The organism is Stenotrophomonas africana, assembly GCF_013004645.1.
Lineage (GTDB): Bacteria > Pseudomonadota > Gammaproteobacteria > Xanthomonadales > Xanthomonadaceae > Stenotrophomonas > Stenotrophomonas africana.
The window spans coordinates 401,250-458,556 of the sequence record NZ_JABEME010000002.1 but is presented as its reverse complement, the minus strand read 5'-3'; the positions used below and the strand labels follow the sequence as shown (position 1 = coordinate 458,556).

The window sequence follows — 57,307 nt, the reverse complement described above, 5'->3', positions numbered from 1 at the left end:
CGGCGCGGGGCCGCTGCCGGTGGGCAGCGCGCCGCCTGCACCGAACTGGGCGGCGCGGTCGCGCAGCTCCAGCACCATGCGCTCGGCAGTCTTCTTGCCGATGCCAGGAATGCGGGTCAGCGCGGTGATATCACCGGCCTGGACCATGCGCGCGAACTCCTCGACGGTGACGCCGGACAGCACGGCCAGCGCGATCTTTGCGCCGATGCCACTGACCTTCTGCACATCGCGGAACAGGCGCCGCTCACCTTCGCGCAGGAAGCCGTACAGCGAAACACTGTCTTCCTTCTGCGAGTAATGGGTATACAGGGTGACCTCGCGGCCGAGCTCGGGCAGGTCGTAGAAGGTGCTCATCGGCGCCTCCAGCTCGTAGCCCACTCCGTTCACGTCCACCACCAGCCACGGCGGTGCCTTGTAGGCGACGATGCCGCGCAGTCGACCGATCATTGCGTGCAGCTCCTCATTTGCGACCCCAGGCCTGGCGGGCACTGAGCCCCAGGCGGTTGGCCGTCGCCCTTACGTGGGCATGGGTGATTGCCACGGCCAACGCGTCGGCCGCGTCGGCCTGCAGCTTGGTTTTCAGGTTGAGCATGAGCCCGACCATGTGTTGAACCTGTTGCTTTTCGGCGCCACCGCGCCCGACCACCGCCAGCTTGATCTCGCTGGCGGCATATTCGTGCACCGGCAGGTCGCGCAGGACCACGGCCGAGATCGCCGCGCCACGGGCCTGGCCCAGCTTCAACGCCGAATCGGGGTTGCGGGCCATGAACACCTTTTCGATGGCCACTTCACTGGGCTGGTATTCCCGGCACAGATCGGCCAGGCCGAGCACCAGCAGCTTCATGCGCTGCGGGAAGTCGTCGGCGCCCAGCAGCACCAGCGGCTGGTGATGCACGTGGCTGACCTTGCCAGTGGCATCGACATCAATGATGCCGACCCCGGTCCGCTGCGAACCGGGGTCGATGCCGAGGATGCGGGTCATGCTGCACTCCTGGCGGGGCGGAACGGGAAGCGCTGGCAGGCGTATGGGCTCATGACTGTCCGCGGTGACCGTTCAACGGCCCGCGCCCAGGCCGTCGAGGACGGCTCAGGCGTAGGCGTCGGCGCCGAGTTCGGCGTTGGAATACACGTCCTGCACGTCGTCCAGGTCTTCAAGCATGTCCAGCAGCTTCTTGACCTGCAGGGCAACCTCGCCCTCGACCTTGATGTCGTTGTCCGCGCGGAAGGTGATTTCGGCGTGGTCGGCGACATGGCCGGCGGCGGCCATTGCGTCCTTGACCGCGTTGAACGCGTCAGGGCTGGTGACCACGTCGATCGAGCCGTCATCCGGATAGACCACGATGTCATCGGCGCCGGCCTCGATGGCCGCTTCGGTGATGGCTTCTTCGTCGGCACCCGGTGCGAAGCTGAGCACGCCCAGGCGCTTGAACATGAAGGCCACCGAGCCTTCGGTACCCATGTTGCCGCCGCACTTGCTGAACGCATGGCGGACATCGGCCACGGTGCGCACGCGGTTGTCGGTCAGGCAATCGACGATCACGGCCACGCCACCCGGGGCGTAGCCCTCGTAGCGGATTTCCTCGTAATCGACGCCTTCCAGTTCACCAGTAGCCTTCTTGATGGCGCGCTCGATCACGTCCTTGGACATGTTCACGGCCAGGCCCTTGTCCACGGCCACGCGCAGGCGCGGGTTGTTGTTGGGGTCGCCTCCACCGCCGCGCGCGGCCACACCGATCTCGCGGATGATCTTGGTGAAAATCTTGCCGCGCTTCGCGTCGGACGCGTTCTTGCGGGCTTCGATGGAGGGGCCTCTACCCATGGGTGCTACCGTCTGGCTGCTTCAGGATCAAGGCGCGGATTCTACCTGATCGGGGGCGGCAACCGTGTCTAGGGCCGTATTGTTGTAGAGCCGAGCCAATGCTCGGCTCAATGGGCCCGAGGGAATGCAGCCGAGCATGGGCTCGGCTCTACAGGGCGGCCCCGCCTGCCCCGCCCTTTATGCCGCCGCCGCGTCGCGGCTGTGGTCGAACTGGCCGTGGCGCAGGAAATGCGCGGTCTGCCGCGCGGCATCGGGAGACACCACCAGGCCACTGTGGCTGGTGCGCACCACGCAATGGTCGGCCAGACCCGGCAGGCGGGTCTCGGCCAGTGCCACGGTGCCGTCGGAGGCATCGTCGATGGCCCCCAGCAGGCTGCCCAGCCCATGCGGTACCGAGCCGGCGATCAGTCCGACTTCGGCCTTGCCCTGCCAGTCCGGCAGGCCATCCAGCAGCAACTCGCTGCTGCGCCCCAGCGCCAGCCCCCAGCCGTGCTCGGACAACGAACGCGCAGTACCACTGCCGCGCAGCGGCGAGCCCAGGCAGACCACGCGCTGTACCGGCAGCTGCGGATTGCGGCGCAGCGCTTCCAGCGCCAGCAATCCACCCAGGCTGTGGCCGACCAGCGACAACGGACCGGCATCGGCCAGCCGCTCCAGCAACTGCGGCACGGCTACGTCGGGGCCACCGAACACCGAGGAGTAACCGAACGCGTGCACCTGGAAACCACGCGCGCGCAGGCGCCAGGCCAGCGGCCCGACCCAGGCGCGGGCATTCCAGATGCCATGCAGCAGCAATACGGGGGGAGTCATGCAAACAGCCTGGCGGTCAGCGGGGCAGAAACGTACGGCAATTGAACACGCGCGCGCAGCAAGCGGCGGTGAACGTCAGGCCGCGCGCGGTGCGCGGCGCAGGATGAATTCAAGATCGTGGGTGTCGCCGACCGGGAACAGGTACTCGCCGGCCTTCTCGAAACCATAACGGGCGTAGAAACGCTGCGCGCCGAAGTTTTCCGACCACACGCCCAGCCACAGCGTGCGCGGGCCGTCGCGTTCCAACCAGGCCAGCGCGGTTTCCAGCAGGCGGCTGCCCCAGCCGCAGCTCTGCTGCGTCTTGACCAGGTACAGGCGCTTGAGTTCGCCGTCGCCGGGTTTCACGTCCGGGTGCGGCAGGCCACAGGGGCCGGCGGCGGCATGGCCGACCGCCTCCCCGTCCAGCTCCAGCAGCCACACCGCGTAATCGGGGTGGGCCAGGATCACGCGCTGGCGCTCGACCGTGTAGGCCTCCTCGAGGAAGGCCTGCAGGTCCTGCGGCGGATACAGATGGCCGAAGGTTTCGGTGAACGTGCGGGCAGCCAGCGCCGACAGGGTCGGCGCGTCGTCCACGGTGGCGCGGCGGATCGAATACATGCAGGAAGTTGACGTCAGGGCGAAGCGCGGGTCAAGCCTTTTCAGGCGATTCCGCTTCTTCTTCCTCGTCCTCTTCCTCGTATTCCTCTTCGTCCTCGTCCTCTTCTTCCTCGCCTTCCTCGTCCTCGTCGTACTCTTCCTCTTCGTCGTCCTCGTAATCCTCGACGCCGAAGTCTTCACCGTCCCAGCGACCTTCGCCGTCAGCGACGAAGGTCAGGGCCATGGCCGACGGGTTGGTACCGACGCGGACCAGCCAACCACCGAACACGCGTGCACGCTCGGTGACCAGGTTGGCCTCGGAGCCTTCATTGCCCAGCTTTTCCCACTCCAGCGAAAACGCAAACTCGGTCATTGCCTGGATCTCCTGATCAGTTGGTCTTGGGGCGAACCTGGATGTGCACTTCGGCCAGCTGCGCGTCGACGATCGGCGACGGCGCGTCGGTCATCAGATCCTGTGCACCGGTGGTCTTCGGGAACGGGATGACGTCGCGGATCGACTCGGTGCCGGCCATCAGCGCGGCGATGCGGTCGATGCCGAAGGCGATGCCACCGTGCGGCGGCGCGCCGTAGTTCAGCGCGTCGAGCAGGAAGCCGAACTTGGCGCGGGCTTCTTCGGCACCGATGCCCAGCAGCTCGAACACCGCGCTCTGCATGTCCGGACGGTGGATACGGATCGAACCGCCGCCGATCTCATTGCCGTTGAGCACCATGTCGTAGCCGCGCGAAACGGCGGTACGGGCATTGGCGCGCAGGTCGACGATGTCATCCACGGCCGGTGCGGTGAAGGGGTGATGCAGGGCGACGTAGCGCTGTTCTTCCTCGTCCCACTCGAACATCGGGAAGTCGGTGACCCACAGCGGCGCCCAGCCGTCGGCGACCAGGCCGAAGTCCTTGCCGGCCTTCAGGCGCAGCGCGCCCATGAAGTCGGAAACCTTGTTGTAGCCACCGGCACCGAAGAACACGATGTCGCCGTTGCCGGCGCCGACGTGCGCCACCAGCGCGGCGAAGGATTCCTCGCTGAAGAACTTCTGGATCGGCGAGCTGACTTCACCGTTGTCGGCAATCTTGATGTAGGCCAGGCCCTTGGCGCCGTACTTGGCGGCATGCGCGGCGTATTCGTCGATCTGCTTGCGGCTCAGCGACGCACCGCCCGGGATGCGCAGCGCGGCGACGCGGCCCTCGGCATCATTGGCCGGGCCGGTGAACACCGGGAACTCGCTGTCCTTGACCAGTTCGGCCACGTCCACCAGCTCCAGCGCGATGCGCAGGTCCGGCTTGTCCGAACCGTAGCGACGCATCGCCTCGGCCCAGGTCATGCGCGGGAAGCTGGCATCCAGCTGCACGTCGACCACTTCCTTGAAGATGGCGCGGATCATGTCTTCGACGAAGTCCTGCACGTCACGCTCGCGGACGAAGGCGAACTCCATGTCCAGCTGGGTGAATTCCAGCTGGCGGTCGGCACGCAGGGCCTCGTCGCGGAAGCAGCGCGCAATCTGGTAGTAACGGTCGAAGCCGGCCACCATCAGGATCTGCTTGAACAGCTGCGGGCTCTGCGGCAGGGCGTAGAACTCGCCCGGGTGCATGCGCGCCGGCACCAGGAAGTCGCGCGCGCCTTCTGGAGTGGCCTTGGTCAGGATCGGGGTCTCGATATCCTGGAAGCCCTTCTCATCCAGATGGCGGCGCAGCGCCTGCACCAGCTTGATGCGGGTGCGCTGCATGCGCTGCATTTCCGGGCGGCGCAGGTCCAGGTAGCGGTACTTCAGGCGGGTTTCCTCGCCCGGATTCTCGTGGGCGTGGAACGGCAGCGGCGCGGCCTTGTTCAGCACGGTGATGGCGGTGGCGATCACTTCCACCTTGCCGGTGCGCATCTTGTCGTTCACCGCGTGGCGGGCACGCACGACGCCTTCCACCTGCAGCACGTCCTCGTAGCCCAGCGACGCGGCCACGGCGAACACTTCGGCGTTGTCGACTTCCACGGTCACCTGCACGATGCCTTCATGATCTCGAAGATCGATGAAGCAGACGCCGCCCTGGTTACGGGCCACGTCGGTCCAGCCGGCGAGGGTGACAGTCTGGCCAATCAGGGTCTCATCGACCAGGCCGCAGAAGTGGGTACGCATGGGGGGGAAGCTCCGCTGGAGAACGCCGGCACCGGATGGGGGCCGGAAAGCCTCGTATTCTGCGGCCGAGGCCCCGGCCGGGGCAAATCCGGCCAGTCACACCGGCTTGATCGCCCCCCTCCCTATAGTCGGGCACCTGCCACCGTATGGGATGCCGCCATGAAACCGCTGTCCCTGGCCAGCCTGGCCGTGACCCTCAGTCTGGGTGCCCTGGGCACCCTTACCCTGCCCGCCCCGCCCGCATCTGCGCAGAACGGGGTGATCCGCTGCGAAAGCCAGAGCAACCGCGAACGGGTCTGCAACACCGGCTGGCGCGGTGCACAGCTGGTCCGCCAGTTGTCTGGCAGCCCCTGCGAGGAAGGGCGCTCCTGGGGCAGCCGCAATGGCAGCATCTGGGTCACCAACGGTTGCCGCGCCGAGTTCGTCGAGGCCCGCGGTGGCTGGGGCGGCGGCAACGGCGGTGGTTGGGGTGGCAACAACGGCCGCCCCGGCGAGACCATCCGCTGCGAGAGCCAGAACAACCGTGAGCGCAGCTGCCCGGTGGGTTGGCGCAATGCCCGCCTGGTCCGGCAGCTGTCCGGCAGCCCTTGCGATGAGGGCCGTACCTGGGGCGTGCGCAACGGCGCAGTCTGGGTCAGCAATGGCTGCCGCGCGGAATTCGCCGAAGCCCGCGGCTGGGGCGGTGGCGGCGGTGGCTGGGGCGGCGGCAACAGCAATTACTCCGTTACCTGCAGCAGCAACAACAATCGCTCGCAGACCTGCGACTGGGATGAACGCCAGGGCCGGCCGGTGCTTCAGCAGCAGCTCTCCGGCAGTGCCTGCCAGGAAGGCCGCAGCTGGGGTTACTCGCGTGGCCAGGTATGGGTGAGCAACGGCTGTCGCGCGCGCTTCGGCACGCGGTGAGTGCAGGGTCGGGGTCGGAGCCCCCCGCAGGAGGGATCCGACCCCGGGATCACGGCGCCGGTGGTTTGTCATCGCCCCACGGCGGCGGCGGCAGGGCAACCGGCTTGCTGAGGTCGAACTGCACGCGGAAGCGGCGGCCATCCGGACGTGTCAGCTCGTAGACGAACGTCTGGTCGGGATCGATCTCCATCGCCCACGTGTTGTGGGTCGAGGCCAGCATGTCGGCACGACGGAACATGGCCACCGAATCGCCATCGGCCGGGAACTGCTGGCGCTCGGCGGTGCCCGGTGGCGTGCTGTCGCCGCCGTACAGCGTGATCGCGTCGAGGCTGCCGTCTTCATGCCGATGGTCGTGCTTCAGGCGCAGACCGGTTTCGGTGCGGGTCAGCACCCAGGTCCGCGAGTGGTCATTGCCGACATGGAACGGGATGCGCAGCTCGTGCGCCGGATCGGCACAGCCACGCACGTGCATGACCAGGCGCTGGCCGGCGAACGGATCCTTGCCGGTCGGTGCCGGCGTGTCCTCCACCACCTTGCCGGCATAGGCCTGGCCGCAGTGCGCGGCAATGGCGGCCATGAAGGCATCGGCCGGTGCGGTTGCCAGATCATGGGCAACCGTGTCGGAGCGCTGCGAACAGGCAGCGAGGCTGAGCAGGAGGGCGGAAGCGGTGACCACGGCAGGCAGTTTCATGCCCCAACCCTAACGGCCCTGGCCGACGGGCGCAAACCGCCCGCAGCAACCGATCAGCGTTCGACGGTGTGCGGTTCCGGCAGCGTCTCGGTGGCCGCCACCGGCGCGGCCGCGCCCTCGCCTGCCGGCTCCTGTTCAACAGGATCGACATCAAACGGCGTACGGAACACCAGCGACGGCAGCAGCGTGGTCAATGCGGCATACAGCAGCAGCGCGCCGAACAGCACCGCCGGAATCTGGAAGCGCTCGCGCATGATCGCGGCCAGCACCAGGGTGAAGATCAGCGTCGGTGCCAGCGCCAACGAGACCCGCAGGCTGCTGCGGAAGCTCTCGCCGAACATCACCCGGCGCTGCAGCCAGACCACGCCGATACGCAACGGCAGCACCACCAGGGTGATCACGATGCCCAGCCCCAGCGCCTCGAAGCTGAGTGCTTCGCTGGGCACCTTGGTACCGGCATTGAAGAAATAGAACGGCACGAAGAACGAGGCGAACAGGCGCAGCGCGTGCAGGTTCTCATGCGAGGCCAGCAGCGGCATGCGCTGGTGCAGCAGGCGCGCGACCAGGCCGGCGATGAACGCGCCAACCAGGTAGTACACGCCCAGCAGGTACGTGATGTAGGCCGCGACCATGCCCACCATCACCAGCAACGAGAACTCCGAGCCGGGCGCATGCGGTGCCACCCAGCGACCCAGCGCGATGAACAGCAACGGCAGGCCGACCATCATCGCCAGCAGCGCCAGGCTGGACAGCGCCATATGCCCCGGATCGCCGGCCTGCAGCACGATGAACAACGCCGCCAGCGCCAGCAGTTCGCCGGCGATGGCCTTGCTGGTCACCCAGAACCGCTCGTCCTCGCTCAGGCCCAGCCGCGACAGCGAATCCATGATGAAACCGGTAGACGGTGTCAGCAGCGCCAGTGCAAGCAGGCCGGCGGCCTGCCAGGGCAATCCCGCGTAGCGCCAGGCCAGCCAGCCCACACCGAACAGCGTGCCGGTACGGATCACCAGATGCGCCAGCAGCGGCCACATGCCCCGCCGCAGCGCCTGCAGGTCCACTTCCAGGCCGGCGAACAGGAACAGCGAGGAAATGCCCAGCGTGGCCAGCAGGCCGATCACCGCATCGTGGGCCTGGTCGCCCAGCCAGAGCATGCCGATGATGCCGAACAGCAGGCAGGTCAGCGGCGCGGGCAGGCTGAAACGCTGCAGCGCGCGCGGGATCACCAGCAGCGCGAAGATCAGCAGCAGGTAGATCAGTTCATGGCTCATGGGGGACTTCCGTGTGGTTCGAACGCGCGCAGGATGCGCGCGCCGAACCGATCCGGCAAGCCGTTTACGGATGACCAGCGGTTACCTCATTCGATCAGTCGATCGGCAATGCGCCCGACCTGTGCCAGCACCACGGCTTGTTGTTCGTAGCTGATCGCGCCGGCCTGCAGGTAGGCGGTCAGCACCCACGGCGTGCCGCCGGCCAGCGGCCACAGCACGGCGATGTCGTTGCGCGCGTCCTCACCGTTGCTGCCGGTCTTGTCGCCCACCCGCCAGCGCTTGCCGAGGCCTGCACGCAGGCAGGCATCACCGGTTTCATTGTCGATCAGCCAGTCGGCCAACTGCTGCCGCGAGGCCGGTTGCAGCACCTCGCCCAGCACCACGCGCTGCAGGGTCGCGGCCATCGCCGCCGGCGTGGTGGTATCGCGTGGATCGCCCTCGGCGAAACTGTTCAGTTCCGGCTCTAGGCGGTCACTGCGGCTCACCGCATCACCGCTCGCGCGCAGGAACGCGGTCACTGCGGGCGGGCCACCGACCACGCCGAACAGCAGGTTGGCGGCGGTGTTGTCGCTGGTGATGATCGTGGCACGGCACAGATCGCGCACCGTCATGTTTTTGCCTGCATGGCGGCGGGTGACCGGTGCGTGCGAGAGCAGATCGACGTCGCGCACCGGCACGCGGGTGTCCAGCAATGCCGGTGTGCGCTCGGCCTGGCTGAGCACGGTGGCCGCCAGCATGCTCTTGAAAGTGCTGCACATCGGGAAGCGCTCGTCCTGGCGATGACCGAAACGGCGACCGCTGGCGGTGTCGAGCAGGGTCACGCCGAGGCGTCCGGCGCAGGCCTTTTCCAGCGCGGCAAAGTCAGTGGCGGCGGTGAGGGTGGCATCGGTGGGTGCGTTGGCGGTGGTCTTGCCCGCAGCACGTGCCAGCAGCGGCAGGGCAAGCGAGGAAGCCACGGCAGCACCACTGAACTGCAGGAATCGGCGACGGGCGAGCATACGGGTTCTCCTGGGGACCGCTCGATTATTGAAGCCGCTATCGGGGGCGACCAGCGCAAAAAATCAACAGGAGGCATGAAGTGAATTAATGCCTGACGCATTCAACCCCTTAATTTTCCGAAATCCATCGTTGAAGCGTTAGGATCAGCCATCACTCCAGCTCACGACTGCGCGATGTTGCACCCTACCCTGCCCCTGAACGCGCTGCGCGCCTTCGAGGCCGCCGCCCGCCACCAGAACTTCACCCGTGCCGCGCTGGAGCTGTGTGTCAGCCAGGCCGCGCTGAGCCATCAGATCCGGGGGCTGGAGGACCGGCTTGGCATCCGCCTGTTCCATCGCCTGCCACGCGGCGTGGCGCTCACCGATGAAGGCGCAGCGCTGTACCCGGTGCTCAACGAAGCGTTCGAGCGCATTTCCGCCAGCATCGCGCGCTATACCGGTGGCCCGGCACGCGAGGTGCTGACGCTGGGCGTGGTCGGCACCTTCGCCACTGGCTGGCTGCTGCCACGGTTGGGCGCGTTCGAAGCCGCGCACCCGGACATCGAGCTGCGCCTGCAGACCCACAACAACCGCATCGACCTGGCCGGCGAAGGGCTGGACCTGGCGATCCGGTTTGGTGATGGCGACTGGCAGGGCCAGGCCTGCACCGCGATCCTCGATGCGCCCTTCGCACCGCTGTGCGCACCGGCCTTGGCGCGGCGGCTGAAGCAGCCGCGCGACCTGGGCACGCTGCCGCTGCTGCGCTCCTACCGCAGCGACGAGTGGCCGCGCTGGCTGCAGGCGGCAGGAGTGAGCGGCGTGGAAGCCCGCGGACCGGTGTTTGATTCGTCGTTGACAGTGGCGATGGCCGCGGTCGGCGGCGCCGGCGTGGCGCTGCTGCCGCTGCGCATGTTCGAGCAGGAACTGGCCGAGGGTCGCCTGCTGCAGCCGTTCAGCACCACGCTGGAGCTGGGGCGCTACTGGCTGACGCGGCTGCGATCGCGTGCCGAGCGCGAGCCGGCCAAGCGGTTCCGCGAATGGCTGCAGGCGCAGGGCACGTAACAAAAAAGGGGACGGAGGGGATTAAGTCGTTTGTGGCACAAACGACTTAATCCCCTCCGTCCCCTTTTTTGCGTGATCAGGACTCCAGCAGTTCCATCCACGCTGCCTCGGCTTTTTCCAGCTGGGCGGCGGCGGTTTCGCGGTCACGGCCGATCACGGCCATGCGGGTGGCATCGGCGTAGTTGGCCGGGTCGGCCAGCTGGCGATCCAGTTCGGCCAGTGCGCCTTCCAGCTCGGCCACCTTCGCTTCGGCGGCGGCCAGCTTGTGCGGGTTCACCGGCTTCTTCTGCACCACCTGCGCCACCGGGGCGGTCTTGACCACTACCGGCTCTTCCACCTGCTCCATGCGCGCCTTGGTGCCCTGCGCCTGCGGGCGGGTGCGCAGCCACGCGGCGTAGGCGTCGAGGTCACCATCGAACGGTTCGACCACGCCATCGGCCACGCGCCAGTAGGTGTCGCAGACCAGGCCGATCAGGTGGCGGTCATGCGAGACCATCACGATCGCGCCCTCGAAGGTGGCCAGCGCTTCGGCCAGCGCTTCGCGCATTTCCAGGTCAAGGTGGTTGGTCGGTTCGTCCAGCAGCAGCACGTTCGGCTGCTGCCAGGCGATCAGCGCCAGCGCCAGGCGCGCGCGCTCGCCACCGGAGAAACCATCCACCGGCTCGAATGCACGGTCGCCCGGGAAGTTCCACTTGCCGAGGAAATCGCGGAACGACTGGTTCGGTGCGTCCGGGGCGATCTCGCGGAAGTGCTCCATCGGCGACTGGCCTTCGTGCAGCGACTCCACCGTGTGCTGGGCGAAGTAGCCGATCTTCAGGTCCGGATGCGCCATGCGCTCGCCAACGATCGGCGCCAGCTCGCCCACCAGGGTCTTCACCAGGGTGGTCTTACCGGCACCGTTCGGGCCGAGCAGGCCGATCCGCTGGCCCGCTTCCAGGCCGAAGCCGACGTTGTGCAGGATCACCGCGTCCTTGCCGTAGCCGGCCTCGACGTGGTTCAGGCGGATCAGCGAGAACGGCAGCTTGGCCGGCGGCGCGAACTCGATGCGGAACTCGCGCTCGGCGCGCACCGCTTCCGTGCCGGCCAGCTTGGCCAGGCGCTTCATGCGGCTCTGCGCCTGCGCGGCCTTGCTGGCCTGCGCCTTGAAGCGGTCGATGAAGCTCTGCAGGTGGGCGCGCTCGGCCTGCTCCTTCTCGTGCGCGATCTGCTGCTGGCGCAGCTGTTCGGCGCGCTGGCGTTCGAAATCGGTGTAGCCGCCCGGGTAGAGCTTGGCGCCGCCACCGTGCAGGTGCAGCGTGTGGGTGGCCACGTTGTCGAGGAACTCGCGGTCATGCGAGATCAGCAACAGCGTGCCGGGGTACTTCAGCAGCCACTGTTCCAGCCAGTACACCGCGTCCAGGTCCAGGTGGTTGGTCGGTTCGTCCAGCAGCAGCAGGTCGCTGGGCATCATCAGCGCGCGTGCCAGGTTCAGGCGCACGCGCCAGCCACCAGAGAACGAGGACACCGCACGGTGATGGGTCTCGGCCGGGAAGCCGAGGCCGTGCAGCAGCTTGCCGGCGCGCGCTTCGGCGTCGTAGGCATTGAGCTCGGCCATCTTGGTGTGCGCCTCGGCCACGGCCTCCCAGTCTTCGCGGGCGGTCGCCTCGGCCTCGGCGGCCAGCACTGCGGCCACCTCGATGTCACCGCCGAGCACGAAGCTCAGCGCCGGGTCGGGCAGCGACGGGGTTTCCTGGGCGACGCTGGCGATGCGCACCTTGCCGGGCAGATCGACATCGCCCTTGTCGGCCTCCAGCTCGCCCTTCACCGCCGCGAACAGGCTGGACTTGCCAGCACCGTTGCGGCCGACCACACCCACCCGGTAACCGGCGTGCAGGGTCAGGTCGACATTGGACAACAGCAGCCGCTCGCCACGGCGCAAGGCGAAATTACGAAGGGAAATCATCGGGGGAGGCGTCCATATAACCAGATGGAATGTGCTGGTGAGCACTGTTCCTGCGACGCAATTCTAGCGTTAACGAATACTTGACGCGTCCCGGGATGCGCGGCGGCCGGCGTTCCTCTCTCCCACGTCCTCGCCGCGCGCGTCCCGGGCTCCCTCCCCCGCCAGTGCCAATTCGGGCTAAATGGTTGCTGCTGCAACGTTTTTCCCGATGACCGGCATTTGACAGGCGCTGAATATCCCGTTAATTCCTGTATTGCGCACCGCAACAACCGCCGTCCGCCTCACCCCCGTGATGTCGATTCCGGTGCCGCCCCCGCCAACCGGAGCCCCATCCCGATGACCCGCAAGACCAGCCTGATCGCCGCCGCCGTCGCTGTCGCACTCGGTGGCTCTCCGTTCGTTGCCGCTGCCCAGCAGGCTGGCACCGCCGCCAACACCCTGGACACGGTGATCGTCACCGGCACCCGCGTGGCCGACCGCACCGTCGCCGAATCGCAGTCGCCGATCGACATCATCACCCCCGAAGCCCTGCAGTCCACCGGCACAAGCGAGCTGGCCACCGCGCTGTCGCGCGCGCTGCCCTCGCTGAACTTCCCGCGCCCGGCCCTGACCGACGGCACCAGCGGCGTGCGCCCGGCGCAGCTGCGTGGCCTGTCGCCGGACCAGGTGCTGGTGCTGGTCAACGGCAAGCGCCGTCACACCTCGGCGATGATCAACGTCAACGGCAGCATCGGCCGTGGCTCATCGGCGGTGGACATCAACGCGATCCCGATCGCCGCCATCGAGCGCGTGGAAGTGCTGCGCGACGGCGCGTCGGCGCAGTACGGCTCGGACGCCATCGCCGGCGTCATCAACATCGTGCTCAAGGGCAGCGGCCGTGGCGGCAGCCTGGCCGTGGACTACGGCCAGTACTCGGCCGGTGACGGCAACAAGTACCAGCTCTCCGGCGATACCGGCGTCGAGTTCGGCAATGGCCGTGGCCGCGTGCATGTGGCCGGCCAGATCAGCCAGCAGGACGAGAGCAACCGCGCCGGCCCGTACCGCGGCACCACGCCGAATACCGGCAACTTTCCGAGCATCGGCCAGAAGACCTTCATCGTCGGCGACCCGCGCGTGGATGCCACCGCCGCCTCGGCCAACGCCAGCTTCGATTTCAGCGACCACGTAACCGGCTACGCCAGCGCGCTGCTCAGCAACCGCGACATCACCTCGTTCGCGTTCTACCGCTCGCGCAACCACAACGGGCAGACCGCGCTGCTGGCGCAGACCTACCCGGACGGCTTCGTGCCGGAGATCAACCAGTACTCCAAGGACCGCTCGCTGGTGGCCGGCGTCAAGGGCAACACCGACAACGGCTGGACCTGGGATCTGAGCCTGAACCACGGCGAGAACACCCTCGACTTCCACACCCGCAACAGCATCAACTACAGCCTCGGCGCCAGCAGCCCGCGCTCGTTCTACGACGGCACGCTGAAGTACCAGCAGGACATCTTCAATGCCGACCTGACCAAGTCGCTGGACTGGGGCCTGGCCTACCCGGTCACGCTGTCCTTCGGCGGTGAGTACCGCAAGGAAAAGTGGGACCAGAACCCGGGCGAACTGAACTCGTACACCGGCAGCGGTGCGCAGGGCTTCGCGGGCTTCACCCCGACCAATGAAGTGCATGCCGACCGCCACAACTACGCGGTCTACGCCGGCCTGGAAGCGGACCTGACCGAGAAGTTCTCGGCCGGCATCACCGGCCGCTACGAGGACTACTCGGACTTCGGCGACCGCTTCTCCGGCAAGCTTTCGGCGCGCTATGCATTCACCGACAAGGTCGCGCTGCGGGCCACCGCCTCCAGCGGCTTCCGCGCGCCCTCGCTGGCGCAGCAGGGCTACCAGGCGGTCACCAGCCAGTTCCTCAATGGCGTATTCGTCGAGCGCGGCACCTTCCCGACCACCAGCCCGGCTGCGCAGGCGCTGGGCGCCTCGCCGCTGAAGGCCGAGACCTCCACCTCCTACAGCCTGGGCCTGGTGCTGCAGCCGGTCGACCGCCTGTACATCACCGTCGACGCCTACCAGATCGACATCGATGACCGCATCGCACTGTCGTCCAGCATCACCACCAATGCCGCCACCAGCGCGCTGCTGGGCACCCTCGGCCTGCCGCAGGTGACCGCGTTCTCGTACTTCACCAACGGCCTGGATACGCGCACCCGTGGCGTCGACTTCGTGTCCAGCTACACGGTGCCGTTCAGCGCCAGCAGCCTGGAGCTGACCGCCGCCTACAGCTACAACGACACCGAAGTGCGCCGCGTCGGCGGCACCCCGGCGGTGTTCGGCACGCTGGGCCTGACCCAGTCGCTGATCGGCCGTGATGAGATCGGCCGCATCGAGGACAGCTACCCGCGCGACAAGGCGATCCTGAGCGGCACCTGGCGTTCGGACCACTGGGAACTGGGCCTGGCCGCGACCCGCTACGGCAGGTTCACCGTGCGCAACTCGGCCACCGCGCTGCGCGACCAGACCTACGGCGACGCCTGGGTGGTGGATGCCTCGGCCAGCTACAAGCCGAGCAGCAACTGGACCCTGACCGTGGGCGCCGACAACCTGCTGGACAAGTACCCGGACCGCACCGAAGACCTGCAGAACTCCACCTTCGGCATGCTGCCGTACAGCAACTACTCGCCGTTCGGCTTCAACGGCGCGTATGTGTACGGTCGGATCAAGTACACCTGGTAACGGGTAATGGGTAATGGGTGCGCCGGGCCCTGCCCGGCGCTGCTCCACACGCCCGCCGGCGGCCTCGGGGCAGGCGCGGTCCTGACCGTATACCGTTGCCAGCTCCTGCACCCGGTTTCCAGGCTGTGCTCTGTCGCACGCGCCTCATAGGTCGCCCTGTGCATAATCAGCGGACCAACGAAGGAGCCGCTCCGTGACGAGAGCCTGCATCACTCGCCGCCATGTGTACGCTGCGCTCGCGTGGATTGCGCTGGCGGCCCCCCTGTCAGGGTGTTCAGGAGATCACGTGAAACCCAGCTATTCCAAATCGAGCCTTGAGCCGATCGTCGTCACCCAGGTCTCCGCGTCGAAGCTCCAGGTCCAGTTCAATGAACCGATGGAAAGCATGTATTACGCGGCAGGGATGAGCTATGTGGTGGAAGGGGGCACCATGAAAGTCGTTGTTGATCGCTGCCCCATATCCGGCCAATGCACAACCATGCTGCGGCGCGACGTGAAGCCCGGACCTGCTGGCCCGGCCCGTCAGGAAATTCCCTTGATGGCGCCGCGCGTGGTGATGCTGTTCGCCGATGGCGAAACACAGATTTTTCCGTAAGAGCATCCCATGAGCGACAAGGTCGTCCTCGGCATCCATAGTCACGTAGACCCCAATACACAGGGGTCGTTCAATCAGTTCGTGGACGGCCACGCCTGGATCTCGGTGACGCGAGACGGCCAAGCGCCGGCAGATGGTGTGATCGTCGACGGCTACGCCTGGAGCCCCCCATAGGTAGGCACCATTCGGCCCGTCGGGGCCTGCCCTCTCTCAACAAGGCTTGATATCTCGCCCGTACAAGCCGCCCACGCAACGATCCGATACGCTGGCCGGGTTTGCCGTATGTGGCCGCATCGGTGAAAATCGGGGCATTCCCCCGATTTCCTGCGAGTGCCGATGCACCATGACACCGACCTGATCAACATCGTAGCCGTTGGCCTGGGGCTCGCCTTCATCTTCGGCGCGCTGGCCAACAAGCTCCGCTTGTCTCCCCTGGTCGGTTACCTGGTTGCTGGCATCTGCGTAGGTCCGTTCACCCCCGGCTTCGTCGCCGACCAGGCGCTGGCCAACCAGCTGGCCGAGCTGGGCGTGATGCTGCTGATGTTCGGCGTCGGCCTGCACTTTTCGCTGAAGGACCTGATGGCGGTCAAGGCCATCGCCATTCCCGGTGCCATCGGCCAGATCGCGGTTGCGACCCTGCTCGGCTGGGGCGTGGCCTCGCTGATGGGCTGGCCGGCCATCCATGGCGTCATCTTCGGTTTCTCGCTGGCCACCGCCAGTACCGTAGTGCTGCTGCGGGCGATGGAAGAGCGCCGACTGCTGGAAACGATGCGCGGCAAGATCGCAGTCGGCTGGCTGATCGTGGAAGACCTGGCCTGCGTGCTGGCACTGGTGATGATGCCGGTGATGGCGGGTGTGTTCGGTCCCGATGCCGCCAAGGAATCACACTCGCTGGGCAGCGTGCTGGCCGACATCGGCTGGACCTTCGTGCAGCTGGGCCTGTTCGTGGCAGTGATGCTGGTGGTCGGGCGCCGGGTCATTCCGTGGATCCTCGAACGCATTGCCGGCACCGGTTCGCGCGAACTGTTCACTCTGTCGGTGCTGGCGATCGCGCTGGGCGTGGCGTTCGGCTCGGCCATGTTGTTCGGCGTCTCGTTCGCGCTGGGCGCGTTCTTCGCCGGCATGCTGCTCAACGAATCGGAGCTGAGCCACAAGGCCGCAACCGATTCGCTGCCGCTGCGCGATGCATTCGCGGTGCTGTTCTTTGTGTCGGTCGGCATGCTGTTCGACCCGAACATCCTCATCCAGCACCCGTGGCAGGTGCTGGCCACGGTGCTGATCATCATGTTTGGCAAGTCGGCCGCGGCGTTCTTCATCGTGCGCGCATTCGGCCACCCGACCAGCACCGCGCTGACCATCTCGGCCAGCCTGGCGCAGATCGGCGAGTTCGCCTTCATCATCGCCGGCCTTGGCGTGGCGCTGCAGATCCTGCCGAAGGAAGGCCAGTCGCTGGTACTGGCCGGCGCGCTGGTGTCGATCATGCTCAACCCACTGGTCTTCGGGCTGCTGGACCGTTGGCAGGCCAAGCAGGAACAGCAGCCGCAGCCGGCCGAGCCGGAAGAGGCGATCGGCCCATCGCGTGATCTGAACGGGCACGCAATCGTGATCGGCTACGGCCGGGTGGGCAGCGAGCTGGCGCAGGTGCTGCGTGATCGCGGCGTGCCGGTGCTGGTGATCGATGACAACAAGGAACATGTCGAACAGGCGCACGCCAAGGGCCTGGCGGCGATCCGCGGCAGTGCCGCTGCCGACCGGGTGCTGGCTGAGGCCCACCCGGAGCGGGCGAAGATCGCGGTGCTGGCCATTCCGCAGCCGCTGGAAGCCGGTGAGGCGCTGGCCAAGCTGCGGGCGATCAACCCGGACCTGACCCTGCTGGCGCGCGCGCACAGCGATGCGGAAGTGAAGCATCTGCTGGAGCACGGCGCCGATGGCACGGTGATGGCCGAACGTGAGCTGGCGTATTCGCTGGCGGAGATGGTGATGTCCACGCCGCCGTATCGTGGGTTGGGACAGCACAGTATCCCGGTGGTGTGAGGGGTGTGCGTGCGGCAGGGCTTGCAGCCCTGCACCTGCCGAAACATCGGCAACGGCAAAAGCTGGCATTGTGTGGGATGGCAGTTTTCCGCTGCTGTTGGTGGGTGTCGACCTTGGTCGACACGGCGGCAAAAAAAATCCCCGGTCGACCCGCATCGACCGGGGATCTGGATCGCCACGTTGCCACTGCCTTGGAGAGGCAGTTCCACCGTAGCGCATCGCGTGGCCGGTGGTGATCGCATATGGCGATATGCACCAAGCGCGCGGCTATCAGGCGCCGGCCAAGGCCTGTTCCAGGTCGGCACGCAGGTCACCGATGTGCTCGATGCCGATCGACAGGCGCACGGTGTCCTCGCTGACACCGGCCTTGGCCAGCTCCGCTGCATCCAGCTGGCGATGCGTGGTCGAGGCAGGATGGGTGGCCAGTGACTTCGCATCCCCCAGGTTGACCAGGCGGGTGAACAATTTCAGCGCATCGAGGAAGCGCGCGCCTGCTTCACGGCCGCCCGGCAGGCCGAAGGTCAGTACGCCCGAGCCGTGTCCACCCAGATAGCGCTGCGCGGCGGCATGCTCGGGGTCGTCGGCCAGTCCCGCGTAACGCACCCAGGCGACCTTGTCGTGCGCCTTCAGGTACTGCGCAACGGCCAGCGCATTGGCATTGATGCGCTCCATGCGCAGCGCCAGCGTCTCGATGCCCTGCAGGATCAGGAACGCATTGAACGGCGACAACGCAGCGCCGGTATTGCGCAGCGGCACCACCCGCGCGCGGCCGATGTAGGCGGCCGGCCCCAGCGCTTCGGTGTAGACCACGCCGTGATAACTCGGGTCGGGCTGGTTGAGGCGAGCGAAGCGCTTGGGCTGCGCCGCCCAGTCGAAGCGGCCGGAGTCGATGATCGCACCGCCCAGGCTGTTGCCGTGGCCGCCCAGATATTTGGTCAGCGAATGCACCACGATGTCGGCGCCGTGCTCGAACGGGCGCAGCAGGAACGGCGTGGCCACGGTGTTGTCGACGATCAGCGGCACGCCAGCGGCATGCGCGACCTCCGCAATCGCAGCGATGTCGGTGACGTTGCCGCGCGGGTTGCCGATCGATTCGACGAACACCGCCTTGGTGCGTTCGTCGATCAGGTCGCCGAACGCGGATGGATCTGCCGGGTCGGCGAAGCGCGCCTGGATGCCGTACTGCGGCAACGTGTGCGCCAGCAGGTTGAGGCTGCCGCCATACAGCGCGCTGGAGGCGACGATGTTGTCACCGGCCTCGGCGATGGTCTGGATGGCATAGGTGATCGCGGCCTGCCCCGAGGCCAGCGCCAGTGCACCGATGCCGCCTTCCAGCGCGGCCAGGCGCTGCTCCAGTACATCGGTGGTGGGGTTCATGATGCGCGTGTAGATGTTGCCCGGTACCTTCAGATCGAACAGGTCGGCGCCGTGCTGGGTATCATCGAAGGCATACGCCACCGTCTGGTAGATCGGCACAGCCACCGCCCGGGTGGTTGGGTCGGGACGGTAGCCACCGTGCACAGCCAAGGTTTCCAGTTGCCACTGCGGGTCGCTCATTGCACCAGGCTCCATCCGGGGAAACCGCCACCATAGGACAGCCGGGGGCGCCCGCTGAAAGCCACTGGCGATGACGCCCGTACCGCCGGTTATCACGTTGGCCGCGATTCAGGCAGCCGTCATGGGCCGTTGCTAGGCTTCGCCGCCGGGCGCTCCTGCCCGGGCACGGAGGCCCCACGCATGCAGCCATCCCCCTGGACCCCCACCCCCAGCAGTGCGCCCACGTCGGTACTGCTGGTGGAGGACGACCGTCGCCTGGCCGAGCTGGTCAGCGATTACCTCCACGAACATGGCTTCGCCGTGCAGCACGTCGCGCGTGGCGACCTCGCCGGCGCCGCCTGCCGCCAGCATGCGCCCGAGCTGGTGGTGCTGGACCTGATGCTGCCCGGCCTCGGTGGCATCGACGTATGCCGGCAGATCCGCGGTTTCTCCGATGTGCCGATCCTGATGCTGACCGCCTGCGAGGACGACATCGAGCAGGTGCTGGGCCTGGAATCGGGCGCCGACGACTATGTGCACAAGCCGATCGAGCCGCGCCTGCTGCTGGCCCGCCTGCGCGCGCTGCTTCGCCGCCGCCATGGCAGCAGCAACACCGGCACACCCTGCCGCCTGATGCACGGCGAACTGCTGATCGACCGCATGCAACGCGAGGTGCACCTGCATGGACAGTCGGTGGACATGGGCACCACCGAATTCGAGATCCTGTGGCTGCTGGCCAGCCAGCCTGGGCAGATCCTCTCGCGCGACCAGATCCTGCAGGCGGTGCGCGGCATCGGCTTCGACGGGCTGGACCGCAGCGTCGATGTCAGCATCGGCAAGCTGCGCCGCAAGCTGGGCGATGACGCGCGCGAACCGCGGCGGATCAAGACCGTGTGGGGCCGTGGCTATCAGTTCAACCCGTCGGCCTGGACGGCATGAAGCGGCTGTTCCTGTGGTTGTGGTTCGTCACCGGTGCCTGCTTCCTGGTGTCGGTGTTCTTCCTCAACCACATCCTGGACGGCATCTACACGCCCGTGCAGGATCGCGTTTTCGTCCAGCAGGTGCGCGGACAGGTGTACGCCCTGCGCAGCGGCCTTGCTGGCCTGGATGCCGGCCAGCAACGTGAGCGCCTGCAGCAGTGGCAGCCGCACTATGGCATCGCATTGACCCTGTTCGACACGCCTCCGGCACTCGCCCCGCAGGAACAGGCGGCCGTAAAGGCGGATGGCTTCATCGTGCGCGATCAGTACCAGCAGGTCCTGCTGCCCATCGAAGGCGTCGGCGGTCGCTGGCTGCAACTGCGCCTGCCAGGCGCTGTGCAGATGACCACGTACATGACCATCGCGGCCTACCTCAGCATCCTGCTGCTGGTCGGCGCCAGCCTGTATGCCTGGGTACGCCTGCTCTGGCGCGACCTGGAAGCGCTGCGCCGGCACGCCGACCGCATCGGTTCGGGCGATCTGCAGGCGCGCGCGCAGGTTTCGCCACGCTCGCAGATCCGGGTGATCGTCGACCATTCCAACCGCATGGCCGCGCGCGTGGCCGAGCTGGTGCAGCGCCAGCGCGACCTCACCCATGCCATTTCGCACGAACTGCGCACACCCATCGCGCGCGTGGCCTTCGGCCTGGACCTGATGCAGGACAGCGACGATCGCGAACGTCGGGCACGGCTGGCACAGGGGCTGCACGGCGACCTGGCCGAACTCAACCGGCTGGTCAGCGAACTGCTGGCGTATGAACGTCTGGAGCATCCCAGCGAAGGCGAGCCGATGCAGCGCATCGAAGCCAACGACTGGCTGCAGGCCTGCCTGGCCGATGTGCGCCGTGATGCCGAACGTGCCGGCGTGGTCCTGCGCGTGCAGCCCAGTGCGTTGCCACGGGTGGATGCCGAGCCGCGCCTGCTGCAACTGGCACTCAGCAATCTGGTGGGCAATGCGCTGCGCCACGCGCATTCGCAGGTGGAAGTCTCGCTGGTCGGTGCCGGCGGTCGCGCCTGCCTGCGCGTGGACGACGACGGCCCCGGCATCGCCGAAGCCGATCGCGAGAAGGTGATGCGTCCGTTCACCCGCCTGGACGACAGCCGCAGCCGTGACACCGGCGGCTTCGGCCTGGGCTTGGCCATCGTCAACCGCATTGCGGCCCGCCACGGCGGCGAACTGCGCATCAGCCGCGCCACGCTGGGTGGCGCGCGCCTGGAAATGCACTGGCCGCTGGCTGCCAGCTGAACGCCCACGGGCGCGATTACAGTTGATTACAACTCCCGCACAACTGCGGACGGATCGGTCGCCGGCGTATCGCCACGCTAACGACCCTGCAGCACTCGCCGGATGCGAGCGCTGCTTTCCTCCCATTGTCGAGAGTTTCCATGTCCCAGCTTCGCCGTTCCCCCACCCTGCTCTGCCTGGCCCTGCTGCCGCTGTTCGCCGCCCCGATCGCCCAGGCCAAGGATGACCACTGGACCTTCGAAGTCGCCGCCGGTGCCGGTGCGACCCCTCGCTACAGCGGCAGCAAGGAGTATCAGGCGTCGCCCATGCTGTCCTTCGATGTCACCTCGCCGGGTGGCTGGTTTCTGGGCACCAGTGGCATCGGCTGGGGCACGTCCATCGGCGAGCACACCCGCGTGCGGGCCTATGTCGGTGCCAGCGGCATCCGCAAGGACAAGGATTCGCTGCTCGGTGGTTCCGACTTCCTGCGCGGCATGGGCGATATCGATTCCCGTCCCCTGGTCGGTGTCTCGGCTGGTTATACGCTGGGCGAAGCCGTGCTGAGCGGCTCCTGGCAGTTTACCCGCAAGGACGAGGACAAGGCCGAAAACGGCCTGGCCACCCAACAGATCCACTTGAACCTGAGCATGCCGCTGTTCGACCTGGCCGGCGGCGTGGTCAGCGGCAGCGTCTCCACCGACTACGGCAACCGTGGCTACATGCAGACCTGGTACGGCGTCAGCCCGGAACAGGCCGCGCGCACCGGCTTTGCCGAGCACAAGCCGAAGGCCGGCCTGGTCAGTGCCGGTCTCGGCCTGAAATGGAGCCACCGCGTGGGCCGCAACGGCAACTGGTACATCTCGGCCGAGGGCACGCGCCTGCTCGGCGATGCAGCCGACAGCCCGATCGTGCAGAAGCCCAACCAGTTCGGGCTGATGAGCGGCTACACGCACCGCTTCTGATGCAGGAAGGGCGCCCCTCGGCGGCCTTTGATCCCTGCGGTCAGCGGCAGGCCGGTGCCTGCCCGCTGCCGCACAGCTCGACCTCGCGCAGCCAACCTATCCACTGCACGACGTCATCCTTCTCCGGCTCGGAGCGGAACGATTTCTGCACGGTGTGGAAGCCCTCTGTGCCCTGGATGCCCTTGATCCAGGTGAACTCGGGCTTGCCGGTGCCCGGGTTCTCCGGGCAGCTGAGCATCAGCAACGCGAACGGGCGACCACCTTCCTCGCCCTCGCGGATCCAGTGACTCTGTGCATCGGGGCAGGCAATGCGCCAACCGGCTTCGATGATGCCGAGGAACTCGCGCGGGCTTGCGTGGCTACTGTTCGGCGCGTCGTTGACGGTGACCATGTCGGCCCAGTCCTGCACGGTCTGCCTGTTGGGCACGTACTCGGTGATGCGGTTGCCCTGCGCATCGGTGTTCTGGTGGGCCTGGTGGTAGCCCCTCATCGGCGGCAGCTGCACCTGCTCCGCAGCGGCGGCATGGGTGCCCGACGTAGCGAGTGCCAGTGCGATGCAGAGTGAAGCCAGGCGTGTGCCATCCATGCGGTTCTCCTTGTCCGGGCAAAAGTGCAACAAGGCGATTCTGCACCGGGAAAGCCCGCGATGGCGCCCCCACTCGAAGAGGGGGGCGCTTGCGGGGTCAGGCCTTGGCGAACACCAGGTGGCCGCCGTCGTTGCCGACTTCGATGGTGTCGCCGTTGACGAAGGCCCCGGACAGGATCTTCTGCGCCAACGGATTCTCCAGCTGCGCCTGGATCGCGCGCTTCAACGGACGCGCGCCATACACCGGATCGAAGCCGACGTTGCCGAGCAGCTCGAACGCTGCATCGGATACCTCCAGCTTCAGCCCGCGCTCGGCCAGGCGCTTTTCCAGGCCCCGCATCTGGATGCGCGCGATCTGCTTGATCTGCTGCTTGTCCAGCGGGTGGAACACCACGATGTCATCCAGGCGGTTGATGAACTCCGGACGGAAGTGCGCCTGCACCACGCCCATCACCGCCGCCTTCATCTGCGTGTAGGCCTCCGGGCTGTCGTCGGCGCTCATGTCCTGGATCTGGTGCGAGCCCAGGTTCGAGGTCATCACGATGACGGTGTTGCGGAAGTCCACGGTGCGGCCCTGACCATCGGTCAGGCGGCCATCGTCCAGCACCTGCAGCAGGATGTTGAACACATCCGGATGCGCCTTCTCCACTTCGTCCAGCAGGATCAGCGAGTACGGACGGCGACGCACGGCCTCGGTCAGATAGCCGCCTTCCTCGTAGCCAACGTAACCCGGGGGGGCACCGATCAGGCGGGCGACGCTGTGCTTCTCCATGAATTCGCTCATGTCGATGCGGATCATCGCGTCGGCGCTGTCGAACAGGAACTCGGCCAGCGACTTGCACAGCTCGGTCTTGCCGACGCCGGTCGGGCCGAGGAACAGGAACGAGCCGGCCGGACGATTCGGATCGGACAGGCCCGCACGCGAGCGACGCACCGCATCGGAGACGACCTTGATCGCTTCCTCCTGGCCGACCACGCGGTTGTGCAGCACCTCTTCCATCCGCAGCAGCTTGTCGCGCTCACCTTCGAGCATCTTGTTGACCGGAATGCCGGTCCAGCGCGAAACGACCTCGGCGATCTCTTCGTCGGTGACCCGGTCCTGCACCAGCTTGAAGTCCTTGTGTTCGGCCTCCTGCGCAGCGGCCAGCTGCTTTTCCAGCTGCGGCAGCAGGCCGTACTGGATCTCGCTCATCTTGGCGAAATCCTGGCGGCGCTGCGCGGATTCCAGCTCCAGCTTGGCCTGCTCGACCTGCTCCTTGATCTTGGTTGCCCCCTGCAGCGCAGCCTTCTCCGACTTCCAGATTTCATTGAGGTCGGAGAACTCGCGCTCCAGCGCATCGATGTCGTTTTCCAGATCAGCCAAGCGCTGCCGCGAGGCCTCGTCCTTTTCCTTCTTCAGCATCTCGCGCTGGATCTTCAGCTGGATCACGCGGCGTTCCAGGCGGTCCAGTTCCTCCGGCTTGGAGTCGATCTCCATGCGCAGGCGCGAGGCCGCCTCGTCCATCAGGTCGATGGCCTTGTCCGGCAGCTGGCGGTCGGTGATGTAACGGTTGGACAGCGTGGCCGCCGCGACGATGGCCGGGTCGGTGATCTCGACGCCATGGTGCACGGCGTACTTTTCCTTCAGCCCGCGCAGGATCGCGATGGTGTCCTCCACCGACGGCTCACCCACGAACACCTTCTGGAAGCGGCGCTCCAGCGCAGCGTCCTTTTCAATGTACTTGCGGTACTCATCCAGCGTGGTGGCGCCCACGCAGTGCAGTTCGCCACGTGCCAGCGCAGGCTTGAGCATGTTGCCGGCATCCATCGCACCGTCGGCCTTGCCGGCGCCGACCATGGTGTGCAGCTCATCGATGAACAGGATGATCTGCCCTTCGCTCTTGGCCAGGTCGTTGAGTACGCCCTTCAGGCGCTCCTCGAATTCACCGCGGAACTTGGCGCCGGCAATCAGCGCGCCCATGTCCAGCGACAGCACCCGCTTGCCGCGGAGGCCTTCCGGCACTTCGTCATTGATGATGCGCTGGGCCAGGCCCTCCACGATCGCGGTCTTGCCCACGCCGGGTTCGCCGATCAGCACCGGATTGTTCTTGGTCCGGCGCTGCAGCACCTGGATGGTGCGACGGATTTCCTCGTCACGGCCGATCACCGGATCAAGCTTGCCGCTCTCCGCACGCGCGGTCAGGTCGATGGTGTACTTCTCCAGCGCCTGTCGCTGTTCCTCAGCGTTTTCCGACTGCACGTTCTCGCCGCCGCGCAGCTTGTCGATCGCGGCCTGCAACCGGCTCTTGTCGGCACCGGCGGCGCGCAGCGCCATGCCCAGCGTGCCGCCGTCTTCCAGCGCGGCCAGCACGAACCACTCGCTGGCGATGAAGGCATCGCCATTCTGCTGGGCAAGCTTGTCAGTGTGATTGAGCAGGCGGCCGAGGTCGTTGCCCATCGACACATTGCCGGCCTGGCCGGACACCTTGGGCAGCGCATCCAGCGCCTCGGTCAGGCGCTCGCGCAGTACCGGCACGTTCACCCCGGCCTGGGCCAGCAACGGGCGCGTGCTGCCGCCCTGCTGGTCCAGCAGCGCGCTGAACAGGTGAACCGGTTCGATGATGCTGTTGTCGCGGCCCACGGCCAGCGACTGTGCGTCTGCCAGCGCCTGCTGGAAACGCGAGGTAAGCTTGTCCATCCGCATTGCGAAACCTCATCGGTCATCTGGGCCGGCCCGAGCCGGCGATGCTGGAAAGATGCGGTTGCCCCACCCGGTTTCAAGGGTGACTGCGACTGCACCCCGAGGCCAGTCAGCCTGCGGCCAGCATGCCGGAACAGGTGTGGTCGGCGCGTTGATCCCGATCAGCTCCGCACGGTGGACGGGTTCAGCGGGTGATCGCGCTGCGGAGCGCCCGCAGCTGCTGCTTGACCGCCCGGGCCTGCGCCACGTCCATGCGCAGCAGGGCCTTCTGGCCGATGGAGCGCGACTGCAGGGTGGGATCGACGAAGCGGTAGCGGCCGCGCTCATCGCGTTCCACCAGCGGCGCCTGGGCCAGTTCCGGGGTCTCCAGCAGGTGATCGATCACCGCGACCAGGCGGTCGTTGAAATAGCCCTCCGGCCGGCCAAGGTCGACATAGGCCTGCTGGATCAACGGATAGAAGCGCTTGTAGGTGGTCGCCGTCGCCGCCGGGTCGAGCGCGGTGAAGGCCTGCACATAGGGCGCATAGCGCGCCGCGTTGCCGGCGGCGATGCGTTCGCCGCCCTCACCGGGCTCGACCTGCAGGTTGCCCGGCAGCGGGCGCGCGGCCAGCGCGGTCGGCGGCACGCTGGGCTTGTCCAGGTTGTCGACCTGGGTGACCAGGCGCTGGATCAGATGATCGCGCAGTAACAGGGTCAGCGGCCCCTCGCCCTGGAACAGCTGGCTCAAAGCGCCCCAGGCAGCGGCATCGCTGTCAGCCAGCTTCGGCAGCGCCGGATCTGCCGCGGCCTCGGTATCCAGCGGATGCTCGATCGGCGGCGGCGCTGGCGCGGGTTCTGCGGCCGCCTGCGGTTGTGGCGGTGCGCTGGTACTGGCGGGGGTTGATTGAACCGGCACCGAAACACCGTCGGCCAGGCGCTTCAGCTGATCGCGGAACAACCAACCGCCCGCGCCACCGATCACCACCACGCCCAACACCCAGGGCCATACCGCCTTTCCGCTCTGCATGATGCAGCACCTCGTTTCACACGCATGGAGAAGGTGTGACCCCATCGATTCCAACGGGTTCCCCACCTGTTCCGCTGCCGTTCGGGTTCGGGCCTGCACCAGAGCCGCGCTCACGCCTGCTTTGCATGCCCCGCGCGACGCTGTGGGTCCTGTCCTGTGGAGGCACTGCCATGCAGTACGCGCTGTATTACTGGACCGGCATCCAGGGCCGTGGCGAGTTCGTGCGCCTGGCGCTGGAAGACGCCGGTGCCGACTACATCGACATGGCGCGGGTGCACGGCGATGCAGTGATGCAGCCGTTTCTCGATGGCAGGAGTGAAGGTGCGCAGCCCTTCGCACCACCATTCCTGAAGGCCGGTCGCCAGGTCATTGCACAGGTCGCAGCCATCCTGGATTTCCTGGGCCCGACGCTGGACCTGGTGCCGCAGGCGGCCTCACGGCGGGTGCAGGCGCTGCAGTTGCAGCTGACCATCGCTGATCTGGTGGCCGAGGTGCATGACACCCACCATCCGATCGCTGCATCGAAGTACTACGAAGAGCAGAAGACCGAAGCCAAGGCACGCGCTTCGTCACTGCGCAGCGAGCGGCTGCCGAAGTTCCTCGGCTACTTCGAGCAGGTGCTGGTCGCCAATGGCGGCCGTCATGCGCTGCGCGAGCACTCCTACGTGGATCTGTCGCTGTTCCAGCTGCTGAGCGGGCTGGACTATATGTTTCCACGCCGGATGCGCGCACTGGCACCCACCCTGCCCCTGCTGCGTGCGCTGCAGGAGCGGGTGGCGAAGCGGCCGAACATCGCCGCCTATCTGGCCTCGGAACGGCGGTTGCCGTTCAACACCAACGGCATCTTCCGCCATTACCCGGAACTGGACGCCGAACGTTAGCGCCGGCCGCTGGCCGGCAGCGCGCGCTGTGAGCATTCGCCGCCTGCAACACGCCCCTGTAGAGCCGAGCCATGCTCGGCTCGGAGCAGCCGAGCGCAGGCTCGGCTCTACAGAGCACCAGAAGTGGAAGAAGCGGTAGCGCCGGGCCATGCCCGGCGTCACCGGTCAATGATCGGTGCGATCACCCAGCGGTTTCACCGGCTGCTTCTGCAGCGACAACAACCCCAGCAGCAACGCCAGTGCCACGTAGGCACCGGCGAACTGCCAGCTGATGATGCGTGCCAGCCCGTCCAGATCCCACGGCAGGTAGATGCCGCCGCGCGGGTCCACCGAGTGGATCAGGCCGAACAGGGTCAGCACCGCCGCCACCAGCAGGAAACCGCAGGCACGCCGCAGGCGGCCGTCGACCATCGCCGCCACTGCCGAAATCCACAGCATCGAGGTGATGATGAAGCCGTTGCCGAGGGTGAAAATCACCGCCAGTTCCGGCAGGCCATGGCCATCGAGCTTGGTCAGCAACTGCGGCAGCTGGTCCGGTGCGATCCAGCCGGGCGCCTTGATCGCCAGCAGGTACGCGACCGACGGCAGGAAGCCGAACACCATTGCACCGGTGTGGTGTCGTGGCGTGGCCTGGAAGGCCTGGGTGGTGATGTCGATGGCCACGTACACGATGATTGGTGCCAGCACCGCCAGCGGCAGCCATTGCACCAGCCCGGAGATGATGCCCAGCATGCCGCCGATGCCGACGAACAGGCCGGTCAGCAGCGTGTAGCCACTGCGCGCACCCATGTGCTTGTAGGCCGGCTGGCCGATGTACGGCGTGGTCTGTGCAACGCCACCACAGACACCGGCCACCAGCGTGGCTACCGCCTCCACCAGCAGGATGTCGCGGGTGCGGTAGTCATCGCCAGCCGCGCGTGCGCTTTCAGAGACGTTGATGCCGCCGACCACCATCAGCAGGCCGAACGGCAGCAGCAACGGCAGGTAGGTCATCGCCGTAGGCAGGCCCTCGAGGAAGCCCAGCGTCGGCAGCGGCAGCACCACCTGCGGCGGCACCCACTCCGGCACGTGGAAGCCCGGCGCGCCCAACCCGGCCAGGCCGAGGCCGTAATAAAGAACGGTGCCGAACACGAAGGCCAGCAGCACGCCGGGGCCACGCACCGGCAGCTTGCCCTTGGCAATCAGCACGTACAGCAGCAGGCCAAGGGTGGTGAAGCCGACCAGCGGCGAGCGCAGCGTTTCCAGCAGCGGCAGCAGGCCCATCAGCACCAGCGCGATACCCGCGATGGAACCCAGCAGCGCAGCCCGCGGCAGCGCGCGGGTGACCGCTTCGCCGAAGAACGACAGCACGAACTTGAGCACGCCCATGATGACCAGCGCGGCCATGCCCAGCTGCCAGGTGGCGATGCCCGCAGCATGCGGGTCCATGCCCTGCTGCTTGAAGGCGATGAAGGCCGGGCCGAGCACCAGCAGGGCCATGCCGATGCTGGTCGGTGCATCCAGGCCCAGCGGCATGGCAGTGACATCGTCGCGGCCGGTACGCGCAGCCAGCCGGCGCGCCATCAGGGTGTACAGCAGGTTGCCCACCAGCACACCGAAGGCGGTGCCGGGGAACATGCGGCCGAACACTACGTCGGCGGGAAACTGGAAGATCCCCACCAGGGCCATGGCAATGAAGCCGAGGATGGAGAGGTTGTCGACGACCAGGCCGAAGAAGCCGTTGAAGTCGCCGGCGACGAACCAGCGACGCGGTGCGGCGGAAGCGGGAGCGGACATGGAAGGGGCGGTGGGGGTGGGGACCGCCGATGGTAGGCCCAGCGGGGCCGGCGCGCCAATTCCGTCGTGGAATGATGGGTTCCAGCCAACGGCGGGGCCCCTCGTGGCTGGTCGCGGGTAGAGTCGACTGTTAGTCGACTGGCATTGCGAGTTGGGCCGGTCGGGGTGGGCTGCGCGTGCCAGCCACGGAAGAGAATCAAAGATCAAAAGCAAAGGCAGGCTATCTTTGTAGAGCCGAGCCCATGCTCGGCTGCCGTACGCGAAGCCTCTCAGCCGAGCATGGCTCGGCTCTACAGGAGATCATTCCAACCATTCTTTTGTTCATCCACGCATGACGTGGATCTACCGTGTCGACCAAGGTCGATGCCTACCAACAGCCGCGGAAATCTGTCGAAGGCGGGGTGGGTCCGGTTGCGGGGGTGTCCGCGGCATGGATGCCGCGGCCAAGCCCCCAGGGACGGGTTCACGGCGTCCCCCGCAACCGGGCCCACCCCGCCATTCCTTAGGAAACCCGCTTCTGCTGTTGCTGTTGTTGTTGCTGTTGCCGGCCAGCGGCCGGCACTACCGCGGGTGCAGGGCGCAGCCCTGCATCGACCCACCCCTCACTTCTTCAGGAAATTGTCCACCAGCAGATGCTTCACGTCGTCGAATCGGCCGTTCAACACCGCCTTGGCCGCATACAGCGCCGTTCCGGCCACCTGCTTGGCCTCGATCTGCGGTGGCATCACCAGCTCGGCGCGGCTGGTATGCACATCCAGCAGCGCCGGGCCACGCTGTGACAGGAAATCCTGCACCGCTTCCTCCAGATCCTCGCTACGCGTCACCGTGCGGCCGTGGAAGCCGATCACCTCGGCCAAGCGACCGAAGTCCGGGTTCTTCAGGTCGGTGTAGTTGTCCAGCAGGCCTTCCACCTTCTGCTCCAGCTCGACGAAATTCAGCGAGCCGTTGTTGAACACCACCACCTTGATCGGCAGGTTTTCCTGCACCGCGGTCAGCAGGTCACCCAACAGCATCGCCAGGCCACCATCGCCGGACAGCGAAATCACCTGCCGGCCAGGGAACGCCTTCTGCAACCCCAGCGCCTGCGGCATCGCGTTGGCCATGGTCCCGTGCAACAGGCTGGTCAGCGTGCGGCGGCGGCCATTCACCCGGATATGCCGCAGCACCCATACCATCGGAGAGCCACCGTCTGCGGTGAACAGCGCATCGTCGCTGGCGTGCTTCGACAGCAGCGCGGTCAGGTGCTGCGGATGGATCAGTTCGCCTTCGCCCGGTTGTTCTTCCTGTTCGCGTTTCTTCAGCGCCTTGTCGCGACGCTCGATGCACTCGTCCAGGAAACTGCTGTCCTCGCGCGGCGGCAGCAGCGGCAGCAGGGCATCCAGCGTCGGTGCAATATCACCGACCACGCCCAGGTTCACCGGGTGGCGGCGGCCGAGATGACTGCCATCGCGGTCGACCTGGATGATCGTGGCCTTGTCCGGGTAGAACTGGCCCCAGGCGAAATCGGCGCCGAGCAGCAGCAGCGTGTCGCACTCCATCAGCGTGTGGAAGCCGGACTCGATGCCGAAGATGCCGGTCATGCCCATGTTGTACGGGTTGTCCGGCTCGACGAAGTCCTTCGCGCGCGACGTGTGCGCGATCGGTGCCTGCAGGCGCCGGGCCAGTTCGAGCAACTGCGCGTGCGCGCCCTGGCAGCCAGCGCCGGCATAGACGCCGATGCGCTTGCCCTGCCCCAGCAGCTCGGCGATGCGCTGCAGTTCCGCATCGGAAGGGCGCAGCACTGGCTGGGTGTAGTGCACCGAGAACGGCACATCGTGCTTCACTTCGGCCTGGCTGATATCGGCCGGCAGGATCACCACCGCCACGCCGCGGCGGCTGATCGCGGCCTGGCAGGCCAGCGTGACCACGCGACGGGCCTGTTCGGCGCTGTGCACCTGCTCGCAGAACACCGAGCAACTGGCGTACACCGCCTTGAAGTCCACTTCCTGCGGGAATTCCATGCCCAGCTCGCTGGTCACCACCTGGCTGGCGATCAGCACCATCGGCGCGCGGTTACGGTTGCTCTCGAACACGCCGTTGATGAAATGCAGGCTGCCGGGGCCGCAGGAGCCAGCGCAGGCGGTCAGCTCGCCGCTCACCAGCGAATCCGCGCCAGCAGCAAAGGCTGCCACTTCTTCATGCCGCACGTGCACCCAGGCGATCTCGCTGCCATGCATCGCATCGGTCACATGATTGAGCGTATCGCCCACGATGCCGTAGCAACGGCGGACACCGGCCTGCTGCAGGGCGTCCACCACGATTTCGGCCACGCGCTTGCTCATCGGATACATCCTCGAACGGGGGAACGTCCGAGGCTAGACCCGATGAAGTGATGCCTCCGTGGGCAAATTACCCATCGCCTCGATGTGCAAACTGCGGGTAGACGTCTCGTCAATCGTTGACGTTGATCCAGCCCACCACCGCGCCCTGCTTCGGGTTGCGATAGCGCAGCTTCACCCAGCCGTCCTGTTCATCCAGCAGTTCCACGCGATCCCCCTGCACCAGGTAACGCTTGGTGCTGGACGCACCAGGCCGGTCGAACAGGAACAGGCGCGCGGGTAGCACGGTGGCCTGCTGGCCGCGCAACGGCCCATCCGGCGGTGCGCCCAGGCCATCGGCAATGGCACTTTCCAGCACACGGCCGGCGGGATCATAGGTGCGCCAGACGGCCAGCGGACCCAGTTCGTCCGTCTGTTCCCACTGCAGCGCAGTGTTCAACGTATCGCCCAGCATCAGCACGCTCTCGGCGCGGTACAGATAGAGTTTCGCGCCTGCAAACCGGTACTGGTCGGTGTACCACATCGGGCCGCTGCGGCAGCTGCTGGTCAGGGTGCGGCTCGGACGATCGACCGCCAGCCCCATCAGGTCACCGCAACTGTCCTTGCCGTGGGTGTCGGCCTGCAGCGCGCGGAAACCTGCACCGGCCGGATCGAAGCGGTACACCGTCACCGCTTCATTCACCATGCCCACCGAGGCGCGCGCAATCAGTTCCGGGTAGCCATCGAAATCGATGTCCTCCAGACCCCATCGCGAATTGCCGTCGGCATCGGCCGCGCCGGCCAACGTCTGGCGCTTGCCCGACGGTGACAGCTGCACCGCGATGCTGCCGTCCTGCTGGGGATCGGCATGCGCCTGCACATGCGCGGCCACCTGGAAGCGCAGCGTTTCGCCGTCGTCCCCACCCGCCTGCGCCGTCGGTGCCAGCACACCTGCCATCACCAGGCCCAGCAGGCATTCCCTGTAGTTCATCATCGCTCCCTGCGGCACCTCGGCGGCACCTTCAACTCAGAACGATACCTCGACCGGCTGCCGCGACCACAGCACCGATTGATGCTTGGTCTGCTGCTTCCACGCCAGGCGGATGGCTTCGATATCGGCGCGGCGCTGCGGGGTGTCCTCGTGAAGCACCACCAGCACCTTGGTGCGCAGGCGGTTGGGCGAGGCATCACCGCGGAACAGCCACTGGCCGTAGGCATCGAACACGGTCAGGCCATCCGGAAAGCGCGGGGTCACTTCCTTGTCCAGGAAGGTGCGCCACTGCGCCTCGCTGATGGTGTCGGCCTGCGGGCGGTTGCCGGCGCCTTGCTCTTCGCCTACGCCGAAGTACAGCTCGCTGCGCACCCAGCCCTGGCCGGCGGACGGGCGTGCGGCATCGCCCTTCAGTTCGGCGGTGGTGGCTGTGGCATAGGCGCTGGGCGCCTGCGAAGAGAGGCTGGCGCAGCCACTGGTGGCCAGCAGCACGGCGAAGACGAGGCCAAGGTGTTTCATCGGTACAGCTCCGGGGAAGGGGGGACAAGGCGAGCCGGCAGCGTACAGCGCCACTGGCCCGGCGTGCTGATGCCAACCGGGCATCAGCTCATGCCGGACCGGCAGGGACTTGCATCGGCACCGGCCATCACGCGAAGATAATATATCGCTTCATCCGGATGGATGTAAGTGAAACTATCTCCCCCTTCCCCGTCGTCGTTGTTGCTGGAGCCCCCATGTCCGTCCGCCTGACCGCGTCGCCGCTCGGCCTCGCCATCGCCCTCGCGCTTTCCTCCGCCGCCGTCCCGGCCCTGGCCCAGGACGCCACCAACCTGGACACGGTGATCGTCACCGGCACCCGTGCCGCCGACCGCACCGTGCTCGAATCCACCTCGCCGGTAGACGTGCTCACCGCCGAGGACATCCGCAAGGCCGGCGTGGTCAACGGTGAACTGGGCAGCGCGCTGCAGGCGCTGCTGCCGTCATTCAACTTCCCGCGCCAGTCCAACTCCGGCGGCGCCGACCACGTGCGCGCAGCACAGCTGCGTGGCCTGTCGCCGGACCAGGTACTCGTGCTGGTCAATGGCAAGCGCCGCCACCACACCGCCCTGGTCAACACCGACAGCAAGATCGGCAAGGGCACCACCCCGGTTGATTTCAATTCGATCCCGGTCAGCGCGATCAAGCGCATCGAAGTACTGCGTGATGGCGCTGGTGCGCTGTATGGCTCGGATGCGGTGGCCGGTGTGATCAACGTGATCCTCGACAACGGCGGCGACGGTGGCGAGATCGAGGCCAGCTACGGCGCCAACCACACCGACCTCAAGCCGATCGGGCGTACCCTCACCGACGGCCAGACCGGCAACATCAGCGCCAAGGTCGGCACCTCGCTGGGCGAGGACGGCGGCTTCCTGCGCGTCGGCCTGGAATACAAGCACCGCAACGGCACCAACCGTGCCGGCTTCGACCAGATTCCGCCGTGGGACCAGACTCCGGGCAACCTGGCGCTGCAGGGCAAGCGCAACTATGTGCTGGGCGATGGCAAGAGCAAGGACATCAACCTGTGGCTGAACACCGAGATTCCGGTGGGCCGGACCTCGACGTTCTACGCGTTCGGCACCTTCAACCAGCGCGATACCGAAGGCGCAAACTACTTCCGCTACCCCGATGGCGATGCCAACTGGAAGCAGGTCTATCCGAACGGCTACCGGCCGATCTCCGAGGGCGAGAACCGCGACGTGCAGGCCGTGGCCGGCGTGCGCGGGCAGTGGGGCGAATGGAGCTACGACGGCAGCCTGGATTACGGCCAGAACGACTTCACCTATCGCCTGCGTGATTCGCTCAACGCGTCGCTGGGCCCGACCAGCCCGACCCGCTTCAAGACCGCCGACTACGAATACGCGCAGACCGTGGGCAACCTCGACCTGAGCCGCGTGTTCACCCAGAGCGACAGCATCAGCCACACCCTGGGCCTGGGCGTGGAAGCGCGCCATGAGCGCTACCAGACCCGTCCCGGCGACCCGGCCAGCTATGCCGCCGGCCCGTACACCGACCGACCGACTGGCTCGCAGGCCGGTGGCGGCCTGACCCCGCAGGACGCAGCCACGCTGTCGCGCGATGTGGCCAGCGCCTACGCCAGTCTGTCCAGCCAGTTCGGCGAGAAGTTCTCCACCGATCTGGCCGCCCGCTACGAGCACAACGACGATTTCGGTGGCGAACTGACCGGCAAGCTCGGCCTGCGCTACGAATTCACCCCGGCGTTCGCGTTGCGTGGCGCCATCTCCAACAACTTCCGCGCGCCGTCGCTGGCGCAGATCGGCTACGAGTCCACCTCCACCGGCTACAACGCTGGCGGCCAGCTGGTGCAGGGCCGCCTGCTGTCGGTCAACAATCCAATCGCGCGTGGCCTGGGTGCGCAGAATCTGAATCCGGAGAAATCGCTGAACACCTCGCTGGGCTTCACCAGCCGCATCGGCGAGCATTTCGACCTGTCACTGGACTTCTTCCAGATCGACATCGACGATCGCATCGCGCTGTCGGAGAGCATCACTGGCGATGCACTGACCGATTACGTGGCGGCCAACTACGGCGTCAGCGGCCTGCAGAGCGCCAGCTTCTTCGTCAATGCCGCCGACACCCGTACCCGAGGCGCCGAGCTGGTAAGCAACTGGCGCCAGTCGCTGGGCGATGGCCAGCTGCTGTTGACCGGCACCTATGCGTATACCAAGACCACGCTGAAGAACGTGCTGGCCACGCCGGCACAGCTGCGTGCGCTGAATCCGGACTACGTGCTGTTTGGCATCGAAGAGACCAACACGCTCACCGATGCCACACCGCGTACGCGCGGCAGTTTCTCGGCGGCATGGAGCAACGACCACTGGTCGCTGAGCACCCGCGTGAACCGCTACGGCAGCGCCACCCGCGTGTTCAACTTCGGTGACGGCTACATCCCGCGCCAGACCTACCAGGCCGAATGGCAGCTGGATGCCGAAGTGGAGTACCGCATCACGCCGCAGTGGAGCGTGGCCATCGGCGGCCAGAACCTGACCGACAACTATCCGGATCGATCCAACAGCGATATCCACTACTTCGGCAACCTGCCGTACGACGTGCTGTCGCCGATCGGCAGCAACGGCGCCTACTACTACGGCCGCGTCCGCTATACGTTCTGATCGCTCTTGTTGGGTGCGGACCGTTGGTCCGCACGACACGGTGGTGCCGGCCGCTGGCCGGCAACTTCATGATCCGGGTGCAGATCTGCTCTGGGTGGGTGCGGACCGTTGGTCCGCACTACCTGAGCTCGATGCAGGCTGACCTGCCATGCCGACCAACGGTCGGCACCCCACCGAAGCAGGGTCGTAGCCTGCCCTCGACCCCACGTACACGCGCACGCTGGCAAGCTGCGCGTCATGGCTGAACCGCTCCCCCTGCGCCCGCCACCGCCATTGCTGGACGACGCGTGCGCGTTGTTCCTCGATGTCGATGGCACCCTGATCGAATTCGCTGCACGCCCGGACGCCGTGCAGCTGCTGCCGGATGTGCGTGAAGCCATCGGCCGCATCAGCGACCGCCTGGAAGGTGCCGTGGCACTGGTCAGTGGTCGCCCGCTTGAACAGCTGGATCAACTGTTCGCGCCTTTGAAGCTGCCCGCCGCCGGCCTGCATGGCCACGAACTGCGTGGCGAGGACGGTCGTGTGCTGCGCGACGAACACGACGACGATACCGCCGAGTGGCTGCACGCGCTGCACCAACAGGCGATGCGCTTTGCCCACGGGTATCCCGGCGTGCTGGTGGAAGACAAGGGCGTCGGCCTGGCCCTGCACTGGCGCGGCGCGCCGCACGCCGCCAGCGATGTCCGCGCCTTCGCCGACCGCCACGTGCGCGGCCGTGCCAGCTACCGCCTGCAACCTGGCGACCATGTGGTCGAGTTCGTGCCCGTCGGCACCGACAAGGGCCGTGCCGTGCGCCGGATGATGCAGTACCTGCCCTTCCGTGGCCGCCTGCCGGTGTTCCTCGGTGACGACCTCACCGACGAATTCGGCTTCGACGCCGCCAACGGCCAGCATGGCTGGAGCGTGCTGGTGGGCGAACGTGAACCCAGCAAGGCGGTGTTCGCGCTGCCCGACATACGCAGCGTGCACGCCTGGCTGCGTGAGAATGCCTATTGACCCGGCCACCCCACGGCCGCAACCGAGATGTACCGCGTGATGACCCAACCCGATCTTGAACTGGGCGTGGTCGGCAACGGCAGCTTCGGCGCCCTGGTCGACAAACGTGCCCGCGTTGTCTGGAGCTGCCTGCCCACCTTCGACGGCGACCCCACCTTCTGTGCCCTGCTCGGCCCCAACCAGCAGACCGGTGGCGACTTCGCCATCGAGCTGGAGGACTTCGCCAGCAGCGAGCAGGAATATCTGACCAACACCGCGATCCTTCGCACCGTCCTGCGCGACGCGCATGGTGGTGAACTGGAAATCCTCGATTTCGCCCCCCGCTGGCGCCAGAACGACCGTTTCTACCGCCCGGTCAGCCTGATCCGCCAGGTGCGTCCGCTGGCCGGCAGCCCCCGCATCACCGTACGCGCACGCCCGCTGGCGGACTGGGGCGCACGCGTGCCCGAGTCCACCTGGGGCAGCAACCACGTGCGCTGGATCCTGCCGGAGCATGTGCTGCGGCTGACCACCGACGTGCCAGTGCGCTTCGTACGCGACGGCCTGCCATTCGTACTCAACCATCCCGTCCACCTGATCCTGGGCGTGGATGAATCCCTCAACCGCTCGATCAGCGGCTACGTGCAGGAAGCCTTCCAGCGTACCCGCGACTACTGGCGCGAATGGGTGCGCTACCTGTCCATTCCGCTGGAATGGCAGGACGCGGTGATCCGCAGTGCGATCACCCTCAAGCTGTGCCAGTACGAGGACAGCGGCGCGATCATCGCGGCGATGACCACCTCCATTCCGGAAGCCCCCGGCAGCGTGCGCAACTGGGACTACCGCTACTGCTGGCTGCGTGATGCCGCGTTCGTGGTGCGTGCGCTGAACCGCCTCGGCGCGACGCGCACGATGGAACAGTTCCTCGGCTATATCTTCAACCTGGCCACCACCGACGGCACGTTGCAGCCGCTGTATGGCATCGGCTTCGAGGCCAAGCTGGACGAGGATGAGGTTCCCAGCCTGTCCGGCTACCGTGGCATGGGCCCGGTGCGGCGCGGCAACCTGGCCTGGGTGCAGCGCCAGCACGATGTCTATGGCAGCGTGGTGCTGGCTTCCACCCAGCTGTTCTTCGACCGGCGCCTGCAGGACCCGGGCGATGCGCACACCTTCGCCCGCCTGGAACCGCTGGGTGAACAGGCATTTGCCCTGCACGACGTACCCGATGCCGGCCTTTGGGAGTTCCGCGGCCGCACTGAAGTGCACACTTACACCAGCGCGATGTGCTGGGCGGCGTGCGACCGCCTGTGCAAGATCGCCGTGCGGCTGAAGCGTGATGACCGCGCACGCTACTGGCGCGAGCGCGCCGACACCATCCACGCCCGCATCATGGCCGAATCCTGGAGCGAGGAGCTGGGCCACTTCACCGATACCTTCGGTGGCCATCGGCTGGATGCCTCGTTGCTGCTGCTGGCCGACATCGGTTTCATCGACGCGATGGATGCGCGCTTCATTGCCACCGTCGATGCCATAGGGCGCGACCTCAAGCATGGCAATTCGCTGTACCGCTATGTCGCACCGGATGACTTCGGCGAGCCTGAAACCAGCTTCACCATCTGCACCTTCTGGTACATCGATGCGCTGGCGGCAATCGGGCGCATGGACGAAGCGCGCGAGATGTTCGAGCTGCTGCTGAAGCAGCGCAACCACCTGGGCCTGCTGTCGGAGGATCTGGCCTTCGACAGTGGCGAAGCCTGGGGTAACTTCCCGCAGACCTATTCGCACGTCGGCCTGATCACAGCCGCGATGCGCCTGTCGCGGTCCTGGCAGGAGGCATCGTGAGTCGACTGGTGGTGGTTTCAAACCGCGTGGCCGTGCCGGGCGAGAACCGCGCCGGCGGCCTGGCGGTGGGCCTGTTGGCCGCGCTGAAGGAACGCGGTGGCATGTGGTTCGGCTGGAGTGGCAAGAGCGTGCGCGACGGCAGCGGCACGCTGCACACACAGAAAGACGGTGACATTGAATTCGTCACCCTCGACCTGAGCAAGCGCGAGGTGGACGGCTACTACAACGGCTTCGCCAACCGCACCTTGTGGCCGCTGCTGCACTTCCGCCTGGATCTGGTCGACTACGACCGTGGCACCCGCGAGACCTACCACAAGGTCAACGCGCTGTTCGCTGACAAACTGGCGCCGCTGCTGCGCGAGGACGACATCGTCTGGATCCACGATTACCACCTCATCCCGCTCGGCGCACTGCTGCGCGAGCGTGGCATCGGCTGCCGCATCGGCTTCTTCCTGCATATCCCGATGCCCTCGGCCGACCTGCTGCAGGCGATGCCCGACCACCTGCGGCTGTTCTCCGCGCTGTACGCCTATGACCTGGTCGGCTTCCAGACCCAGCGCGATGCAGATCGCTTCCAGACCTACCTGCGCCTGTTCGGTGGTGGTCGCGTGCTCGACAACGGCGAGCTGGAAGCACCGGGCGGGCGCCGCTTCCGTGCCGCTGCCTTCCCGATCGGCATCGACACCGAATTGATCGCACGCCAGGCCGGCACCGCCGCCACCAAGACCGCGGTAAAGAACCTGCGCGCCAGTCTGCGCGATCGCCAGCTGGCGATCGGCGTGGATCGCCTGGACTACTCCAAGGGCCTGCCCGAGCGGTTCCTCGGCTTCGAGCGCTACCTGGAGCGCCACCCCGACCAGCGCGGCTCGCTGACCTACCTGCAGATCGCCCCGGTTTCACGCGGCGACGTCACCGAGTACCGGCAGCTGCGCAGTCAGCTGGAACAGATCGCCGGGCACATCAACGGTGGCCACGCCGAACCTGACTGGACACCGCTGCGCTACGTCAACCAGAACTTCACCCATGCCACCCTCACCGGCTTCTACCGGGCGGCGGCGGTCGGCTTGGTTACGCCGCTGCGCGATGGCATGAACCTGGTGGCCAAGGAATACGTCGCCTCGCAGGACCCGGAAGATCCCGGCGTGCTGGTGCTGTCGCTGCTGGCCGGCGCCGCCGACGAACTCAAGCAGGCACTGCTGGTGAACCCGCATGATCTGGATGGCGTGGCCGACGCCATCGCCACCGCGGCAACGATGTCGCTGCGCAAGCGCAAGGAACGCTGGCACGCGATGATGGATCACCTGCGCACCTATGACATCAACCACTGGCGCCGCAGCTACCTGGACGCGCTGGAGGGCTGAACGCCCCTCATTGCGGGCTGGTTCGACACGTCACCAACGTGTCGACACGGTCCGCAAATTGTCGCTTTCAGCATGAAATTGGGATCGCATGAAACCATCAAGCGAGGGTGATGACGCGCCCTGCCCTCGCCGACACGCATTATCCCGTCCTGCGTAAAGCCCCTCGGCACAACGGTTTTCCCGGCTCCACCGCACCCACCGGCCACGGGCCAGCGAAAACGAAAGACGCGGAAAGCATCTGTCTTCATTCTGCATTGACGCGCGCTCACCAAAGTGACGCCCCCGGAGCGACCGCACGCCATCGCCAACGCGTTTGCGAGGCGCCGCGCACATCACATCTGGGGGGTCACCGCATGTCCGCTTACGAACGTCTCATCGAAGATGCCGCCACACGCCTGGAGCTCGGCCCACGCACCCGCTGGGTGGTCGAAGTGCTCATCGCCTGGGTCGCCTCTCACCCACACGGACTGGAGGGGGTGCAACAGCGTTTCGAAGCGGCAGGGCTGGCCGCCCGCTATCACTCCTGGCGGCATCCCGCCTCGCTGCGCCTGCCCATTGTTGCCAGCGAACTGGAGCGCGCCCTGGGAGCACACACGCTGGCCATGATCGCCCACCGCAGCGGCATGTCACCCGGCCCGTTCCGGGTGGTGGCCAGCCATCTGCTGCCCGCCATCGTTACCCTGCTCTCCTCACCACAGGCCGCAGTGGCCGCCCCGGCCGCCACCCGACCAATGCAGGGCGGCGCGGCCTCCAGACACATGCGCTGTTTGCTGGCCACGCGCACGGTGTACGGCATGGCGCTGCGCAGCCTGCTGTGGACCATGGCGGTTATCACCGTGCTGGGCCTCACCACCTGGGTGCTTTTGATGGCGCGTACACCGCGGTGGATGGCGCAGGACCTGCCACGTCATCACGAAGCACAGTTGTCCATTCATCAGCACGGTAGGCGGGTGCGGGTGCAGGGGCGCCTGCCTGGCGAAAGTGACCGGCGTCGCGTCTGGAATGCACTGTCGGCGGTGCATGGTGCGCAGAGCCTGCATGGCGGCATCGCACTGGACCCGCACGCCCGGACGCCGCGCTGGCTGGACCGCCTGATCGCCGACCTTCCCCACCTGCAGGGTGACGGCCTGCACCTGGTGATCGACGGCAACCGGTTGCAGATCGATACCCGCAGCATGCAGGAGGCCGAGCGGTTGGCCATCTCCCGGCGCCTGCGCGAGGACTTCCCGACACTGGAAATGAGCGGACTGTGGGGGCCAGGCCTGGCCGCCCTGGCGCAGCTGTCGCCAACTGCCGACGCAACGCAGCGAGTGGCCGCGATGAACCAGACCACGCTCAAGTTCCATGCCGGGTCGTCCGATCTGACCGGCGACTCGCGCCAAACACTCGAAGCGGTCGCCGACGCACTCCGCGGCACACCCACCGGCACGCGCGTGGAGATCGGCGCGCACACCGACAGTCGCGGCCACGCCGATGCCAACCTGCAGCTCAGCCAGCAACGTGCCGAAGCGGTGTTGCAGGGGCTGCAGGAGCTGGGGGTGGCGCCTGACACCCTGGTCGCCGTGGGCTACGGTCAGGAACACCCTGTGGCTGACAACCGCAGCGACAGTGGCCGCGCGCAGAACCGCCGTATCGGCTACCGGCTGCTCGACTGAGACCTCCAGCGCTGGAGGGCGGAACAAAAAAAGGGGACGGAGGGGATCAAGTCGTTTGTGCACAAACGACTTGATCCCCTCCGTCCCCTTTTTCCTTCAATCCAGGAACCGCGCGGCCTGCTCCGGTGCGGGCAGGTAACAGGCGTCGTGCCGCCCGAACCAGCGGTAGCGGTTGCGCGCGAGCGCGCGATACGCGGCATCACGCCAGCCGCGTGGCACTGCCCGCAGCACGCCGGTCAGGCGCCAGGCGCCGCCCAACCCCGCCAGCACGCGCAGGATCGCATCGGTATCGGTCCAGGCGCCCTGCGCATCCAGCAACAGGAATGACATCGGGTCCTGCGGATCCAGCCCGTGCGTGCGCAGCATCGCACTGCCCTGCGCCCCCTGCATCGCCGCAAAGCGGTAGCGCCCCCTGCGGTCGAAACGCAGCAGGAAACGCACCCAGCGGTTGCACAGCGCGCACACGCCATCGAACACGATCACCGCGCTGCCCGTCTCGCCGGCGGCCTCACTGCGGTTCGAGCCAGCCTTCATAGCGGATCAGGGCTCCCACCCAGGGCAGCGTCACATCGACCAGGAAAGTGTAACGCTCACCCTGCCAGGCTTCACGGCAACGCACGCCACCAAACCAGCGACTCGGCAGCGGCAGCAGCCCGAAGGCCCAGACCCGGCGCACCGACCAGTCGATGCCACCCGCGTGCGCCTGCAGATCAAATTCGAAGCGCACCGCGCCCAACTGCTCGCGCAGGTATCCCTCGTGGGCCCACAGCCGCGACACCATCGGCCAGCGGCCAAAACGCCGCGCCCATTGCTCGCCCTGCCCGCGTGTATTGAACGCCACCTCGGTCGGCAACGCATCGCCGTCCTTCGGCAGCCGCGCCAACGCAGCCAGCACGGGTACCAGCCAGTGCGGCCCACGCTTGATCCGTGCCTGCCCTGCGTAGCGGCACGGCAGTGGTGCGGCATGCAGCGCCTGCACCGGCGCCGCCAGGCTGGCGAAGGCCGGCCCCAGCACGCGCGCGAACAGCGGCAGGGTCAGGGCGCGATCCAGGCCAGCGTCGCCATGCGCCCGGTGCGACGGTCGCGCCGGTGCGAATACAGGTCCGGATCGGCCATGGTCGATACCGTACCGCCATGCACCTGGGCCGGGTCCATGCCCGCCGCCTGCAGGCGCTGCCGTGCCAGGGTGAACAGGTCCACCTTCCAGTGGCCCGGCCGGGTCGCCACGAAGGCCGCCTCGGCAGCCGGATCGTGCCCGACGAAGGCGTGGTAGACCTCCTCGCCGATCTCGTAGTCAGCCGGCCCGGCCGCCGGGCCCAGCCAGGCCCGCAGCTGCGCCGGTGGGGTCTGCATGGCGGCCACGGTGGCCTCCAGCATGCCGTCGGCCAGCCCGCGCCAACCGGCATGGGCGGCGCCCACCTCGCTGCCATTGGCAGCGGCGAACACCACCGGCAGGCAGTCCGCAGTCAGGATCGCCAGCACCACGCCCGGCACCGAGGTCACCGCGGCATCGGCCACCGGCTCGCTCGCTCCTTCCGCAGGTGGTGCGTTGAAGCGCAGCACCGTACTGCTGTGCACCTGACGCAGCCAGTGCGGGGCCGACGGCAGCGCCAGCCCCTGCTGCAGCAGCTGGCGGTTGTGCTCCACATTGGCCGGGGTATCACCATCGGCCGCGTGCCGGTTGCCCAGGTTGAACTGCGCGAACGGTGCCGGCGAGATGCCCGCGCCATGCCGACGCGTGGTCAGCGCATGGACGCCCGGAGGCGCCGGCCAGTCCGCCTGAAGCAAGGGCAGCGCGGCGGCCATCACCAGCGGTCCCGCTCGCGTGCGGCGAAGGCTTCGCTGTCTTCGCGCAGCACCTTCATCAGGTGCAGCATGTCCTCCGGCACCGGCGCAGTGTTGCGCACCGGCTCACCGGTGATCGGATGGGTGAACTCCAGGGTCTCGGCGTGCAGGGCCTGGCGCTTGAAGCCACGCAGCGCGGCCACCAGCTCGTCGCTGGCGCCCTTGGGCAGCTTCAATGCGCCGCCGTACAGCGGGTCGCCGATGATTGGATGGCGCACGTGCGCCATATGCACGCGGATCTGGTGGGTACGGCCGGTTTCCAAGCGGCACTCCAGCGCGGTGTGCGCACGGAAGCGCTCGCGCAGGCGGTAGTGGGTGATCGCTTCCTTGCCGTCTTCGCGCACCGCCATCTTCAGGCGGTCACGCGGGTGGCGGTCGATCGGGGCATCGGCGGTACCGCCGGCCACCAGCGCGCCCATCACGATGGCCAGGTACTGGCGATGCACGTCGCGTGCGGCCAGCTGCTCGACCAGCGCGGTCTGCGCTTCCAGGGTCTTGGCCACCACCATTACGCCGCTGGTGTCCTTGTCCAGGCGGTGCACGATGCCGGCGCGCGGCAGCACCGCCACCGACGGGTCGCGGAACAGCAGGGCGTTGACCAGGGTGCCGCTGTGGTTGCCGGCCCCCGGGTGCACCACCAGGCCCACCGGCTTGTTGATCACCAGCAGGTGCTCGTCCTCGAACAGCACGTCCAGCGGGATGTCCTCCGGCTGGGCGTCGGTCTGGGTTTCGAGCACCACGTTGAGGGTCACGACCTCGCCGCCGCGCAGCGGATCGCGCGGGCGCACCTGGGCACCATCCAGCAGGACGTCGCCCGTCTTGATCCACTCGGTCAGGCGCGAACGCGAGTATTCGGGGAACAATTCGGCCACCACGGCGTCGAAACGACGGCCGGCGGCGGTGTCGGGGACGATGGCCTGGCGGGCCGATTCAGAGGGTTGTTCAGACATGGCAGGGGGGATTCTTTGAAATTTTGGGGTCCCGGCGGCCGGTTTCAGTCGCTGGACAGGACACTAGGCTATCATCGACCCTTCGTATTCCAGCCGCGTCCCGCCTCGACCTCATGATCCGACGCTCCGCCATGCTCTCCGCGCCCGTCCGCCTCACCGCCCTGCTGCTGGTGCTGGTCATCGCCGCCACTGGCTGCCACCGTGGTGCCAAGAAGGGCGATCGCCCCGATGAAGGGACGCCGGTCGAACAGTTGTACGAGAAGAGCCACAAGCTGATGCAGGGTGGCAACTGGAGCGGGGCTGAATCCAGCTTCCGCCGCCTGGTGGCCCAGTATCCGTACGGCCCGTACACCGAACAGGCGATGATCGAAACCGCCTACGCACAGTACAAGGCCGGCAAGCACGATGACGCGGTGTCCAGCATCGACCGCTTCATCCGTACCTACCCGACCCACCGCAACATCGCGTACATGTACTACCTGCGCGGCCTGGCCAACTCCAACCGCAGTACGGTTTTCCTGCGCCGCGTATGGTCGCTGGATGCAAGCCGCCGCGACCTGTCCACTCCGCACCAGGCGTATTCGGACTTCAACATCGTGGTCGACCGCTACCCGAACAGCCGCTATGCCGCCGATGCGCGCCAGCGCATGCTGGAGCTGCGTGACGTGTTCGCCCAGCACGAGCTGGACAACGCCCTGTACTACATGCGCCGCGGCGCCTGGGTCTCGGCCGTGGGTCGCGCCAACTACCTGCTGGAAACCTACCCGCAGAGCGCCTTCCAGTACGACGCCGTAGCTGTGCTGGCCGATTCCTACACCCACCTGGGCAACAAGACCCTGGCCGACGACGCCCGCCGCGTCCTGCAGCTGAACCAGCCGGACCACCCGTGGCTGGAAGGCAAGTGGCCGAAGTACCCGTGGATGATCCGCAAGCTGAACCCGTTCGCCGGCGAGAAGTCCGCCAGCACCGGCCAGCGCAACGCGCGACTGGAAAAGAAATAAGAAAAAGGCCCCGCAAGGGGCCTTTCTTGTTTCTGTAGCGTCGAGCCATGCTCGACTGCTCTCCTCGTCGGCCTCCCTGCACCGGTCCACGGCACTAGGAATTCTACGAATCCCCGGCGGATGCGACGCCGGTCGCAGCCTGCTCTGGCGAGGCCCTCCACACTGCGGCGCAACGGCCATCCCGGCCGTGAAGGAGCGCCCCATGACCCCACCGCCCCGCCGTATCCGCCCCCTGGCCTGCCTCCTCGCCACCACCCTGCTGACGCTGTCCTCCGGCCCCTTGGCTGCCGCACCGGATGCACCGGGCGATCTGCTGTCCGCGGCCCCCTATCGCGCGTCATGGGTACCGTCCAAGGCCGCGCAGGCCTACAAGCTGCACTACCGCACCCCGGACCATCGCGGCCAGCTGGCCGAAGGCACCGGCCTGCTGTACCTGCCCGCCGGCGCGGCTCCTGCAGGTGGCTGGCCGGTGGTGTCGTGGGCACATGGCACCCAGGGCATCGCGGACCGCTGTGCGCCTTCAGTGTCCGGCCCCTACCAACCCGAACGCGACGGACGCTTCCTCGATCAGTTCCTGGCACAGGGCTATGCGGTGGTGGCCGCAGACTACCAGGGCCTCGGCAATCCAGGTGACCATGCCTATCTGCATGTGCGCACTGCCGCGCGCAACGCCATCGACCTGATCAAAGCCAGCCGCCAGTACCTGGGCACCGCAACGCTGTCGCCGCGCTGGGTCTCGGTCGGCCATTCGCAGGGCGGCGCCGCCGCGCTCACGGCAGGCCACATCGCCCCCACCTATGGCGGGCCGGCGTTGCACTACCGCGGCAGCTTCACCACTGGTACGCCCACCGCGGTCGAGCTGACCGCGCTGGTGATGAAGCCAGGCAACCGCACCGCCAATCCTGGCGCGCTCAATGCGTATCACGCGTATCTGCTCGATGGCCTGCTGCAGGTCGCGCCGCAGATCGACCGCGTCCTCAGCAACACCGGCCGCGCCCGCGTGGCAGTGGCACGCGAGCAGTGCCTGGGCGAACTGGCCGCCACGCTGGACGGTGCGGATACCGGCAGCATGTTCACTGCACCGCTGACCAGCGTGCCGGGCATCTGGGCCGTGTTGTACGACTATCTCGGCGTACCACGTCGCGGCTTCAGCCAACCGCTGATGCTGGGCCACGGCAGCGAGGACCGCGACGTGCCCTATCTGACCACCCTGCTGTATGCCGCAGGCCTGGCCCTGCGTGGCGAGCCGGTCGCGTTCCGACGCTACCCGGTCGACCACCGCGGCACGCTGGACGCGGCCGCTGCGGATGGCCTGGCGTTCGTGCGCGCACGGCTGGGGGATGCGCACTTCAATGAAGCGGCCGAGACCGCCCATCTGGAACAGGTACTGGACGAGTCCCCGTAAATCCACGCCATGCGTGGACAGCCCGAAATGTAGAGTCGAGCCACGCTCGACTGTCTCTGAGCCGAGCATGGCTCGGCTCTACAACAGATCCACGCCCACGCGTGGAGGGCCCGGTAGCGGCGGGCCAAGGCCCACCGCCCGCTGCCTCAGCCCTTGTAGCCGTTGCTGATCGGGTAACGACGCTCACGGCCGAACGCCCGGCGCGAGACCTTCGGCCCCGGCGCGGCCTGATGCCGCTTCCACTCGCTGATGCGCACCAGGCGCAGCACGCGGTCGACTACGGCCGCGTCGTAACCGGCGGCCACGATCTCCGTGCGCGACTGCTCCTGGTCGATGTAGCGGTACAGGATGCCGTCCAGCACGTCATAGGCCGGCAGCGAATCCTGGTCCAGCTGGTTCTCGCGCAGCTCGGCCGACGGCGGACGGCTGATCACCGCCGGCGGGATCACCGGCGCGCCGCCCACGGTGTTGCGCCACTTGGACAGCCCGAACACCTCGGTCTTGTAGAGGTCCTTCAGCGGCGCGTAGCCACCACACATGTCGCCGTAGATGGTGGCGTAGCCGACCGCGTACTCGCTCTTGTTGCCAGTGGTCAGCAGCAGGCCGCCGAACTTGTTGGCCAGCGCCATCAGGATCACGCCACGACTGCGCGACTGCAGGTTTTCCTCGGTCACGTCCGGGGTCGTGCCTTCAAACATCGGCGCCAGTGATTCCATCAGGCCCTTGAAGGCCGGTTCGATCGACACCGCCTCCAGCTTCACGCCCAGTGCCTGGCACTGTTCTGCAGCCAGGTCATTGGACAGGCCGGCGGTGTAGCGCGACGGCAGACGCACGGCAGTCACGTTCTCCGCGCCCATCGCGTCCACGGCCATGGCCAGCACGATCGCCGAGTCGATGCCGCCGGACAGGCCCAGCCACACCTTCTTGAAGCCGTTCTTGCGGCAGTAGTCCTGGATGCCACGGGTCACCGCGCGCCAGGCCAGCGCGTCCATGCTCTCGTCGCCGTCGTCCATCCACACGTGCGGCATGAAGCGGCGGGTTTCACCGTCGTACTCCACCACCAGCCATTGGTCGACGAAGGCGGCGGCGGCCGGGTGCACGGTACCGTCGCCATCGGCCACCACCGAGGCGCCGTCGAACACCAGCGCGTCCTGGCCACCGACCACGTTGAGGTAGGCAATCGCTGCCCCGCTCTCACGGGTGCGCGCCGCCAACACGGCGTCGCGCTGGGCGTGCTTGCCACGCTCGTACGGCGAAGCATTCGGCACCACCACCAACTGCGCGCCGGCGCGCATGGTGTCGGCCATCGGCTCGGCAAACCACAGGTCCTCGCAGATCAGCAGGCCCACCGGAATGCCGTTGATCTCGAACACGCAGCTGCCGCCATCCGGATCGACATCGAAGTAGCGGCGCTCATCGAACACCGCGTAGTTGGGCAGCTCGCGCTTGCGGTAGGTCTGCTCCACCAGGCCGTCACGCAGCACGCTGGCGGCGTTGTAGACCACCGCGCCGGCGGCCTGCGGCCAGCCGACCACGGCGGTGATGCCACGGCAGGCGGCGGCGATACGACCGATCGCCTGCTCGCATTCGTACAGGAAGCCGGGACGCAGCAGCAGGTCTTCCGGCGGGTAGCCGCTCACCGCCAGCTCGGGGAACATCACCAGCTCGGCGCCATACTCGTCGCGCGCCTGGCCGATCATCTCGATGATGCGCTCGGTGTTGCCGGCGACATCGCCGACCGGGAAATCGAACTGCGCCATCGCGATGCGGATCGAAGCCATGGGAATCCAGCCTGTGGTTGCAATGCCGCCATTGTAGCGCTGCGCCATGCGCGCGCCGGACACGCTCCCTGCGTGGACAGCCCTGGCTCAGTAACTCCACGCCATGCGTGGATGGGGTTACCGGGATGGCCGGGCACCAGACGCAGAAAGGCCGCCCGGAGGCGGCCTTTCTGTTTCAGTAGCCGGCCAGCGGCCGGCTCTACAGCATCGTCTGCCGGAGGCAGTCGATCTTATTTCACCAGCTTGGCGATGGCAGCGCCCAGGTCGCCCGGCGAGCGCACGGTGACGACACCGGCCGCTTCCATGGCAGCGAACTTGCCTTCGGCAGTGCCCTTGCCGCCCGAGGCGATCGCACCGGCGTGGCCCATGCGCTTGCCGGCCGGAGCCGACGCACCGGCGATGAAACCGACGACCGGCTTCTTCACGTGGTTCTTGATGTACTCGGCGCCAGCTTCTTCGGCGTCGCCGCCGATTTCGCCGACCATGATGATGCCTTCGGTCTGCGGGTCTTCGTTGAACAGCTTCAGGCAGTCGACGAAGTTCAGGCCGTTGATCGGGTCACCACCGATGCCGATGCAGGTGGACTGGCCCAGGCCGACTTCGGTGGTCTGCTTGACCGCTTCATAGGTCAGGGTGCCCGAACGCGACACGATGCCGATCTTGCCCGGCTGGTGGATGTGGCCCGGCATGATGCCGATCTTGCACTCACCCGGGGTGATGACGCCCGGGCAGTTCGGCCCGATCAGCACGGTGTCCGGATGCGAACGGGTCAGCACGTTCTTGACGCGCAGCATGTCCAGCACCGGGATGCCTTCGGTGATGCAGACGATGACCTTGATGCCGGCAGCAGCGGCTTCCAGGATTGCGTCAGCCGCGTACGGCGGCGGCACGTAGATGACCGAAGCATTGGCGCCGGTGCTCTGCACGGCGTCGGCAACGGTGTTGAAGACCGGCAGGTCGATATGGGTGGTGCCACCCTTGCCCGGGGTCACGCCGCCAACAACCTGGGTGCCGTACTCGATCATCTGAGTGGCGTGGAAGGTGCCCTGCTGGCCGGTGAAGCCCTGCACGATCACCTTGGTGTTCTTGTTAATCAAAACAGACATGGGAATTCCTTGGTGTCGGATCAGGCAGCGTTCTTGACAGCTTCAACGATCTTCTTGGCGCCATCGTTGATGTTGTCAGCCGGGATGATGGCCATGCCGCTGTCACGCAGCAGCTGCTTGCCTTCTTCCACGTTGGTGCCTTCCAGGCGCACCACGACCGGAACCTTGACGCCTACTTCCTTCACGGCGGCGATGATGCCTTCGGCAATCATGTCGCAGCGGACGATGCCGCCGAAGATGTTGACGAAGATGCCTTCAACCTTGTCCGAGGACAGGATCAGCTTGAACGCTTCGATGACGCGCTGCTTGTTGGCACCGCCGCCCACGTCCAGGAAGTTCGCCGGCTCGCCGCCGTTGAGCTTGATGACGTCCATGGTGGCCATGGCCAGGCCGGCGCCGTTCACCATGCAGCCGATGTTGCCGTCCATGGTGACGTAGTTGATGTCCAGCTCCGAAGCGATCACTTCGGTCGGATCTTCCTGGGTCTTGTCGCGCATGGCGACCAGGGCCTTCTGGCGGAACGCGGCGTTGTCGTCGCTGTCGAACTTGCCGTCCAGCGCGTACAGGTTGCCGTCGTCCAGGATGGCCAGCGGGTTGATTTCAACCAGGGCCAGGTCCTTTTCGTTGAACAGGCGGTACAGGTTCACCATGATGCTGGCGAACTGGCCGGCCTGCTTGGCGGTCAGGCCCAGCTTGAAGCCGAAATCACGACCGTGGTAACCCTGCACGCCTTCGACGAAGTCGACGTTCAGCGAGTGGATCAGCTCCGGGGTTTCAGCGGCGACCTGCTCGATCTCCACGCCGCCTTCCGAAGAGGCGATGTAGGTGATGGTCTTGGTGCCACGGTCAACCAGCACCGACAGGTACAGTTCCTTGACGATCTCGCCGGCGGTGGTCACCAGCACCAGGTTGACCGGCAGTTCAACGCCAGCGGTCTGGTAGGTGGCCATCTTGGTGCCGAGCATCTTGGCCGCAGCGGCCTTCACGTCGTCGGTGGTCTTGCAGAACTTGACGCCGCCAGCCTTGCCGCGGCCGCCAGCGTGGATCTGCGCCTTGACCATCCAGGGGCCCTGGCCCAGGGAGTTGGCAGCGGCAACCGCTTCGTCCGGGGTCGCAGCGACCTTGCCGGCCGGGACCGGGATGCCGTACTCGGCAAGCAGTTGTTTTGACTGGTATTCGTGGAAATTCATGCGTCACCGTGGGAATAGGAACGACCGCACGCAATTCCTCAGGGCCCCGGCGGGGCGCCGGCATGGACCGCGGCGGGCCCACTATTGTGGCCGAGCCAGCGCCGGGGCGCAAAGAAGTCTGTACAAAACGCCACAGCCGGCCAGATTTCTACCGTCATTCAGGCAGTTGCGCCCGGGCCGCGGTTGGCCACCGGTATCCACCGCGGGCCAAATGCGCGATCCAGAGGGCTCCGGCGGCACCTGTCCGTGGGCCCTATACTGGTCAGCCAGGGTGTGTAGAGTCGAGGTTACTCGACCGCTTCCACCGCAGGCCACATCGAAGCGACGAACCCGCCCGGCTTCAGGGGATGCCAGGCAGGCCCGCCGCAGATTCCAGACCCAGGCAGCCAGAAGGGGAGTTCCGGCGTGTCACCCAGTGCTTCATTGATCGACCGCATCGAATCGATCCCGCGGCGTGAGCTGTACTTCTTTGCGCTGTACCGGGTGCTGATCGCCGCGGTCATCGCCGGCCTGCTCTACAGCCCTTTGTCGGGCATGGTCGGCGAGGCCCATCACCCGCGCCTGGCCGATACCGTCGCGGCCATCTATCTGGTGCTTTCGCTGTTGGCCCTGGTGATTGGCCGCAACGAACGCTGGCTGCGCCCGATCGTGGTCAGCAGCGTGCTGGTGGACATCATCGCCGCCACCCTGCTGGCACACGCCCTGCCCGGCGCCAGCGCCGGCATCTCGATGTCGCTGCTGTTCAACATCGCCGCTGCCGCCACCCTGCTGCCGTTGACCTGGGGCCTGGGCCTGGCGGTCGCTGCCAGCCTGGCCACCGGTACCGAATACCTCTGGAAGGTGCTCGAAGGCGGCGACCCCACCCGCACCCTGGCCGAGCTGGCCATGTTCGCCACCAGCTACCTGGCACTGGCCTTCATCAGCTACCAGGTGGGCAGTCGCGCCCGTCGCAACCAGCAGCTGGCCAACCAGCGCGGCGACGAAGTGGCCAACCTGTTCCAGATCAACGAACTGATCATCCGCCGCATGCGCACCGGCGTGCTGGTGGTGGACGCCGACAACCGCATCACCCTGGCCAATGAAGCGGCCTCGATGCTGCTCGGCGACAACGACGGCATTGGCGAGACAGGACGCCTGGACCTGGCCAGCGCCGCGCCGGAACTGGCGCGCCGCCTGCAGCGCTGGCGCAACGGCTGGGCGCAGGACGAACTGCCGCTGCAGCTCAACCCCGACCAACCCGAAGTGCAGCCACGCTTTGCGCGCCTGCTGGCCGGCAGCGAGCTGGCCCTGGTGTTCCTGGACGACTCCAGCGTGGTCTCGCGCCGCGCCGAATCGCTCACCCTGTCAGCGATGGGCCGCTTCTCGGCCAGCCTCGCCCATGAGATCCGCAACCCGCTGGCGGCGATCAACTACGCCGTGCAGCTGCTCGAGGAAGGCACCGGTTTCAACGAGAGTGACCGCCGCCTGCTGCAGATCATCCGCCAGCAGTGCCAACGCACCAACGGCATCGTCGAGAGCGTCCTTGGCCTCGCCCGCCGTGAACGCGCCACGCCCGAGAACGTGGACCTGGTCGCCTTCGTGCGACGCTTCGTGCTGGAGTACAAGCAGGGCCAGACGCTGGAGACCGACAGCATCGAGCCGATCATCAGTGACACGGCGGTGATGGCGCAGGTCGACACGAAGCACCTCTACCAGGTGCTGACCGTGCTGGTGCACAACGCACTGAAATACGGCCGCATCGGCCAGCAGCCGGCGCGCGTGCGCCTGCGCGTGGCGCAGCACGAGCGCAGCGCGGTGATCGACGTGATGGACCGCGGCCCCGGTATTCCCGAGACCGTGGCGGCGCAGTTGTTCCGCCCGTTCTTCACTACCTCCGAGCATGGCACCGGCCTGGGCCTGTATATCGCCCGCGAGTTGTGCCGCGCCAACCAGGCACGGCTCGACTACATCCCGGTGCCGGCTGGCGGCTCCTGCTTCCGTCTGGTGCTGCCCGGCCCGCACACGCTGTTGCCCACCTGATTCCAGATCTGTGCGTCAAACATTTGTCGCTTCCAGCCCCCTCGTTTATCTTTCACGCCCATGAACGAAACCCGCAGCGCCCTCGTCGTCGACGATGAACGCGACATCCGCGAACTGCTGGTACTGACCCTCGGCCGCATGGGGCTGCGCATCAGTACTGCCGCCAACCTGGCCGAAGCACGCGAGTTGCTCGCCAGCAATCCGTACGATCTCTGCATCACCGACATGCGGCTGCCGGACGGCAACGGCATCGAGCTGGTCAGCGAGATCGCCCAGCACTACCCGCGCACGCCGGTGGCGATGATCACCGCGTTCGGCAGCATGGACCTGGCGGTGGAAGCACTGAAGGCCGGCGCCTTCGACTTCGTCAGCAAGCCGGTAGACATCTCGGTGCTGCGCGGCCTGGTCAAGCATGCGCTGGAACTCAACAACACCGAACGTCCCGTGCCCGGCCCTGCTGCCGAACAAGGCGCACGCCTGCTGGGTGCTTCGCCGGCCATGGACGTGCTGCGCACCACCATCGGCAAGGTTGCGCGCAGCCAGGCACCGGTCTACATCCTCGGTGAATCGGGCGTGGGCAAGGAACTGGTCGCGCGCACCATCCATGCCCAGGGCGCACGTGCGGCCGGACCGTTCATACCGGTCAACTGCGGCGCCATTCCCGGCGAACTGATGGAGAGCGAGTTCTTCGGCCATCGCAAGGGCAGCTTCAGCGGCGCCCATGCCGACAAGCCCGGCCTGTTCCAGGCTGCGCACGGCGGCACCCTGTTCCTGGACGAAGTGGCCGAGCTGCCGTTGCAGATGCAGGTCAAGCTGCTGCGCGCGATCCAGGAAAAGTCGGTGCGAGCGGTTGGTGCGGCCAATGAGGAGCCGGTGGACGTACGCATCCTCTCGGCCACCCACAAGGACCTGGCCGAGCTGGTCGAGGATGGGCGCTTCCGCCACGACCTGTACTACCGCATCAACGTGATCGAACTGAGGGTGCCGCCGCTGCGCGAGCGCCGCCAGGACCTGCCGGAACTGGCCGCCGCGGTACTGGCACGCCTGGCCCGCAGCCACGGCCGTGCTACCCCGCTGCTGGCGCCTTCGGCGCTGGAGGCACTGGCGCAGTACGCCTTCCCCGGCAACGTGCGCGAACTGGAGAACATCCTGGAACGCGCGCTGGCCCTGGCCGAGGAAGACTGCATCGGCGCCGACGACCTGCGCCTGCCGCAGCACGCGCCGCGTGCGCCGGGCAGTGCCGCGCCCGCCGAAGCCGTGGCCGACCTGCAGCCCGGCAGCGCCGCCCTGCCCTCGTACATCGAGCAGCTGGAGCGCAGCGCCATCCAGCGCGCGCTGGAAGAGAACCGCTGGAACAAGACCCGCACTGCTGCGCAGCTGGGGATTACCTTCCGCGCGCTGCGCTACAAGCTGAAGAAGCTGGGGATGGAGTAAGCGGTCGGGACCGCGCCATCCACGCATGGCGTGGATCTACTGTAGAGCCGAGCCCACGCTCGGCTGCTCTTCGGTCCCTCAGCCGAGCATGGGCTCGGCTCTACCTCAATCCTTGGTAACGCGATTGATCTCGGCCAGGCTGGTCACACCCGCCGCCGCCTTCTTCAACGCCGACTGCCGCAGGTCATTCACCCCGATCTGCTGCGCCGCCTCGGCAATCTGCAGTGCATTGCCACCGGCCAGCACGATCGTAGCGATCTCATCGGTCATCGGCATCACCTGGTAAAGACCGGTACGGCCCTTGTAGCCCTCGGTGCACTCATCGCACCCCACCGCCTCGTACAGCTCAATGCCTGCGTCCAGCTGCGCCTGGGTGAAGCCCTCGGCCAGCAATGCATGCTCCGGCAGATTCGCCGGGCGCTTGCAGTTGTTGCACAACCGGCGCGCCAGGCGCTGCGCGATCACCAGCGTCACCGAGCTGGTGATGTTGTACGGCGCGATGCCCATGTTCATCAGGCGCGCGATGGTCTGCGGCGCATCATTGGTATGCAGCGTGGACAGCACCATGTGGCCGGTCTGCGCCGCCTTGATCGCAATCTCGGCCGTCTCCAGGTCGCGGATTTCGCCGACCATGATGATGTCCGGATCCTGTCGCAGGAACGAGCGCAGTGCCGCGGCGAAGGTCATGCCGCGCTTGTTGTTCTGCTGTACCTGGTTGACGCCGGGCAGGCGGATTTCCACCGGGTCTTCGGCGGTGGAGATGTTGCGCGTCTCATCGTTGAGGATGCCCAGCGCCGTGTACAGCGACACCGTCTTGCCCGAACCGGTGGGGCCGGTCACCAGCACCATGCCGTACGGCTTGTGGATGGCCTCCAGGAACAGCTTCTGCTGGTCCGGCTCGTAGCCCAGCTTGTCGATACCCAGCTTGGCCGCGCTGCCATCGAGGATACGCAGCACCACCTTCTCGCCGAACAGGGTCGGCAGCGTGCTGACGCGGAAGTCGATCTGCTTGGTCTTGGACAGGTTGAGCTTGATGCGACCGTCCTGCGGCACGCGCTTCTCGGCGATGTCCAGCTGCGCCATCACCTTCAGGCGCGCGGCAATGCGTTGGTTCAACTTCACTGGCGCGCGCGCCACCATCTTCAGCAGGCCGTCGATGCGCAGGCGCACGCGGTAATCGTCTTCGTAGGGTTCGAAGTGGATGTCCGATGCGCCCTTGCGGATCGCGTCGACCAGCACCTTGTTGACGAACTTCACCACCGGGGTGTCGTCACCCTTGGCGTCGATGCCGGAGTCGCCACCGGCATTGTCCTCGTCACCCAACCCGACATCGAGGTTGGCCATACCCTCGTCATCGCCACCGAGCGCGTCGCCGATGGTGTCGTGGCTGGCGTGCCACTGCTCCAGCGTCCGGCGGATCTGGTCTTCATCAACCAGGATCGGTTCCACCACCAGATTGGTGTGGAACTTGATCTCGTCCAGCGCATGGGTCGGATTGCTGGTAGCGACGAACAGCTTGCCGCCGCGTTTGAACAGCGGCAGCACGTTGTGCTTGCGCAGCAGTTCCTCGCTGACCAGGCTCATCGCATTCTGGCTGGCGTCGAACGTGGACACGTCGAACAGCGGCATGCCGAACTCGACAGCGTTGGCGGCGGCGAGCTGCGAGGCGCTGACCAGCTTGTTCTGGGCGAACCAGGTGGGCAGCGGCTGGCGGGCGGCGGCGGCCCTGGCCATCGCGTCGCGGGCGGTAGCCTCGTCGAGGGCGCCGTCCTGGACCAGGCGGCGGGCCAGGCCGGTGATGCCGACGAGGTTGGGGGGGGAAACAACGCTCATGGTCTTCCTCGTATCACTTTTGCCCTGACGGCTGGGAATCAGCGGTTGCAGCCGGAACCGGGCCGGTGGAGGCCAGGTAACTCAGCAGGCGCAGTGGCCCGTTCCGTCGAGCGTCAGGCGCAAGCGCCTGCCAGTACTGGTCCGTCAGCTGCCGCGACGCTGCGGTATCCCCCAGCGACCGTGCGGCATGTTGCATTGCACCGAACAGATAATAGCCCGAGCCGGCATCGGCCAGCAGCGCCGGGCCACGCTCGCCCTGCAACAATCGACGTCCTTCCGTTAGTACGGTGTGGTGATCGTCGGTGGCCGCCGCAGCGACCAGGGCCAGGCTGGCAGACACGGTCGCATCCTGCGGCGAGCAGTCCATCCATGCTCGCTGTGACCACAGCGCCGCACGTTGCTCTGCCGCCAGGAACGGCGAGGTATCACTGAACAGCGCGAACAACAACTGAGCACTTTCCAGCGGCGCCTTGTCCAGCTCGCAGCGAACCGCAAGCCCACGCAGCGCCTGGGCACGCAACCAGTCAGCAGCACTGACATCCTGCGAAGGCGCAGCATTGCCTTGCAGAAGAGCGGCGAGCGCCCGCGCGGCCGGACGCTTGTCATCACGGCTCGATGCGGGCTGGGCGCGATCCTGCGCTGCGCCACCCACGCGCGCGTCATCGGCGCGAGACACAAGCGCCCAAGGCGCCACCATCACTTCTTGGAAGTCACGGGTGAATGCGCCCTGGAAGCGCGCCACGGGTGCCTTCAGCCTCAGCGTAGGGAAGTAATCGGAATTACGTGCGGCCGGATACAACGGCACGAAGGCTCTCAGCGCAGCGTCGTCCATCGACAGCGTGCCCTGCAAGTCCGCCAGCGAATGCACGCCGATGCGCGCAAGCTCTGCACGCAGTGCAGGTTGCTTGAACAGGCTGTCGTTCATCGGCGGCAACTTGCCCTTCGGCGTTGCCACGAGGATCAGGTCGCCGCGGTTGGCCAGGTAGGCGCGCGCATCGGAGAACTGCTCCAACATGCCTGCCAGCACCGAACTGACCAGCTCGGGCGTGATCTCATACATTTGCAGCCACTGCACGAACACGCCACCTTCGTTGAGCTGCTGCGGCACGAACGCATAGAACTCATCGCTGAACAGCGCCGCCGTGCCACCTACCCACGGGTTGGAAGGTTCGGAAATGATCAGATCGTACTTGCGTGGGCTCGCGGCGAAATAGGACTTGGCGTCGTCGATCACCACATGCGAACGCGGGTCCTTGAAGGCGCGTTCGACACGCTTACC

At 66.8% G+C, this 57,307-nt stretch carries 47 protein-coding genes (2 of these 47 only partly in view); 19 read left to right on the top strand and 28 right to left on the bottom strand.

Annotated features, from left to right (window positions below; genetic code table 11):
• The 7 genes from ruvA to aspS all read right to left on the bottom strand — a co-directional run.
• A protein-coding gene (gene ruvA / locus HLA98_RS06250) for a Holliday junction branch migration protein RuvA (protein WP_005410756.1) crosses the window boundary here: on the bottom strand, positions 1 to 447 show its 5' portion. The gene continues 147 nt to the left of window position 1, outside the view; 447 of the gene's 594 nt are visible here — the first part of the coding sequence; the start codon lies at positions 445 to 447; its stop codon lies off the left edge, out of view.
• 13 nt (positions 448 to 460) lie between these two features.
• Complete coding sequence (gene ruvC, locus HLA98_RS06245) at positions 461 to 982, bottom strand: crossover junction endodeoxyribonuclease RuvC (RefSeq protein WP_049444534.1); 522 nt, start codon at positions 980 to 982, stop codon at positions 461 to 463.
• 105 nt (positions 983 to 1,087) lie between these two features.
• A complete protein-coding gene (locus tag HLA98_RS06240) occupies positions 1,088 to 1,819 on the bottom strand; it encodes a YebC/PmpR family DNA-binding transcriptional regulator (protein ID WP_032128531.1) in 732 nt (243 codons plus the stop codon).
• A gap of 177 nt (positions 1,820 to 1,996) precedes the next feature.
• Positions 1,997 to 2,629 (bottom strand): esterase/lipase family protein, encoded by a 633-nt coding sequence (locus HLA98_RS06235; RefSeq protein ID WP_057500829.1) that lies wholly within the window; start codon positions 2,627 to 2,629, stop codon positions 1,997 to 1,999.
• A 75-nt stretch (positions 2,630 to 2,704) separates the two neighbouring features.
• Positions 2,705 to 3,226 carry a GNAT family N-acetyltransferase gene (locus tag HLA98_RS06230; protein WP_057500828.1) on the bottom strand — a complete coding sequence of 174 codons (522 nt, stop codon included), beginning with the start codon at positions 3,224 to 3,226 and terminating at the stop codon, positions 2,705 to 2,707.
• A 31-nt stretch (positions 3,227 to 3,257) separates the two neighbouring features.
• Entirely contained in the window at positions 3,258 to 3,578 is a 321-nt protein-coding gene (locus HLA98_RS06225) for a hypothetical protein (RefSeq protein WP_049444541.1), read from the bottom strand.
• A 16-nt stretch (positions 3,579 to 3,594) separates the two neighbouring features.
• Positions 3,595 to 5,346, bottom strand: coding sequence for an aspartate--tRNA ligase (gene aspS / locus HLA98_RS06220; protein ID WP_057500827.1), 1,752 nt, complete (start codon positions 5,344 to 5,346; stop codon positions 3,595 to 3,597).
• Between the two features lie 159 nt (positions 5,347 to 5,505).
• Here aspS and HLA98_RS06215 point away from each other — a divergent pair, with 159 nt between their 5' ends.
• Positions 5,506 to 6,249 carry a DUF3011 domain-containing protein gene (locus tag HLA98_RS06215; RefSeq protein ID WP_057500826.1) on the top strand — a complete coding sequence of 248 codons (744 nt, stop codon included), beginning with the start codon at positions 5,506 to 5,508 and terminating at the stop codon, positions 6,247 to 6,249.
• A gap of 49 nt (positions 6,250 to 6,298) precedes the next feature.
• On the opposite strand, the gene HLA98_RS06210 is transcribed toward HLA98_RS06215, so the two are convergent.
• The 3 genes from HLA98_RS06210 to blaL2 form a co-directional block, all read right to left on the bottom strand.
• Entirely contained in the window at positions 6,299 to 6,940 is a 642-nt protein-coding gene (locus tag HLA98_RS06210; RefSeq protein WP_049444546.1) for a hypothetical protein, read from the bottom strand.
• 53 nt (positions 6,941 to 6,993) lie between these two features.
• Positions 6,994 to 8,208: a cation:proton antiporter gene (locus HLA98_RS06205; protein ID WP_057500825.1), complete on the bottom strand. Its 1,215-nt coding sequence runs from the start codon at positions 8,206 to 8,208 to the stop codon at positions 6,994 to 6,996.
• 86 nt (positions 8,209 to 8,294) lie between these two features.
• The gene (gene blaL2 / locus HLA98_RS06200; RefSeq protein WP_057500824.1) at positions 8,295 to 9,206 is read right to left on the bottom strand and encodes a L2 family extended-spectrum class A beta-lactamase; all 912 of its coding nucleotides are present in this window, start codon (positions 9,204 to 9,206) and stop codon (positions 8,295 to 8,297) included.
• Positions 9,207 to 9,380: 174 nt separating this feature from the next.
• Here blaL2 and ampR point away from each other — a divergent pair, with 174 nt between their 5' ends.
• Positions 9,381 to 10,247 (top strand): LysR family transcriptional regulator AmpR, encoded by an 867-nt coding sequence (gene ampR / locus HLA98_RS06195; protein ID WP_049444552.1) that lies wholly within the window; start codon positions 9,381 to 9,383, stop codon positions 10,245 to 10,247.
• 76 nt (positions 10,248 to 10,323) lie between these two features.
• Here the strand turns inward: ampR and HLA98_RS06190 are convergent, their stop codons facing one another.
• Entirely contained in the window at positions 10,324 to 12,189 is a 1,866-nt protein-coding gene (locus HLA98_RS06190) for an ABC-F family ATP-binding cassette domain-containing protein (RefSeq protein ID WP_043400521.1), read from the bottom strand.
• 336 nt (positions 12,190 to 12,525) lie between these two features.
• Between HLA98_RS06190 and HLA98_RS06185 the strand changes: the two genes are divergently transcribed.
• The 4 genes from HLA98_RS06185 (at position 12,526) to ybaL (ending at position 17,542) form a co-directional block, all read left to right on the top strand.
• Positions 12,526 to 14,913 (top strand): TonB-dependent receptor plug domain-containing protein, encoded by a 2,388-nt coding sequence (locus HLA98_RS06185; protein ID WP_057500823.1) that lies wholly within the window; start codon positions 12,526 to 12,528, stop codon positions 14,911 to 14,913.
• 286 nt (positions 14,914 to 15,199) lie between these two features.
• A complete protein-coding gene (locus tag HLA98_RS06180) occupies positions 15,200 to 15,508 on the top strand; it encodes a hypothetical protein (protein WP_057500822.1) in 309 nt (102 codons plus the stop codon).
• Between the two features lie 9 nt (positions 15,509 to 15,517).
• Entirely contained in the window at positions 15,518 to 15,682 is a 165-nt protein-coding gene (locus HLA98_RS06175) for a hypothetical protein (RefSeq protein WP_160320754.1), read from the top strand.
• Between the two features lie 162 nt (positions 15,683 to 15,844).
• Positions 15,845 to 17,542 (top strand): YbaL family putative K(+) efflux transporter, encoded by a 1,698-nt coding sequence (gene ybaL / locus HLA98_RS06170; RefSeq protein ID WP_057500821.1) that lies wholly within the window; start codon positions 15,845 to 15,847, stop codon positions 17,540 to 17,542.
• Between the two features lie 270 nt (positions 17,543 to 17,812).
• Here the strand turns inward: ybaL and HLA98_RS06165 are convergent, their stop codons facing one another.
• Positions 17,813 to 19,099 carry an O-acetylhomoserine aminocarboxypropyltransferase/cysteine synthase family protein gene (locus HLA98_RS06165; protein WP_057500820.1) on the bottom strand — a complete coding sequence of 429 codons (1,287 nt, stop codon included), beginning with the start codon at positions 19,097 to 19,099 and terminating at the stop codon, positions 17,813 to 17,815.
• Positions 19,100 to 19,279: 180 nt separating this feature from the next.
• Here HLA98_RS06165 and HLA98_RS06160 point away from each other — a divergent pair, with 180 nt between their 5' ends.
• The 3 genes from HLA98_RS06160 (at position 19,280) to HLA98_RS06150 (ending at position 22,244) form a co-directional block, all read left to right on the top strand.
• Complete coding sequence (locus tag HLA98_RS06160) at positions 19,280 to 20,017, top strand: winged helix-turn-helix domain-containing protein (RefSeq protein ID WP_170272459.1); 738 nt, start codon at positions 19,280 to 19,282, stop codon at positions 20,015 to 20,017.
• Positions 20,014 to 21,303, top strand: a complete 1,290-nt coding sequence (locus HLA98_RS06155; RefSeq protein WP_057501269.1) for an ATP-binding protein — start codon at positions 20,014 to 20,016, stop codon at positions 21,301 to 21,303. Before HLA98_RS06160 ends, HLA98_RS06155 begins: the two co-directional genes overlap by 4 nt.
• A 140-nt stretch (positions 21,304 to 21,443) precedes the next feature.
• Positions 21,444 to 22,244 carry a MipA/OmpV family protein gene (locus tag HLA98_RS06150; RefSeq protein ID WP_057501268.1) on the top strand — a complete coding sequence of 267 codons (801 nt, stop codon included), beginning with the start codon at positions 21,444 to 21,446 and terminating at the stop codon, positions 22,242 to 22,244.
• Positions 22,245 to 22,284: 40 nt separating this feature from the next.
• Here HLA98_RS06150 and HLA98_RS06145 read toward each other — a convergent pair whose 3' ends face one another.
• From HLA98_RS06145 to HLA98_RS06135, 3 genes are all read right to left on the bottom strand, one after another.
• A complete protein-coding gene (locus HLA98_RS06145) occupies positions 22,285 to 22,830 on the bottom strand; it encodes a hypothetical protein (protein WP_212757463.1) in 546 nt (181 codons plus the stop codon).
• A 97-nt stretch (positions 22,831 to 22,927) separates the two neighbouring features.
• Positions 22,928 to 25,513, bottom strand: coding sequence for an ATP-dependent chaperone ClpB (clpB, locus tag HLA98_RS06140; protein ID WP_057501267.1), 2,586 nt, complete (start codon positions 25,511 to 25,513; stop codon positions 22,928 to 22,930).
• A 181-nt stretch (positions 25,514 to 25,694) separates the two neighbouring features.
• Complete coding sequence (locus tag HLA98_RS06135; RefSeq protein ID WP_057501266.1) at positions 25,695 to 26,516, bottom strand: DUF3014 domain-containing protein; 822 nt, start codon at positions 26,514 to 26,516, stop codon at positions 25,695 to 25,697.
• Positions 26,517 to 26,686: 170 nt separating this feature from the next.
• Here HLA98_RS06135 and HLA98_RS06130 point away from each other — a divergent pair, with 170 nt between their 5' ends.
• Positions 26,687 to 27,397, top strand: a complete 711-nt coding sequence (locus HLA98_RS06130; protein WP_057501265.1) for a glutathione S-transferase — start codon at positions 26,687 to 26,689, stop codon at positions 27,395 to 27,397.
• A 165-nt stretch (positions 27,398 to 27,562) separates the two neighbouring features.
• Here the strand turns inward: HLA98_RS06130 and HLA98_RS06125 are convergent, their stop codons facing one another.
• From HLA98_RS06125 to HLA98_RS06110, 4 genes are all read right to left on the bottom strand, one after another.
• On the bottom strand, positions 27,563 to 29,173 hold the full coding sequence (locus HLA98_RS06125) for a SulP family inorganic anion transporter (protein WP_129550648.1): 1,611 nt from the start codon (positions 29,171 to 29,173) through the stop codon (positions 27,563 to 27,565).
• A gap of 602 nt (positions 29,174 to 29,775) precedes the next feature.
• Entirely contained in the window at positions 29,776 to 31,494 is a 1,719-nt protein-coding gene (locus tag HLA98_RS06120; protein ID WP_057499812.1) for a thiamine pyrophosphate-dependent enzyme, read from the bottom strand.
• 109 nt (positions 31,495 to 31,603) lie between these two features.
• Complete coding sequence (locus HLA98_RS06115) at positions 31,604 to 32,461, bottom strand: SH3 domain-containing protein (protein ID WP_057499816.1); 858 nt, start codon at positions 32,459 to 32,461, stop codon at positions 31,604 to 31,606.
• A gap of 36 nt (positions 32,462 to 32,497) precedes the next feature.
• Positions 32,498 to 32,980 carry a DUF3574 domain-containing protein gene (locus HLA98_RS06110; RefSeq protein WP_057499813.1) on the bottom strand — a complete coding sequence of 161 codons (483 nt, stop codon included), beginning with the start codon at positions 32,978 to 32,980 and terminating at the stop codon, positions 32,498 to 32,500.
• A 215-nt stretch (positions 32,981 to 33,195) separates the two neighbouring features.
• On the opposite strand from HLA98_RS06110, the gene HLA98_RS06105 reads away from it, so the two are divergent.
• The 5 genes from HLA98_RS06105 to HLA98_RS06085 all read left to right on the top strand — a co-directional run bounded on the left by HLA98_RS06105 (position 33,196) and on the right by HLA98_RS06085 (position 41,464).
• Positions 33,196 to 35,631, top strand: a complete 2,436-nt coding sequence (locus tag HLA98_RS06105; RefSeq protein WP_057499814.1) for a TonB-dependent receptor plug domain-containing protein — start codon at positions 33,196 to 33,198, stop codon at positions 35,629 to 35,631.
• Between the two features lie 237 nt (positions 35,632 to 35,868).
• Positions 35,869 to 36,627, top strand: a complete 759-nt coding sequence (gene otsB / locus HLA98_RS06100; RefSeq protein WP_049447463.1) for a trehalose-phosphatase — start codon at positions 35,869 to 35,871, stop codon at positions 36,625 to 36,627.
• Positions 36,628 to 36,666: 39 nt separating this feature from the next.
• On the top strand, positions 36,667 to 38,448 hold the full coding sequence (locus HLA98_RS06095; RefSeq protein ID WP_057499817.1) for a glycoside hydrolase family 15 protein: 1,782 nt from the start codon (positions 36,667 to 36,669) through the stop codon (positions 38,446 to 38,448).
• Positions 38,445 to 39,809, top strand: a complete 1,365-nt coding sequence (otsA, locus tag HLA98_RS06090) for an alpha,alpha-trehalose-phosphate synthase (UDP-forming) (protein ID WP_049447464.1) — start codon at positions 38,445 to 38,447, stop codon at positions 39,807 to 39,809. The genes HLA98_RS06095 and otsA overlap by 4 nt, the downstream gene beginning before the upstream one ends.
• 353 nt (positions 39,810 to 40,162) lie before the next feature.
• The gene (locus tag HLA98_RS06085) at positions 40,163 to 41,464 is read left to right on the top strand and encodes an OmpA family protein (protein WP_057499815.1); all 1,302 of its coding nucleotides are present in this window, start codon (positions 40,163 to 40,165) and stop codon (positions 41,462 to 41,464) included.
• Between the two features lie 96 nt (positions 41,465 to 41,560).
• Here HLA98_RS06085 and HLA98_RS06080 read toward each other — a convergent pair whose 3' ends face one another.
• From HLA98_RS06080 to rluD, 4 genes are read right to left on the bottom strand one after another with little or no spacing between them, the layout of a single operon-like run.
• Complete coding sequence (locus tag HLA98_RS06080) at positions 41,561 to 41,998, bottom strand: thiol-disulfide oxidoreductase DCC family protein (protein WP_057499842.1); 438 nt, start codon at positions 41,996 to 41,998, stop codon at positions 41,561 to 41,563.
• Positions 41,973 to 42,497: a DUF4166 domain-containing protein gene (locus HLA98_RS06075; protein ID WP_057499843.1), complete on the bottom strand. Its 525-nt coding sequence runs from the start codon at positions 42,495 to 42,497 to the stop codon at positions 41,973 to 41,975. Before HLA98_RS06075 ends, HLA98_RS06080 begins: the two co-directional genes overlap by 26 nt.
• A 2-nt stretch (positions 42,498 to 42,499) precedes the next feature.
• The gene (gene pgeF, locus HLA98_RS06070) at positions 42,500 to 43,270 is read right to left on the bottom strand and encodes a peptidoglycan editing factor PgeF (RefSeq protein WP_057499844.1); all 771 of its coding nucleotides are present in this window, start codon (positions 43,268 to 43,270) and stop codon (positions 42,500 to 42,502) included.
• Entirely contained in the window at positions 43,270 to 44,259 is a 990-nt protein-coding gene (gene rluD, locus HLA98_RS06065; protein WP_057499845.1) for a 23S rRNA pseudouridine(1911/1915/1917) synthase RluD, read from the bottom strand. Before rluD ends, pgeF begins: the two co-directional genes overlap by 1 nt.
• Positions 44,260 to 44,372: 113 nt before the next feature.
• Here rluD and HLA98_RS06060 point away from each other — a divergent pair, with 113 nt between their 5' ends.
• Both HLA98_RS06060 and HLA98_RS06055 read left to right on the top strand, forming a co-directional pair.
• Entirely contained in the window at positions 44,373 to 45,260 is an 888-nt protein-coding gene (locus HLA98_RS06060; protein WP_049447469.1) for an outer membrane protein assembly factor BamD, read from the top strand.
• A 202-nt stretch (positions 45,261 to 45,462) separates the two neighbouring features.
• Entirely contained in the window at positions 45,463 to 46,665 is a 1,203-nt protein-coding gene (locus HLA98_RS06055) for an alpha/beta hydrolase family protein (protein ID WP_129550647.1), read from the top strand.
• 146 nt (positions 46,666 to 46,811) lie between these two features.
• Here HLA98_RS06055 and HLA98_RS06050 read toward each other — a convergent pair whose 3' ends face one another.
• The 3 genes from HLA98_RS06050 to sucC all read right to left on the bottom strand — a co-directional run bounded on the left by HLA98_RS06050 (position 46,812) and on the right by sucC (position 50,742).
• Positions 46,812 to 48,446, bottom strand: a complete 1,635-nt coding sequence (locus HLA98_RS06050; protein WP_129550646.1) for an NAD+ synthase — start codon at positions 48,444 to 48,446, stop codon at positions 46,812 to 46,814.
• Positions 48,447 to 48,676: 230 nt separating this feature from the next.
• A complete protein-coding gene (gene sucD / locus HLA98_RS06045) occupies positions 48,677 to 49,552 on the bottom strand; it encodes a succinate--CoA ligase subunit alpha (protein WP_005410793.1) in 876 nt (291 codons plus the stop codon).
• A gap of 20 nt (positions 49,553 to 49,572) precedes the next feature.
• Positions 49,573 to 50,742, bottom strand: a complete 1,170-nt coding sequence (gene sucC / locus HLA98_RS06040; RefSeq protein WP_004154430.1) for an ADP-forming succinate--CoA ligase subunit beta — start codon at positions 50,740 to 50,742, stop codon at positions 49,573 to 49,575.
• Between the two features lie 405 nt (positions 50,743 to 51,147).
• Here sucC and HLA98_RS06035 point away from each other — a divergent pair, with 405 nt between their 5' ends.
• Together HLA98_RS06035 and HLA98_RS06030 are read left to right on the top strand one after the other, a co-directional pair.
• A complete protein-coding gene (locus tag HLA98_RS06035) occupies positions 51,148 to 52,761 on the top strand; it encodes a sensor histidine kinase (protein WP_049447477.1) in 1,614 nt (537 codons plus the stop codon).
• Positions 52,762 to 52,821: 60 nt separating this feature from the next.
• Complete coding sequence (locus tag HLA98_RS06030) at positions 52,822 to 54,195, top strand: sigma-54-dependent transcriptional regulator (protein ID WP_049447478.1); 1,374 nt, start codon at positions 52,822 to 52,824, stop codon at positions 54,193 to 54,195.
• A 105-nt stretch (positions 54,196 to 54,300) separates the two neighbouring features.
• Here the strand turns inward: HLA98_RS06030 and pilB are convergent, their stop codons facing one another.
• Positions 54,301 to 56,028 (bottom strand): type IV-A pilus assembly ATPase PilB, encoded by a 1,728-nt coding sequence (gene pilB, locus HLA98_RS06025; protein ID WP_057499447.1) that lies wholly within the window; start codon positions 56,026 to 56,028, stop codon positions 54,301 to 54,303.
• A 13-nt stretch (positions 56,029 to 56,041) separates the two neighbouring features.
• Positions 56,042 to 57,307, bottom strand: partial view of a fused MFS/spermidine synthase gene (locus HLA98_RS06020; protein WP_057499448.1) — the 3' end only. The gene runs 1,791 nt beyond the window's last position; the window shows 1,266 of its 3,057 coding nt (coding positions 1,792-3,057); the start codon falls outside the window, past its right edge; its stop codon occupies positions 56,042 to 56,044.

What these genes read in the sequence shown, in the direction of transcription:
- HLA98_RS06060 (WP_049447469.1), top strand. Translation starts at nt 44,373, where the DNA reads ATGATCCGACGCTCCGCCATGCTCTCCGCGCCCGTCCGCCTCACCGCC.
- sucC (WP_004154430.1), bottom strand. Translation starts at nt 50,742, where the DNA reads ATGAATTTCCACGAATACCAGTCAAAACAACTGCTTGCCGAGTACGGC.
- HLA98_RS06120 (WP_057499812.1), bottom strand. Translation starts at nt 31,494, where the DNA reads ATGAGCAAGCGCGTGGCCGAAATCGTGGTGGACGCCCTGCAGCAGGCC.
- HLA98_RS06095 (WP_057499817.1), top strand. Translation starts at nt 36,667, where the DNA reads ATGACCCAACCCGATCTTGAACTGGGCGTGGTCGGCAACGGCAGCTTC.
- HLA98_RS06135 (WP_057501266.1), bottom strand. Translation starts at nt 26,516, where the DNA reads ATGCAGAGCGGAAAGGCGGTATGGCCCTGGGTGTTGGGCGTGGTGGTG.
- HLA98_RS06155 (WP_057501269.1), top strand. Translation starts at nt 20,014, where the DNA reads ATGAAGCGGCTGTTCCTGTGGTTGTGGTTCGTCACCGGTGCCTGCTTC.
- HLA98_RS06030 (WP_049447478.1), top strand. Translation starts at nt 52,822, where the DNA reads ATGAACGAAACCCGCAGCGCCCTCGTCGTCGACGATGAACGCGACATC.
- blaL2 (WP_057500824.1), bottom strand. Translation starts at nt 9,206, where the DNA reads ATGCTCGCCCGTCGCCGATTCCTGCAGTTCAGTGGTGCTGCCGTGGCT.
- HLA98_RS06225 (WP_049444541.1), bottom strand. Translation starts at nt 3,578, where the DNA reads ATGACCGAGTTTGCGTTTTCGCTGGAGTGGGAAAAGCTGGGCAATGAA.
- HLA98_RS06165 (WP_057500820.1), bottom strand. Translation starts at nt 19,099, where the DNA reads ATGAGCGACCCGCAGTGGCAACTGGAAACCTTGGCTGTGCACGGTGGC.
- ybaL (WP_057500821.1), top strand. Translation starts at nt 15,845, where the DNA reads ATGCACCATGACACCGACCTGATCAACATCGTAGCCGTTGGCCTGGGG.
- HLA98_RS06235 (WP_057500829.1), bottom strand. Translation starts at nt 2,629, where the DNA reads ATGACTCCCCCCGTATTGCTGCTGCATGGCATCTGGAATGCCCGCGCC.
- HLA98_RS06175 (WP_160320754.1), top strand. Translation starts at nt 15,518, where the DNA reads ATGAGCGACAAGGTCGTCCTCGGCATCCATAGTCACGTAGACCCCAAT.
- HLA98_RS06055 (WP_129550647.1), top strand. Translation starts at nt 45,463, where the DNA reads ATGACCCCACCGCCCCGCCGTATCCGCCCCCTGGCCTGCCTCCTCGCC.
- sucD (WP_005410793.1), bottom strand. Translation starts at nt 49,552, where the DNA reads ATGTCTGTTTTGATTAACAAGAACACCAAGGTGATCGTGCAGGGCTTC.
- HLA98_RS06240 (WP_032128531.1), bottom strand. Translation starts at nt 1,819, where the DNA reads ATGGGTAGAGGCCCCTCCATCGAAGCCCGCAAGAACGCGTCCGACGCG.
- aspS (WP_057500827.1), bottom strand. Translation starts at nt 5,346, where the DNA reads ATGCGTACCCACTTCTGCGGCCTGGTCGATGAGACCCTGATTGGCCAG.
- clpB (WP_057501267.1), bottom strand. Translation starts at nt 25,513, where the DNA reads ATGCGGATGGACAAGCTTACCTCGCGTTTCCAGCAGGCGCTGGCAGAC.
- pilB (WP_057499447.1), bottom strand. Translation starts at nt 56,028, where the DNA reads ATGAGCGTTGTTTCCCCCCCCAACCTCGTCGGCATCACCGGCCTGGCC.
- HLA98_RS06080 (WP_057499842.1), bottom strand. Translation starts at nt 41,998, where the DNA reads ATGAAGGCTGGCTCGAACCGCAGTGAGGCCGCCGGCGAGACGGGCAGC.
- HLA98_RS06160 (WP_170272459.1), top strand. Translation starts at nt 19,280, where the DNA reads ATGCAGCCATCCCCCTGGACCCCCACCCCCAGCAGTGCGCCCACGTCG.
- HLA98_RS06050 (WP_129550646.1), bottom strand. Translation starts at nt 48,446, where the DNA reads ATGGCTTCGATCCGCATCGCGATGGCGCAGTTCGATTTCCCGGTCGGC.
- HLA98_RS06210 (WP_049444546.1), bottom strand. Translation starts at nt 6,940, where the DNA reads ATGAAACTGCCTGCCGTGGTCACCGCTTCCGCCCTCCTGCTCAGCCTC.
- HLA98_RS06190 (WP_043400521.1), bottom strand. Translation starts at nt 12,189, where the DNA reads ATGATTTCCCTTCGTAATTTCGCCTTGCGCCGTGGCGAGCGGCTGCTG.
- ampR (WP_049444552.1), top strand. Translation starts at nt 9,381, where the DNA reads ATGTTGCACCCTACCCTGCCCCTGAACGCGCTGCGCGCCTTCGAGGCC.
- HLA98_RS06125 (WP_129550648.1), bottom strand. Translation starts at nt 29,173, where the DNA reads ATGTCCGCTCCCGCTTCCGCCGCACCGCGTCGCTGGTTCGTCGCCGGC.
- HLA98_RS06105 (WP_057499814.1), top strand. Translation starts at nt 33,196, where the DNA reads ATGTCCGTCCGCCTGACCGCGTCGCCGCTCGGCCTCGCCATCGCCCTC.
- HLA98_RS06110 (WP_057499813.1), bottom strand. Translation starts at nt 32,980, where the DNA reads ATGAAACACCTTGGCCTCGTCTTCGCCGTGCTGCTGGCCACCAGTGGC.
- HLA98_RS06145 (WP_212757463.1), bottom strand. Translation starts at nt 22,830, where the DNA reads ATGGATGGCACACGCCTGGCTTCACTCTGCATCGCACTGGCACTCGCT.
- HLA98_RS06130 (WP_057501265.1), top strand. Translation starts at nt 26,687, where the DNA reads ATGCAGTACGCGCTGTATTACTGGACCGGCATCCAGGGCCGTGGCGAG.
- HLA98_RS06215 (WP_057500826.1), top strand. Translation starts at nt 5,506, where the DNA reads ATGAAACCGCTGTCCCTGGCCAGCCTGGCCGTGACCCTCAGTCTGGGT.
- otsB (WP_049447463.1), top strand. Translation starts at nt 35,869, where the DNA reads ATGGCTGAACCGCTCCCCCTGCGCCCGCCACCGCCATTGCTGGACGAC.
- pgeF (WP_057499844.1), bottom strand. Translation starts at nt 43,270, where the DNA reads ATGGCCGCCGCGCTGCCCTTGCTTCAGGCGGACTGGCCGGCGCCTCCG.
- HLA98_RS06185 (WP_057500823.1), top strand. Translation starts at nt 12,526, where the DNA reads ATGACCCGCAAGACCAGCCTGATCGCCGCCGCCGTCGCTGTCGCACTC.
- rluD (WP_057499845.1), bottom strand. Translation starts at nt 44,259, where the DNA reads ATGTCTGAACAACCCTCTGAATCGGCCCGCCAGGCCATCGTCCCCGAC.
- HLA98_RS06115 (WP_057499816.1), bottom strand. Translation starts at nt 32,461, where the DNA reads ATGAACTACAGGGAATGCCTGCTGGGCCTGGTGATGGCAGGTGTGCTG.
- HLA98_RS06205 (WP_057500825.1), bottom strand. Translation starts at nt 8,208, where the DNA reads ATGAGCCATGAACTGATCTACCTGCTGCTGATCTTCGCGCTGCTGGTG.
- HLA98_RS06085 (WP_057499815.1), top strand. Translation starts at nt 40,163, where the DNA reads ATGTCCGCTTACGAACGTCTCATCGAAGATGCCGCCACACGCCTGGAG.
- ruvC (WP_049444534.1), bottom strand. Translation starts at nt 982, where the DNA reads ATGACCCGCATCCTCGGCATCGACCCCGGTTCGCAGCGGACCGGGGTC.
- HLA98_RS06150 (WP_057501268.1), top strand. Translation starts at nt 21,444, where the DNA reads ATGTCCCAGCTTCGCCGTTCCCCCACCCTGCTCTGCCTGGCCCTGCTG.
- HLA98_RS06230 (WP_057500828.1), bottom strand. Translation starts at nt 3,226, where the DNA reads ATGTATTCGATCCGCCGCGCCACCGTGGACGACGCGCCGACCCTGTCG.